The sequence below is a fragment of the Klebsiella sp. GFKo11 genome, from assembly GCF_056490265.1.
Window position 1 is genome coordinate 1037414 of record NZ_CM151369.1, and the last position, 57146, is coordinate 1094559.

Here is a 57146-nt window from a genome sequence, read left to right on the forward strand (position 1 = left end):
TGTTCAGTATATTCTTCGGTAAGCGGGCGTCCGGATGCGCCAAGTAAATTCATACGCGTGGCGCCGTTATTCCCCATCGCAGTATGTAGCGGGTGATCTAATGCCTGCATATCCATCGCGACGCATTTAACTTTATTTTTAACAAACCATTTTCCGGCTTCCACGCCAGTACCGCAGGAGTAGTGATAATACTCTTTTGAGTCATCAAATTTACGATGCATACCGGTATTCAGGCATACCACCATTCCGGCTAACTCTTCCGGTTTGATATTTGCACGGAGACAGGCATCTTCCAGATGATGTGGCTGAATTAATTCCCAGCGCCCGACGTTAATTTCCAGGCATACCGCCTCACCAGTATAAGCATCGACCGGCATTTCATGCGTATAGCGCGCTCTTTTACCGTCGAATTCTATTTCCATCACATGACGCGGGGCATCGCAGTGGGTACCGGTGTGCATGGTGCAGGAAATACGCTGGGTTAACACGCCGCCTTTTGCCATAGTATGCGCACTGTCGATCAGCGGCTTATCGAAGTAAGGCCAGCGCGGAGTGTCGGCGCTAAATGGATGCGTTAAATCGACAAAAACTTTCTTACCCATAGTGTTACTCCTCAGGTTGCTGAGTGACGCGCTGCAGATAGCTCAGCAGTCGCTCACGGCTTTCGTTAATTGATGCGTCGTCCCAGGTCTGAAATCCGCCACCGGATTTGAAGCCCAGCTTGCCTTCGCTCACCAGTCGGCGTAGCAGAGGCGAGGGAGTTGTCGCGTTATTCAGATGCGGAAAAATATATTCATGAATCGCCAGAGTCAGGTCCGTCCCTACCATATCGGCGTTTTCCAGAGGGCCGAGGGCCGGCAGTCGGATACCAAAGCCATATCGGATGCCTTCGTCTACGGTGCGCGCGTCGGCGATGCCCTGCTCCACAAGGTAAATCGCTTCGCGCCATAGGGCGTGCTGTAGCCGGTTTACCAGGAACCCCGGCACATCTTTATTAACCCGTACCGGGCGTTTTCCTGCCCAGGCGAGGATGTCAAATGTGCGTTCGAATAGCGCATCGTCGGTCCAGCGTGTGCGAATGACCTCCACCAGCGGGATCAGAAAGGCCGGATTCCAGAAATGGGTGCCCAGTACGCGCTGTTTGTGGGTCACATCGCGGGCGATCTCGCTGATGCTGATGACCGACGTATTGGAGGCGAGAATCGTTTCCGGTGGACAAAGTGAGTCCAGCTCGCAAAACAGCCGCTGCTTAAGCGCCAGCTGTTCAGGCACGCATTCGAAGACGATTTGCGCCCCCTTAACGCTCTCCGCCAGGCGGTCGCAAAAAACGACGCGGCTAATAACCTCTTCGATGGTGGCGTCTTCCGCCTGCATCCGCTGCAGGTTGCTGCGGATGGTGTCCGGCGCGGTCCAGGCGCCAGCGTCGATATCATAAATCGTCACCTCCACACCGCGGGCGGCAAAGATCTGCGCGATACCGCTGCCCATCAGGCCGCCGCCGAGCACGGTGACCCGTGTGAGTGGATTGTTCATAGCCATCTCCTTAACCCGCGGTGCAGCCGCCGTCGATGTAAATAACCTGGCCGGTGATAAAGTTAGCGGCTGGGGAGCAGAGGTAAACGACGCTACCAACCATATCTTCCACTACGGCAGCCCGACCCATCGGAATGCGATCGAGGAAGATCTTTTTCAGCTTTTCGTCTTCCAGTACTTCCTGGGTCAGCGGCGTCCAGAAGATAGTCGGCGCGACGGCGTTAACGTTGATATTGTATTTCGCCCACTCGGTAGCCAGCTGTTTGGTTAATAAGTTGATGGCCCCTTTCGATGTACCGTAAGCCGCGTAGCCGCCGGGATGACCGGCAAAGGCGCGCACCGATGAGGTATTGACGATTTTCCCGAAGCCCTGGCGGATAAACAGCTCGCCAAACACTTTGCAGGGAATGAAGGTGCCGGTAATGTTGATATCCATCACTTTGCGGAAATCATTAATGTCGAACTCTTCAGCGGGGTGACGAATGGCGATGCCGGCAATATTGATCAGAAAGTCAACTTTCCCCCAGGCCGCGACCACTTTATCCGCCAGGTTTTTAACCGCCACTTCGTCGGTCATGTCACCAGCGATAGCAAGGGCCTCGCCGCCCGCTTCCTGCACCTGCTGAACGGTTTTTTCCAGGGTGGCAATGGTACGGCCGGTTACCGCGACTTTAACGCCGTAATTCGCCAGGCCACGGGCTACACCTTCACCGAGCGCGCCCGCACCGCCGGTGATAACCGCAACTTTGCCTTCAAGGTTGAACAGCGCTTTGACTTTTTTATCCCATGTTGTGTCCATAATGATCCCTTACTGGTTACGTATTGCTGGCGATGACCAGCATACTGGTCGGATAATTGGTGTGGTTAACCACTTCTCGCCCCTCAAACGGCGCGAGGAAAACGGCTTCCCCTTTGCTGACAACACGCGTTTCCTCTCTGGTACGAATGGTGATAGCGCCGTCCAGTACCACGTAGAGTTTTTCCGTCGGCGAATCGTCATAAGCCCACTCGGCGCCGCCTCCGGGTAAAAAATGCGACAGTCCGCACCAGAACTGTTGTGCGTTGCATAACGCGCCGTCGCAAAGCTTCAGCGCCACCATGGCGTGATGCAGTGGTGGGTTGTAAGGGCTAGCTTCACTAATCGGTATCACTTTCATTGATGGTGTCCTTTTTAGGAAAACTGGATTAATGTTTCAGAGATGCGTAGCGGTGCGGCGGTTTGCGCAACCACTTCCTCCACGCTGGTATCCGCGGCGATTTCGCGCAACATCAGGCCGTTATTGACTTCAATGACCGCTTTTTCCGTCACGATCAGATTGACCTGGCCGACTGCTGTCAGCGGAAGCTGGCAGCGGGGCAAAATTTTAGACTGGCCTCTTTTATCGCAGTGCTCCATGGCGATAATCACCCGTCGGGCGCCGTTCACGAGGTCCATCGCCCCGCCCATTCCGGGCACCATCTTGCCGGGGATGATCCAGTTGGCGAGATTGCCCTCCTGATCCACTTCCAGCGCCCCCAGCACGGTAACGTCAACGTGGCCGCCGCGGATGATGGCGAATGACAGGGCGCTATCGAAAAACGCCGCGCCGGGTACAGCGGTGACCGGTTGACCGCCGGCGTTAGTTAAATCGGCGTCGATACTGTCGCTATCCGGCGTGGGGCCGAGCCCCACCAGGCCATTTTCAGACTGGAAGATGACGCCAAGATCGTCGGCGACGTAGTTGGCGACCTGCGTCGGCAGGCCAATCCCCAGATTCACCAGGTCCCCTTTGTGAAGCTCTTTTGCAACCCGGCGCGCAATGCGTTCTCTCATGGCGTTTTTATCCATGGTGATCTTCCCCCTTAACCAGGTAGTCGATAAAAATGCCGGGCGTGTTGTAACGGTCGGCGGCGGCGCAATCCATTGGTACGATGGATTCGCACTCGGCGATGACCAGGCGCGCGGCAGTAGCCATCACTGGGTTAAAGTTTTTGGTGGTTTTATTGAACATCGCATTACCGGCGGTATCGGCAATGGAGCAGTGAATCAGAGCGATATCTGCCTGCAGGGGGTGTTCCAGCAACCAGGGCTGACCGTCAATAATGATCTGCTGTTTGCCATCCTCCACGACCGTGCCAAGCCCGGTGCGGGTGAGTACACCGCCTAGTCCGGCGCCTCCAGCGCGGATACGCTCAACCAGCGTTCCCTGGGGAACCAGTTCCGCTTCAAGCTCACCACAGGACATCTGGCGTCCGGTTTCCGGGTTCAGGCCAATATGGGAGGAAATAATCTTGTGTACCTGTTTATTGACTACCAATTTGCCGATCCCTCGATCGATAAAACCAGTGTCATTAGCGATAATTGTTAAATTACCCACGCCTTTTTCCACCAGCGCATCGATAATTTTTTCTGGCGTTCCTACCGCCATAAATCCGCCAATCATAATGGTCATTCCTTCTTCCACCATGGCGGCAACGCGTTGCGGCGAAATAATCTCTTTTTCCAGCATGGCATGACTTCCTGAATAAGTGACGTTAATACTCGTGAACCGGCGGTTTACGAAGACGTTATTCCCTGGTGCGGAACTGTAAAATATTTACACGGTGACAACAGAATCTGTTTTGCCTTTGCATTTATCGTTAATCATGAAAATTAACAGGGCCGCAATAATATCCAGGGCGATAAAAGAGATATAAGCTCCATCATAATCACCGGTATATTTCAGACTGACGGCAACAACTGCAAAACAGCTAACCCGGAATAAACAGGCAATAGTTGAAACCAGACGGTTAGCGGCGGAAAAGTCGTAGCGGCCATACACTGTCCCAACCATCGATGTACATAGCTCTTTGATACCAGCGATACTGGCGCCAACCATTAATAGTGTGAAGTAGGTGAAGTAGTCGTTACCGCGTACCAGCAGACAAGCGTGGGTCACAGCAAAGAAAAAGGCGTAAGCGATACTGGCTTTTCGGGTGCCAACTTTCACATCTACCCAACCCCAGAAGTAGCTGAAAATAGCGCAAATCAGCGCGGCGGAGGTGAACATCCAGACGGCGGTTTCTTTATCATAGCCAACAGAAATCAGTCGCGGGATCAACTGGCTGACGACGCCAATATCCACCAGCCACAGCAGGCCGAAGCCGACGGAAATCAGCCACATTTCGCGGTCGCGGAACAGTACGCGGTAGGTAAAGGGGCTCTGATAGTCGGTCTGGGCCGCAAGGTTTGCCGCCTGCTGTTCACGAGAAATCGGTTCATTGTCCGGGTACAAACCCATTTCTTCCGGGGTATTGCGGATCCAGAATATGGAGATGATGCCAAGGGTGATTAACGTCCCGCCGACGACGGCATAAGCGCCGGGTACGCCGAAGCGGTCAAAGAGGAAAAACATAATGGGGATCAGCGTCGCGGTACAGAACGACATTCCCATGGTCGCCCAGCCGAGCGCGAGGCCTTTTTTCCTTGGAAACCAGCTATTCAGTAAAGTGGCGGGGACGTTGAAACAGCAGCCAGTAGCCAGCAGATTCATCAGCGCCAGGCCAATAGCGTATTCGGCGTAAGAGGTGACGCGGCCAAACCAGATCATCGTCAATCCCAGCGCCAGCAGGCCAAGAATAGCGACGATTTTTGCCCCTTTGCGCTTGATCATTTCAGCGATCACCAGCGCGCCGATAACGCCAATCCATCCGGCGGGCGTTGAGAAAGAGAGAAGCGTGGCGAAGTCCCAGCCGTGGAGATCGACAAAGCTTTGGACGATAACGTTCAGGCCGTCAGCGGTCCAGGCGGCGAAGTTGTAGTACATCAACATACTGAAGCCGACCATGCTCCAGCCCCAGCCGCCGAAATTACTCCGGGTGCTGGAATGATTAGCCGTTTTATCGGCAATGTTATTGGTATTTTGCATAATTCTCACCCAGTTAATAAATTTAATTACCCCCTTATCAACCGATTTATGTAATAAGGGGCGATGCTTCATAAAACATCTGCGACGGGTAATGTAATTATTGTGAAAACAAACTAACTGAAATAAGATTAACAATACGACTATAGAGATTGAAGACTAAAAATAAAAAGTGTGTTTGCAAATATGAAAAGGTTCACCGGCGTATTTTTAATGATTCGCCGCCCGTATTTGCTCAAAGGTAACAGTGTGTTGCTCAATCAAAAAATGTTTAAAAGAGGATACGCATTCGGTTATCTGACTACGGGCTGGATAATAGAGGTTTAACAACCATTGTGATGTTTTCATCTCTTTAAACAAGCAGGTCAGTTTGCCATTGCGAATATCTCGCTGCACAACATATTCCGGCAGGTAGGCTATTCCGGCCCCTGAAAGCACCGATTTTCGTAACAGGGTGCTGTCACACACCTCAAGAGATTTGGGAATTTTGAAAAAGTGACGTTCGTTATTGATCTCATAGGCCCAGTCGTTGCTGCCGGTCAGCGAGCTGGCGAACAGGCAGCGATGGTGCACCAGCTCGGATGGGTGCTGTGGCATGCCGTTCATCAGCAAATACTGCGGTGAGGCAACGGTCACGAAAGGTTCAGCGATCAGATTACGTTTCACCAGAGGGAGTTCCTGGTCCTGCTGGTGGCTTAAGGCATTGACGGCGCCGATGATGATATCGTGATCTTTCCAGCTCTGAATGCCGAAGGCGGAGACATGGACGGCGATATTTACCTGACGGTTTCCGGCCAGATAGTTGGCGACGATGGGCATCAGATATTGTTCGGCATACACCGGTGTACAGCAGATGCGAATCGTTCCCCGACGCTGGGTGGAAAAATGAGTCAGCTCATTTTTTAGCTGGCCGACCTTCTCGCCGATCAGACAGAAATTCCGATATAAATAATCACCGGCATCGGTCAGCGGCATGGCTTTGTTGTTGCGCCGATAAAGAGGACAGCCGATCTCTTTTTCCAGGTCAGACAGCCATCGTGAGCCAGAAGAAATGGATATTCCCATACGCTCTGCCGCAGATGAAATGGAACCAGTAGTGACCAGGTTTACGAAGAACATCATTCTGGTCATGATATGCGGATCGGAAAGAGCGACATCCTGCGACAAGGTGGGGGGTGACTCATCATAACGATAATCTTCACAGTACATGGTCGGTGTCTCGCTTCAGATTTGCCTGGATTTATCCTGGCAGGTAACCTGATAAGCAAATGGAAAGAATTAACATTTGCCGCGCGCCGTAGTTCACAATTCACATAATCTCACGGCTGGCGACCTGCCTCAGTCCATCAAGATCGAGCACTTCGATATTGCCGTAGTTGAGCGCCACCATCTGGCGGTCAGCGAAATGCCTGAGCGTTTTGGCAACAAAAGGACGAGAGAGGCGCAGGCATTCGGCCATAAACTGCATCGTAAAGGGAATGTGACGCTCGCGACGCGGTCCCTTTTGGCCTTCTTCACAATCCACCAGAAAAGCCGCCACGCAGGCTTCCCTTGAGGCCACTTTATGGGTGTACAGCACCCGATCCAGATCGTTAAGCCTCTCGGTGAGTGAATCTATTACTTGCATTTTGAATTCATCAAATTGAGCTAGCAACTGCGTCGCGCTGGCCCGGGGGAGAATAAGTAATTCGACATCGGTCATGGCGATGAAGTTGCGATCTAAGGGGGTGTGCTTCCAGACAAAGTTAAACAAGATCATACGTCCTACAGGCACGTGGGTGAGCAGCGTCTGGTTGCCGTTTGCATGATGAACATTAGCAAAGAGATGACCTTTCAGCGTCCAGGCAATTGCCTCTACTTCGGCTCCCTGATGAAAGACAATACTGCCGGCTTTTTCGCTGCGAACGCGCGACTGACGCAGTAAAGCCTGCTGGAGTGCCTGTGGAAATGCGTTCCAGCCGGGAATCATCATGATGGCTTCTTCGGCGAACATAAACGCTCCTGTCCGTGAGGGGGAGGCGTTATTGTCAGCAAACAGGATGTAGTTTTTAAGCCGGGAATGCACAAGATGTGATAACTATCAAAGAGAACCGTCAGGAGCAGAAAACGTGGTCTCTTCCTGCTCCTGACAACCTGACGTATTACGCCCGGATAATAAAGGGGGAGATATTGCATGACTAAAGCGGCATCGAAACCCCGATATGGAAAAAGGTCATTCCGGCATCATTTTCGCTGTGCAAATTAAACAATAGTCGGCCGGTAACGGTGACACCGCTGACGCTATAGCTCATCATCGGACCAGCTTTGATATGTTCGACGCGTTTGCCGGCAGAATAAATACCCTCTACCCCCTGTACCGTTCTACCGTTAATCTTGTCGTCAGTCACCTGCTTAGTCCAGTTACCGATAAGCCCGGCGGTGAGGCTATTGTTGATACGATGGGTGGCAGTAACATCCAGATACCAGGTGCTACCAGAGCGGTAGTCGGTTTCGTTATTTTTCGTATTGAAGTCAAAAATATTATTAAGCGTAATCCCCCAATCGTCGGTCAGATAGCTGATGGCGATATTGGGTTCAAACGACCAATATTCCCATGAGACGTTATCCCCGGAGGTCTCTTTACGCCCGGTTGCCGCATTGCGGGTATAGGCCGTTTTGCCATCCGGTAAATAGACGGCTAACCCGGCGCCAACGTGGAAATTGTTGTGTAAATCCCAGGAAAGAGCGAGGGGGGTAATACTGGTCCCCAGCAGGCCGCTGGTATGGTCGGTGGTGTGCTGGCCGGTATTTTTTACCTGAATAAACTTATAGGGCTGTACGACCATCGCCGCATAGCGGGCACCGAGAAATTCCCAGCCGGGAACCCAGGTGGCGGCCATCACCAGCCCGACGTTTGAGAGCTTATTTTTCCCTCCGGCGATTTTCGCCGTGTCGCCGCTACCGTTTCGCACGACGCCGGTTTCATAGGTGGATGTCATTGACATATACAGCCCATCGGGCGGAAATGCGCCAGTATGGGTACCGGTGGTCGCACCGGGCTGTAACGGCGTCAGCCCTTCGGCGGCAAAAAGCTGGCAAGAAAAAGCAAGAGAAGAGGTAAAGGCTAAGGTAAGAGATAGCGTTCTGATTTTCATTTTAATCGTCCATTTTATGACCAGTGCTGGAACGATTAAAATCAAAAAAGGTACTATCCGGAATAGCATAAATAAGAACATCTTTTCGGAATATGCAAACGTAGTCAGAAATGTTAATTCGAGCTACTTTTAAATGGCTGTACTAGAAAATCTAACGTGAAACTCGAATGGTCGGCGACCATTTTCACTTGCGATACAGTGCCGATTAATCACGCTACTTAAACCCGGGAATACCCTGACCGGGGTGTGATTCCATTGTGGCTCACCAGAAAGAATTATCTCTCCAGTTCTCATGAGCGCCTGTCAATTAGCAAGACTGGATAGTCCCGTCTTGTTTATTATTTGAGTGCGTATTATTTGAATGGCATTATTTAAATAAACGCTAAACAACCATTTACTTAGTATGGATATACTAATTTTATTCGTTAACCTGTTCTGGCTAACAAACGAACAGCTCCCCAGCAGGAAACTGTCAACTCGGAAGGAAAACGTTTAGCCGCTTGTGGCTTGTTCTTACCGCCTTAACCGTTACGTTAGCTCCAGAGCAACTAACCTTGCTCATAAGTGCCTTGCTTGTGGAATGATTCTTTTTTCATTGTGTAGCAGCCTGTGCAGGCGGCTCTTTTTCAGGAGGCAGCATGCCACTCAATAAAATGAAGCGTCATGCCATACTCCACACGCTCTCTATACCTGAACGTAAACTACGCCCCTTAAAATGGCTTGCTCTTATCTCATCCCTGCTCGTTATATTACAACTGGCAATTGAGAGCCTGGTCATAAGCGAATAACGGAATAGCAATTCCTGTACAAAGACCAAATCTGGAATGATTTTCTGATATCTGTCGGGTTCAGAGCACAAAACTTAATGTATTTTTTTTCCAACAACACAATCATTACGTAGAGTTGTGCCTCTGTTGAGTTTCATAGGTAAAGACCTGACTGACAGAATCTGAATAAGGAAATGAACCATGGATAACTATACGCTGCATCGTGGCAGACTTATCGACCATATCCAGCTCGTGGTAAACGACTTTGCCGCAAGCAAAGCGTTTTACACAGCTGTTCTGGCGGAACTTAAGATCCCCTTGGTTATCACCGATGACGATTATATCTGGGCTGACGAACTGGTCATTTCGTCCGTAAAAAGTTCGGAGTCTGGAGGGGTGTCTACAGGACGGCACCATCTGGCCTTTCAGGCCGCAGACCGTGAATCGGTGAACGCGTTTTACCACGCAGCACTAAATCATGGCGGACGTGATAACGGCGCACCTGCCGAACGAACCTATCATCCCGGATACTATGCCGCTTTTGTTCTGGATCCGGACGGTAACAACATCGAAGCTGTTTACCATGGTGAGGGCGATCGCAGTGCCCGCTCTGTAGAAATCAGCTTCACTGTCTGAGAAAACAGGGAGCATATTTTCCCCTGTAGCTCCCGGTAACCGCAATGGAGAGCTTTATCTATGACCGTTATTCCGGTATCAGCCCTTGAATTGTAGTGGTTTACTGAATTTGGCCACCTGAACAGAGGTGATATGCTCATCTCAGAACAATACAGGTGTCCCAATGAAAAAAAGAAATTTCAGCGCAGAGTTTAAACGCGAATCCGCTCAACTGGTCCTTGATCAGAACTACACCGTTGCAGCTGCGGCCAGTGCTATGGACGTGGGGCTTTCTACCATGACGCGATGGGTAAAGCAGTTACGGGAGGAACGACAGGGCAAAATACCTAAAGCCTCTCCTTTAACCCCGGAACAGATTGAAATACGTGAGCTAAAGAAAAAGCTACAACGCATTGAAATGGAAAACGACATATTAAAAAAGGCTACCGCGCTCTTGATGTCAGACTCCCTGAACAGTTCTCGTTAATCGAGAAACTCAGAGCGCAGTATCCTGTGGTCACACTCTGCCACGTGTTCGGGGTTCATCGCAGCAGCTACAAATACTGGGTAAAAAGCCCCGAAAAGCCAGACGGCAAGCGGGCTGTATTACGTAGTCAGGTTCTGGAGCTGCATAACATTAGCCATGGCTCTGCTGGCGCGAGAAGTATCGCCATCATGGCAACCCTGAGAGGCTTCAGAATGGGACGCTGGCTTGCCGGCAGGCTCATGAAAGAACTGGGACTGGTGAGTTGTCAGCAACCCACCGGTATAAACGTGGTGGCCATGAACACATCGCTATCCCGAATCACCTTGAGCGACAGTTCGCAGTGACAGAGCCTAATCAGGTATGGTGCGGCGATGTGACGTATATCTGGACAGGCAGGCGCTGGGCTTACCTTGCCGTCGTTCTCGATTTGTTCGCCAGGAAACCGGTAGGCTGGGCAATGTCATTCTCACCGGACAGCAAGCTAACCATGAAAGCGCTGGAAATGGCGTGGGAAACCCGAGGCAAACCAGCGGGAGTGATGTTCCATAGTGACCAGGGTAGCCACTACACAAGCAGGCCGTTCCGGCAGTTATTGTGGCGTTACCGGATCAGGCAAAGTATGAGCCGACGCGGAAACTGCTGGGATAACAGCTCGATGGAACGCTTCTTCAGAAGTCTGAAAAACGAGTGGGTGCCAGTGACAGGCTATATAAACTTTAGCCAAGCAGCTCATGCGATCACAAACTATATCGTCGGGTATTACAGCTCGCTAAGGCCGCATGACTATAACGGTGGGTTACCTCCAAACGAGTCGGAAAACCGATACTGGAAAAACTCTAAAGCCGTGGCCAGTTTTAGTTGACCACTACAAAGACATCATCGATGAGATAACAAAATGGATTGATTCAAATTTAAACAAACCGCTGAAGATAGAGGATGTTGCTGCGCGGGCAGGATACTCCAAGTGGCATCTTCAGCGGATTTTTTTGCAGGTAAAGGAAGTTAGCCTTGGGAAGTACATAAGAGATACGAAACTTAGACTTGCAGCAAAAGATCTTATCGGGACTAATGAGGCCGTAATGGTTATTGCCTTAAAATATGGATTCGATTCTCAACAGACTTTTACTCGGGTTTTCTCTAAAAAATATAAATTACCACCATTAAGATATAGAAATACCGAAAAGAGAAAAAAATATTAACAGTTTAAAGTTATCAACCTTACGTAACATAACCAAAATAATAATTTATTCCAGCATCAAAAGTTGACGGTCATTTGGTCTAGAAGCGTCTTGTTCGGAACAAAGCTCTGCCTAGTTTTTAACATACAATGTCTAGACCATGACCTTCAGCCATTACACATCAGCCAAAATATCGACCAGAACCAGATGGATATCTCAACCATATATCCATCGTGGAAAACCATTAACATTTAGATATCTTATTTACCCTTGCAGTCGATTCATGGCACTGAGCGGAAAAGCTAACAGAGCTAAAGGTCCGCTGTGAGCGAAAAACGGACCTTCAAATGCGAACCGGTTCAATTGATTAACCTTGGCTGTCAGTCAAGCCATCGTTAACATGAATCCGATCGAAAATTCCTTATCGCATTTTTACAAATACGCAGTGGCAAGAAAGATAGATTCTGGCTCATGACAAGTAGAGTTGTTCATTTGTATAAAGAGACTTCGCCTTCAGGACGCGTTTTAAACCTGCGATGCATCCACAGGTATTGCTCAGGGGCACGGAGAATTTCACGCTCGATGACCTTGTTCATATAAGCCGCTGCGGCGACCTTGTCTTCCCCTGGATAGCCTGCCAACGGATTGCTGATATACATGTGATAACCTTTTTTATCGCTACGTCTAATCATGCTAAGTGTGATCAAGTGTGCACCAGCGAGTTTTGACAGAGCATACGTTCCGTTCGTCGTGGCTGCTTTTTTTACCGAGAAAAAAGGTGCAAAAACGCTTCCCTTAGACCCATAATCCTGGTCTGGTGCAAACCAAACGGCTTCACCTGCTTTTAGCGCATGAACAAAACCAGATAAATTACGTCGATTAATCATAGCTTTATTTGAACGCATACGCCCTTTTGTCTGTACCCATTCCATTAATGGATCATTGTGTGGGCGATACGTTGCCATCATAGGATGGCATAACCCCATTACTCTTCCACACAACTCAAGGGACATAAAATGAATCCCGACAACCATTACTCCTCTTGTCGCACCGGTCAGGTTTTCAAGCCCTTCGACATCAAACCATTTTTTGACTCTCGCATCGCTCCAGAACCAGGCCATTCCTGTTTCCATCAGTCCCAGCCCGAGAGAAACAAAGTTTTTATTGACCATCTGGCTCCGGGCAAACGGTGTCATCTCGGGAAAGCACAGTTCGATATTTCTAATCGCAATCCGTTCCCGGCGTTTCAGAAAGGGTCTGGATATTTTTCCAAGGCCAGAGCCCAGAATATGTAAAACCGGGTAAGGAAGTTGAACGAGAAGCCACAGCAGACCCAAACCAGACCAGGTAAGCCAGTGGCGAGGATGAAGTAAATTATGAGTAAAAGTCTGTGCCATAAATTTCCTTAATGCTAATGAAGGTTATAACGCAAAAGGAAAACAATGAGGCAATTCGTCTTTAGCGATACATTTTGTTTTAGATAATTTAAATTCATCTAAATTCAGGAAAAAATATTTTTCAATGACTGGTGAATAATTTAAAGAGCCAAGGGTGAATTGTAAGCCAGCAAATTTATTCTGTTATAAATCCATGGTTTTATCATTGATACTCAAGGAATTGTCTTCTTGATTCATCATCATCAAGGTACTCAAAAGAAAGAAGCCGAATTTTGGTAAGTTTATAAAACCACTCACAATCGTTTCGTTGAATAATTTCGCCTGGTTTGAAACATATCCCGGATGCCACCCGAATAATCGCATATTTACCATTACTAAACCTGACCCGGTGAATACAGAAAGGTTGGCCAGGCTGTCCGTGACAGCTGTTCGACATGATATGCCCTTCAATAAAAACAGATTTTTTAGATTTCATTATCATACCCTCGACAACAGCAGTACAGGAGGAATGTTGTCATTTTCCGACATCACTGACGTTAAGTGATCAGCCGCCGATACACCAGCATTCTGAAGGTCTGAACAACAGTCCGCAGGCAGGGCACTCAAGAACCGCATCTTTTCTTAGTTTACCTGCTTTCTGATCGGCTCTGTGTGCACATACCGGGCAGGCAACATGAACCGGTCTTTCTTTAAAATACCTGAGCCCATTTGTATAAGACATAAATAATTCTCTGAGGAATACAGTAATTATTATACGCTTTAATATAAAAATAACTGGCATAAGTTATGTTAAGTTGTGTCTGAATCAGGATATCAGATATTGAAAATTGAACGTCTTATTTATGATACACTACCCTTCCGTGAGAAATTTAAGATGAAATCAGAAGACACCCTTGACTGGTATCCGGCACAACTACCGCCTGTGAAAATTATTCTTGGCGAAGCCGTGCTGGCTGTGGGTAAACAGGGCCGACCGATTAATACCCGCACCTTGCTGGAATACCTTCAGGTCATGCAGGACAAACAAAAAAGGCGGGATGACAAAATCGCCATGCAGACTGCGATTGATGTTCTCAGGGATAATCAGCGCATTAACGGCAGACGTTAATGCACCTCCGGGATCAGTGTCAGTTCTGAATGATCTCAACCGTATGGTTTTGTCCATCATCCTTCAGCGGTATTCTGTCATCAGGGAGGAGAACACCATCCAGCGTCACGCAATATTCTGCATCGCCGCGTGAAACACTAATCTGATAATGGCTTTCACCATATTGATATGCCATAGAAAAAGACGACCACTCATCCGGTAACCTGGCATGAACACTAAAGTCAGTGCCGGAACGTTTTATCCCCAGTAATTCCTCGGTAAGTAAACGCCAGGCCCAGCCTGCGGAACCGGTATACCAGCTCCACCCTGCACGTCCGGTATGGGGAGCGACGCTGTAGACATCAGCACTCATGACATAAGGCTCAGCTTTATAAATCCCGACAGAGTCCGCATTCAGGGTATGATTTATAGGGTTGAGCATTGACCAGAGTTGCCAGGCTCGTCCGGCATTCCCCATTCGGGCAAAGGCCATCACTGCCCAGATGGCGCCATGCGTATACTGCCCTCCGTTTTCCCGCACGCCGGGCAGGTACCCCTGTATGTAGCCCGGATTTGGACCGTGTCCGTCGAAAGGAGGCGTTAACAGTTTGATCAGCCCTCCTTCGTTATCCACAAGGTGCTTATCCAGCGCCTGCATGGCCTTTGCGCACCGTCCCGGGCTCGCGGCGCCGGACAATACAGACCAGCTCTGCGCAATCGCATCAATCCGGCAGTCCTGTGAGGTTTTCGATCCCAGGGGAGTACCATCGTCAAAATACCCGCGCCGGTACCATTCCCCATCCCAGGCGTGGGCTTCGAGATTACTTTGCAGGCGCAGAGCCTGTGAACGGCACATCGCGGCGACGCTTTCATCCAGCCTGCGCTCCGCCAGCGCTGCAAACCGCTGCAAAATGTCGTACAGGAAGAAGCCCAGCCAGACGCTTTCACCTTTGCCTTCGATACCCACCCGGTTCATCCCGTCATTCCAGTCACCAGCCCCCATCAGCGGCAGGCCATGCTCCCCGAAGCGAAGTCCATAGTGAATAGCTTTGACGCAGTGTAACCAGAGTGTCTCTTCGGTGCCGCTGATGACCGGCGTGTCATAGACAGACTCTTCACCAGGCTGAAGCGAGCGTCCCTCCAGATAAGGAATGCGTATTTCCAGTGCATCCATATCCCCCGTCGTTTCAACATAGTGGCAAACAGCAAGCGGCAGCCAAAGATAGTCATCGGAACAGCGGGTACGCACACCGTTGCCGTGTGGCGGGTGCCACCAGTGCTGCACATCCCCCTCGATAAACTGCCGTGATGCACAGAGTATTATCTGTTCACGCATCCGGTCCGGAGCAGCGTGGCTCAGAGCCAGCGTATCCTGCAGCTGATCGCGAAAACCAAATGCACCGCCAGACTGATAGTAGCCACTCCGGGCCATAAGACGGCAGGCGACCGTCTGATACAACAGCCAGCCATTAACCAGTAAATTTACGGACGTGTCGGGGGTGTTAACTACGATTTTATCGAGAACATTGTGCCAGTGATTATGAATCCGGTTCAGCTCCTGGAGGACCGTATCCTCGTTCATGTAGCGGGCCAGCGTCTCCTGAGCACAAACATCATTCTCCTCTGCGCCGAGGATAAAAATAAACGTCCTCTGGTCCCCGTCAATTAATGTAACCGCCGATTGCACCGCTCCGCAGGGATCCAGACCGGCCCCCGTCTTACCAGAAAGCTTTTGCAGTTTCATAGCCGAAGGGGCGTGAAGGGAACCATTACGGCCAATAAACTCCCGGCGGTCCCCTGTCAGAGAACAGTCATTACCGCTGACGGCAAAAAATGTAGTTCGGCCGCCACCATTATCACCATAAAAGTTATTCGCAAGTATCCCGCAGCCGCCGGGCGTTCTGGCCACATGTGTCACAATGTGAGGGGCTGAGCGCGTTAGTGTTTCTCCGAGCGTCCACTCTACATAGCCTGTGACGGAAAGTTGACGTGTCCGTCCCGAAGAGTTACTGAGCGTCAGGAGCACCAGTTTAACCGGATCTTCTTCAGCAACCAGGACCGTCAACTCGCTGTCTATACCACTCTCACGATGGGCAAAAACGCTGTAGCCAAAACCATGGCGGGTCAGGTAATCACCGTGTCCGCGAACAGGTAAAGCCGTCGGCGACCAGCACTCCCCGCTCTCTTCATCGCGCAGGTAAAATGCCTCGCCGCTGCGATCGCTCACCGGATCGTTCTCCCACGGCGTCAACCGGTATTCATGGGCATTCTCATACCAGGTATAGGCCTGCCCTGCCTCTGAGATCACACTGCCAAAACGAGAATTTGCCAGTATGTTCGACCAGGGAGCCGGTGTAAGCGCATTTTCCCGAAGGACGATCTGATACTCCCGCCCATCCTGAGAAAATCCACCGTACCCATTGAAATGGCATAACTGACTGGTATCAGGGCTCCAGTCCGTATGTTGATTACGCTCGCGCACAGCACGCGGAATGAATGCCCTTGCCGGCGATTTCAGGGTATGAATACGCTGGTTAAGCTGCTCATTAATCCCCCCTGCGCGGTCATCAAGATAAAGACAGGCCACGCTCATCAAAAGCAACTTATCCTCAGCGGAGAGATGCTCACCGTTGCGGACAAAAAGCCCGCCCTTTTTATCCAGCAGACTGGCTTCAGACCCGGCATAAATTAACTCCATAATCTGATTTTGTAATCCCTGCTGGTAGCCGCCGGGGCTGTTATTCAGGATAACTAAATCAACATCCAGCCCTTTCTGTCTCCAGTAACGGTGTGCCTGAATCAGTGTGGTCACTGAGGTGATACTTTCCTCGCTGGTTATACTCAGCAGCACTATCGGCAGATCCCCTGAAATTGCCCAGCCCCACAGTCCGGACTGGCCACGCCGGTTGCGGCCGATCGCCTGGCCTTCGGCGCGCAGCTCCTGGACAGGGTAAAGCACAGCGCTGGCGAGACTATTGAACAACGTGGCATCATCTTCACTGGCGTTCATCTGGCGCAATACCACCAGACTGTGAGACCAGGCCAGTTCAAAGACGCGATCGGCGATAGGGTAATCGCGATATTTCTCCAGCAACGCCAGGCTCTGCTGACGGGTCTCGCTGATGCCATAAATGATATCAATCGTAACCGGCTGCCCCGGCTGCAGAATAATGGCGTTGCGAATTGCCAGTATCGGATCCAGCACCGAGCCCGACGTGTTGCCTAGCATCCCTCCCGTCTCTATTGCCTGTGCATTCGCAGGGTTTCTGCCACGTCCAATAAACCTTGCCCTGTCCGTTTCAAACGACACGTTATGTCGGTTATCGCCGTGCACCACCATCATGTGAAACAGGCAAGGGCCCGGTTCATCCGGTGAGCGCGGGCGCCGGTGGCAAAGAATAGCGTCACGCTCAGGAGCCAGCTCAGTCTGAATAAACAAATTGCTGAATGCCGGGTGTGCCAGATCGCTGGCATCAGGTGCCAGTACCACTTCAGCATAGGTTGTCAGCTCCAGAGAGCGAGGCTTGCGACCACGATGAATCAGTGTGAGCCGTCGCAATTCAACATCATCCTCCGGAGAGATCACCACCTGAGTTTTGACGCTGAGTCCCCCTAAGCTGCGTCTGAATTCTGCCCCCGCATCGGTGAACAACACTTCCTCGTCTTGTCCGCTGGTGTAGCCTGTTGGTTGCCAGGTATTGCTCCACACATCTCCCGTCTGGGTATCGCGGATGTAGCAGAATGCTCCCCAGTTATCACGGGTGGTATCACTGCGCCAGCGCGTTAGTGCAATATCATTCCAGCGACTGTAACCGCCGCCGCCCGCGGTCAACATCAGATGATAATGGCCGTTGGACAGGAGTTGAATATCCGGGGCGGGGGTATCCACGCTATAGAAAATACGGGGTTCATAGCGAACGGGTTTGACCATGCCCTCATGAGATTCAAAATGACGGCGCGGACTGTACAGATCGACCGCATCCGGCACGCGCTCCTGTAACAGCAGACTCGCTGACCGGAATACCGTACTGGACATAAAGCGTTCAGTCATGGGGGCATCAAGCAGCACATGAGCCAGCGCCTGAAATGCCATACCCTGGTGATGCGCCATCCAGGACTGTACCACCGCATAGAGCTGACCGGTTGCAAGACGTGAGGGGGTATAGTCCAGCGCTTCATAAAAACCGTATTCTCCGCATGCACCATTTTTTTGCAGCCTGAACAGATTCTCACAAGCTTTCTGCGGGGAAACCATCAGCGCCAGCAGCGTGGCGTAAGGAGCGACAACCATGTCATCGGCAAGTCCCCTGCGTAGACCGAGCCCCGGTACGCCAAATGCCTGATACTGATAATTATGCTGAACATCAAAAGCATGATAGCCAGACTCTGAAACACCCCATGGTACCCCGCGTTCTTTCCCCCAGTGAATCTGGCGCATAACCGCCGACTGACTCATTTCATCGAGCAGGCTGCCGGGCCAGGTGGGCATCACCAGATTCGGCATCAGATATTCAAACATGGATCCGCTCCATGACATCAGGGCAGTTTCATTATCAATCGTGGTAAACAATCGACCCAGCGCGTACCAGCTTTTAAGAGGCAGCTGATTAGTCGCAATGGCAAGAAAACTGGTCAGGCGGATTTCAGACGGCAGGAGATCGTAGTGGCTCTTGTCAGGCATATTGGTGTCACAGTTATAACCGACGCTGAGCAGACTGGTTGCTTCACTGTACAGAAAGGCGAAATCCATCCGGGCATGCTCATCCAGCCGCTGTTCCAGCTCGGTGATAATATTGAGTCGCATTCGGGCCTGCTCCGCCACTGACGCCGGAGGCGTTCCTGTACCGGTTAATGTCGGACGGGCAAGCTCGCTCAGCGTCGGCAGCGTCTGTTCATTCCAGGATGCAGGCAACCAGCCAAGCAACAGAGACCACTCATGGCAAAGCTGAACCAGTTGATGCTCCAGATGTCCAGCCCAGCGCATCTGAAGAGGAGATCCCTGATGACATGCGCTGGTCAGATGGTTGCACTGGGTGCGCATGCTTTTCAGTTCGCTGAAAAGCGCCTGCGGAGAGAGCGACACCGCGTTCAGGCAATGCTTGCGCAGCAGTCTCAGGCTGTCAGGTGGGTTCTTACCCCACTGTTTTTCCAGAATATCCAGCGTATCGTTCAGTCCTGCCAGTATCTGTTGGTTGCTTAAAACAGGCTGATGACGCATGGCGGACAGGCCTGCACGCAGGGTCAATAAATGCCCGGCCATATTGCCGCTGTCGACGCTGGAGATATAGCGTGGACTGAGGGGGACCAGCGTACGGGTGTCATACCAGTTGTAGAGATGGCCCCGGTAGTGCTCCATTTTATCCATCGTGTCGAGCGTGAGCGACACGCGCCGGAGCACCTCTCCGCCAGGCAGGTAGCCAAAGTCCCATGCCGTCAGGTTAGCCATAAGTGAAAGACCAATATTGGTAGGAGAAGTTCGGTGTGCCACCGTCGGTTGTGGTATTTCCTGATAATTATCAGGCGGAAGCCAGTTCTCTTTTGCTGTGGCAAATGTTTCAAAAAAAGCCCAGATTTCACGGCTTGTCTGGCGTAACAGCTGTTTTTGTTCCTGATTAGGCGAAAAAACCTTTCGCACGGGCTGGCGACTCAGCCAGCTCATCAGCAGCGGTGCCACACACCATACCAAACCGATCGGTAACGCAATCCCCAGCAGCTGTGGGGCAAATTGTCCGGTCAGTATTGTCAGCGCCACGCCACCGGCAGCGTTCAGCCACATCGCCTGATAAAAACGTGCAACAGTGGGTCTGGCCTGACTGCTGTCCTGGCTGTGGCTGACCCACTGGCTGAGGTGACGCCTGCTTATCCCCAGTCGCCATAGCGTCACGGCGATCGCTTTCAGCGAATATCCGGCTTCGTGCGGCAGTATCGCAAAATTAAGGCTGATACCTGACAGACGCTTTAGCGCGCCCGCCCCCACCAGTAACAGATGCGACTTCACGCGGCGACGCAGAGGTTTATGCAGAAGGTCGTGGCTAATGCAGAGGATGGCTGGCAACAACCATATCAGCAACAGTATGCCCAGCCAGTAAACCGGATTGGGTACCCAAAGCAGAGTGAAGAACAGCAATATCAGTAAGGAGGGGGCGACCAGACTGCGACGTAGATTATCGAGTAATTTCCAGTAAGAAAGCGCGGTCAGCGGATTCCTGACCCGGGTTCCATCGGCTTTTCTGACGCGTGGTTTTAGCCAGTTAAGCAGTTGCCAGTCACCCCGGATCCAGCGTGAACGTCGTGCAACATCCGACAGATAATTATTAGGGTACTGTTCGTACAGTAACACCTCGCTCAGCAGACCCGAACGTGCATAGCATCCTTCAAGCAGATCGTGGCTGAGTACCAGATTTTCCGGGCAGATGTTCGTAGTGGCCTGCATAAAAATATCAACATCGTAAATCCCTTTGCCCACAAACGAGCCTTCCCCAAAGAGATCCTGATAGATATCCGAAGACATCATCGAATAAGGGTTATTGCCCGGTACGCTGCTGCGCAGGGCTGCGTAACGCCCCTGACCGTTGCGTGGTATCTCCTCCGCAAGACCGGGCTGTAAAATACCGAATCCTTTGACAACCCTCTGGCGTACCGGATCATACACAGGCGTATTCAGCGGATGCGCCATCGTCGCGACGAGTTTGTGTGCCGTATCGCGCGGGAGCACCGTATCGCTGTCCAGGGTAATGACGTATTTTATGTGGCCCGGTAAAAGATGGGCAGGCATGTCTGCAACGCTGACGAATTGCGTTCCGGGATGGCGCAACCAGCTGTTCAGTAACGCCAGTTTTCCCCGCTTGCGTTCATAGCCCATCCACGCTCCTTCCGAGGGGTTCCATTCAGGCTGACGATGTAACAGATAAAAACGTGGTCGGCCGGAGGGGTAGCGGCGATTAAGCGCCTGCGTATCGGCGATAGCCTTTCTGAGCAGCGCGTGACTTTCCGGCGAGGGTTCATTTTCAGAATCAGCGAAGTCTGTGAGCAGCGCGAACCTGAGATTTTCGTTTTCATTCCCCAACCAGCAAACTTCAAGACTGGTGAGGAGCTGACTGAAACTTTCGTGGCTGGTCAACATGCAGGGAATGACTAACATGGTGGCACTGTCAGCGGGAATACCGGCTGAAAAATCCATCCCCGGCAAGGGTCGAGGAACGCGAAAACGGGTGGTTGCATCACTGAGCAAATCGCTCATTAACTGAGTTAAAGCGATAATCAGAGGTAATATCATCGCGATCAATAGCCAGTCTGCGCCCTGCATGGCGGTTTCGTGCAATATTGCTGCGGTCGCTGCGGTTGTCAGCAACGCCAGGCTTCCAAGCCATGACAGCAGGGTTATTCTGTTGAAACTGTGCCGCAAGCGTATGAGCCCTGAAGTGTCTGCCAGGAGATGAATATCCAGCGCCTGTCGACCTTCGCCCGCAAGATAATAACCAACATGATGTTCCGGTGTATCGGGCGCTTTTTCCTCTGAAAACGCCAGCGCCTTCTCAGCAACCTCAGGCTCGCTGAGACCGCTGTCTCTGGCCAGAACCTCAACTACGTGCCGGTAATGATCCCGGGTATTAAAGTGCATCCGGGGATAGATGCCGGCAGGATCATTGCGTAATGCCTGTTCGACAACGCTTATCGTTTCGGCGAAATCAGCCCAGTCCGTTTCACTCAATAAACGCAGGCCCGCGATGCTGTTACTGACGGACAGCTGGCTGGCGGCAAGCTGCTGATTGAAACTATGTATGAGAACGTCAGTGGTGATCCCCTGTTCCCGAAGGCACTGATCAACCCAGGTCAGAGGTAACGGCAGCGCGTTGCCATGCCCCTGCAGGCGCCGCACCAGCTCTGCGACAAACGCACTGGTTAACGGAGGTCGGGAGCGCGCCATATCGGCAACCACCATGATTAAATCACCAGGCGCACTCTCTGCGCATTCGACAATCCTTGTTATCCACGTATCGGCAAGGTTTCTGTCCTGCTGCGCTTTTATCACTTCCATACTGATACGACGAAGATTTTCAATCAGCGCCAGGCGCAGCATTCCCGGTAACGCCCAGACTTCACCCAGCGTCAGCGGTGTCACCTGTTGATAGGCAGTGAGATAGCTGGTCAGGCTGGCGGCATCCCAGCGGCCATCGCCGTGAGCAATGGCCTCTGATGCAATATGATAAATTCGTGGACAATTCAGCGGCGATACCAGCGACGGGAGACCTTTTCCAAAACTTTTCGGCAGATGCTGGCGGACAGTGCGGATTTGTTCCTCAATCAGATAATAATTGTCCAGCAGCCATTCACCGGCGGGCATGATACTGGTCTTTTTACCCGCGTTAAGCTCATAGCAGTTTTGGGTAATGACGGCCTCATTGTCGCCAAGCCGTTTCAGAAGATGATAAGGATGCTTATCCGGTGATACTTTATGAGTCCGCGCCAGCTTCTGGCCGTAGCGTTCCATCTGTACGGTCGAAAAGAGTTCTGACCGCAGCGAGCTTTCACCGGCAGGATCGTTCGCCGAAAACGTTATGTTTTCGGCAGCATTCATCAGAATACGGGAGCGGTTAAACCACGCTCTGGGGTTCATTTTCATAGCATTGCTCTGATGCGACGTTAGCGCGCAGGAGCAGTTGCGAAATCAGTTCAGAAACGTTCTCTCAGGATGGGCGTCAGGCATCAGGGATTTAACAGCTGCCGGAATCTAACATAAGTATAGGACATGAGCTCTGTTCTGCGGTTTTGGTCGAGCTAGCGTCGGGAAATAAACAGAGCCTTACATCCGGGGCAAAGCATGGTCTGATTGCGCCGGATTTTTGACAACGGTTGTGCTGATTTTAAGCCACAAACAGGACAGGCAGCAGTGGCAGTAGACGCACTGCTGAAGAATTTCATTGCGTAATTGATAACAGACATAACCATTAACCTTTCAATGAATGAGCTTCACCGTACCACATGTGGTCAATTTTTAATCTATTTATTTTGACACAATAAAAATCAGGAAAGATAAATGTTCGCAGCCACAGGCCCCCTGAGACCGTTTATCCGGCAAAACTCTATGCGCCTTCCAGGGATGAGTAATTCTGATTCGCGGGAGTTAACGGCTGAAATGTGAAGCAGAACGTCTTTTCGTCCATCAGATGGGATGATGAGGCCTTTACCACTAAGAATATCAAAGCTTTTGACAATTCCTGTCATTTTACGGGACAAGTCAATTCCTTATTGAAAACACGCAAAGACTATACATTGAAAATGGCATTCAGCCACTTTTATTTTCCCTGCAGGACCTCTGGACGGCTAAAAGATAATTTGCTTATATCGATTCCCTGTGCCTTAATGAATCCCATCAGTTCGATGTACTAATGAAAGTTAGAAATTTTCCGGGCAGTTCTCATTACCAGGCGCTATCGTTGATATCCCCTCTTTTTGAGTCCATACGTTTACTATCAATACAATGATGTATAACAGGAGTCAGTATGACCTCTAGAATTACAGGCCTGGTAAAATGGTTTAACGAAGACAAAGGTTTTGGCTTCATCTCTCCTCTTGATGGCAGCAAAGATATCGTTGTCCATTTTTCTGCGCTTAATGGCGACAACTTTAAAACTTTATTTGAAGGACAGAAAGTTGAATTCGCCATTCAGATCGGAGACAAAGGTCCTGCTGCTGCATACGTAATACTTTGCGATAAATAAATCAATGTGGATCTGCGATAACGATGAAGAATTATCCCTGAGTAGACAGACCCATAACTTAAATCAGTGAAAAATCGTTTATTCTTAATATCTAATCAGCATATTTTTCACAATTATGAGTGCACTGACCGATGTAATGAAGTGCAGGACTACTGCATAAAAATTTTAAAAGCACAAACTAACTGCTTGTTAAATAAGAAGTGCGTAATGAGCGAGGCTATCTCCGAAAGCACCACGTAATGGCTTTGACCTTAATAGCATCTGCCAGTTAACACCCACGAGAGAACAGGGTAATAGAATATGATTAAAGTCCTTGTTTTCTTTAATGCTGAATCCTGTAAAGTCACGACCGTTCTGGAAGGTATATCCTCTGTCAGGCAGGAATATCCAAACGGTGAAGAAACACATCTTCGGATTATGTCTGCAGGTTTTCCTTCCTTAACTGGCGATCATGGTATTGTTTACGTGGCTACTGACAGGGAGTTAACGTCACAGGAGATACTTGATGCGGCCAGGAAATATTTATAGCATTTTTGTCATGCTCTCTGCTCCACGTTTAATTGCATGCTTACCCTATTTATCAGAATCGAACAAAAAATGAGTTAAAAATATTTATGGCCTGCTAACAGCAGGCTTTTTTTACATTATACTTTTTTAGAAACACCTCTGTAAAGAGAGAGTAATTCGCTACCCTCTGACAAAATGCAGGTGTCTCTCCCCTGCGTGCCATCTTGCCATTTGTGAAAAACCTTGCTAAGTGGCGGCGCTAATTCACTATATGTCTCTCCTGATTTAAAGCTCATCAGGTATGACTGAAGCAATAAGTTATGAGGGTATAAAAAGGCTCTCCGGATGGCTCCTGGCATCATAGTTTTAAGTACCTTTAAAAATGCAGGGGCATTTCGTAGGAGTTAGAATTTAGTTCTTGCACATTCTTCTTAGTTTTGTCTTGCGATAAGAGATTTATATAAGTAGTCTAAACCTCGTTAATAACAATATGTACCAATCGGATTAAAATGCTCAGTAAGAAAAATCGGGTTGATGAGCAACCGTCGACATTGGTATTTGCTGAACAACGAAAAAACTTTAAAAGGTCTCTTTATGTCAGATGCTCTTACACAGTTAAACAATATCCGTACCTTACGTTCTCAGACTCGTGAAATGTCATTAGATGTACTGGAAGATGTTCTGGAAAAGTTTAAAATTATTCTTATAGAACGACGAGAAGAAGAGACATTACGTCTTGCAAATGAAAGTCAGCGCCGCGATAAACTGGAAACACTTCGTCAGATGATGCTTGATGAGGGTATCGACCCCTCCGAACTTTTAGCTGCTATTGGCTCTCCGGGTAAGGCTAAAAGGACGCGCTCCCCCCGCCCCGCGAAGTATCGATATACTGACGAAACTGGAGAGTCAAAAACATGGTCAGGTCAGGGGCGAATGCCGAAGCGGATCTCAAATCTGATTGCTGAAGGTGGGGAATTAAGAGATTTTGAAATCAGCTAAAAAGAGCCGGGTATAACCCGGCTCTTTTTTGTATAGGCCGCAAGTTGCCTTAGAGAATAGTCGAGAAACATTTAGTTCCGTCGATGTAGCCGAGGAGCTGTTTAAAATCACAGTGCTGCTTAAGGGACAAACCGGTTATCTTGCAGATCGTTACAGCGAGCAAAAAGAGAACCATCAGGAGCTTTCATCCCGTGTCAATCAGGGCAAAATATAACTTCTGTTCTTCGTTAATCCATACTGCATGAGCTTAACAACGTCCGCTTCACGCCCTGAGACATTCGACAAGCTTTTTATGGCTTCAGTAAGGGCGACTTTCGCGCTTCCAGTGTCAGCAAATATTTAGCTTCGTCGTAGCGGGTTCTGGTCTTCCAGCAGCGGTAAATGATCCTTATCCATTTAAACGCCAGAGCCCGGATTGCTGATTGATGCGATTTCCCTTTTTCTCGCTGTCTCTGGTAATAAAGTTTGGCCCAGTATGATGAATTAACCGTCTTGGCAGCCCATTCAACAAAGGTCTGCCTGACGAACTTGGCACATTGCCATCGCCAGTGAACCCATGATTTCTGGCCACTTCGTTCGGTCACCGGTGCAATACCTGCATAGTTTTGAATTTCTTCAGCGCTGTTAAACCGATCACGGTTAAACGAAGACAAAAGTCCGCCATTGCCAAATTTACTGAACCGGCAATTTAACCCCGCCGCACCAAACCGCGTCTGGTGCGGCGACATCAGTTTTATTCGCCTGCAGGACAAATGGTGTTATCTCGCGCTCGTTGTTGATTTATATTCACGGCGGATTATCGGTTCAGCCCTCTCATTAACCGCTGATGCTGAGTTGGTGTGTAGGGCTTTGCGTAATGCACTGGAAACACGACCGCGTGATGGCCGCCTGCTGTTTCATTCAGATCAAGGTGTTCAGTATAAAAGCAATAAATACAGAAAGTTACTCTGGCGTTATGGGGTAATGCAAAGTATGAGTCGCAGAGGGAATTGCCTGGATAATTCGCCGATGGAAAGAGTCTTTCGCAGCCTTAAAAGTGAATGGCTTCCGAAAGGTGGTTATGGTGATTTTAGCCATTCGGTACGCGATATAAACCAGTGGATTAATGGTTATTACAACGTTTATCGACCTCACACGAACAACGATGGTTTACCGCCTTGCTTACATGAAGAAAAGTGGAAACAGGTTATCCCGGTGTCCTGATTTTGTGATCCACTACAGCCTGAAAATGCCTGAGATTAGGGATCAACATTGAATGCGCCAGCGCCAGGGGCACATCAAGTCTCAGGCGACCTCGCGGTGGAAGAGTCGGTGAAAAACTGGCCATCATGTCATTAACTTCGGCCAGAACATGCCTGGCATGATGATAGAACTCATCCCCTTCAGCAGTAACACTCAGCTTTCTGGTTGTGCGGTGAATGAGTTTTACACCCAGATCATGCTCTATCTGCTGTATCGCTTTGCTCACGGTGGGGCGATGGATCTGCAGTACATCTGCAGCCTTTGTGAAGCTCCCCTGCTCAACAACCTGTATGAAAATATTTAGGTATTCAATCATGTTGGTATGCACGCGATCACCTGTTTTGTAGGCTGTTTAAAACTGGCATTGTAAAGTAAACCATCCCATCGACATTATTTCTTTTCTTTCAGATAAGGGCTTCCAGGCTGCCACAATGTTCGCTTCTGGCTGTGAGTTCAATGGGGCGATGCAACGCTATCCTTAATCAAGGAGGGATTGCCATGAAACGAAGAACGCGTATTAACTACACGCCAGATCAGAAAGCGATTATCTGGGACAGATATAAGCAAGGTGATTCCCTGCAAGATATCGCCAGAATGTTCGACAGATATCATTCTTCTATTATGCCCACTATCCACCAGACTGGTGGATATCACCCCCTTGTCCGTAAGCGACATCCGTTAGCTCTTTCACTCGATGAAAGAGAGGAAATATCCAGAGCGCTGGTAGAAAAAATCACCCCAGAGCGTTTTAACCAATGTGTTGCATCCATCGGTTAAACTCACAGCGAAAAGTGGACGTTATACTTGAAAACTCATGACGATCGGTATTTCGCTATTCCTGGCGCAACAGTACTTTGCCAATCAGATAAGTTGCTGCTTGTCCGCTGATTAAAACGCGATCGCCCTCTAGCTGACAGCGTAAATCCCCGCCACGCTCCGCTCCCTGATGCGCCAGCATTTGTGTTTTCTTCAATTTTTCAGACCAATAAGGAATGAGCATACTATGCGTTGAACCTGTAACAGGGTCTTCTGCTACAGCATCCCCAGGGCAGAAAAAACGGCTGACAAAATCATATTCCCCTTCGCCCGCAGCGGTAATACACACCATTTTTCCCAGGGGGAGCATTGCATTGATATTCGGGCGTACAGCTTCTACCTGCTGTTGATTCTCCATCACGACCATGTAGTCGCGTGCCATACGCACTTCTTTGCACTCTGTGATGCCAAGCGCTTCCAGCAATAAGGCGGGTGGTATGACTGGCTCAGTTTCCCAGGAGGGAAAATCAAGCGTCATCCATTCACCGCTGCGTGTCACCATTAATGGGCCGACAAATCGAGTAGCAAAATGGATTGTTGTGCCTGAGTAGTCAAGATGTTCAAATATGACGTGTGCAGCAGCAAGCGTGGCATGCCCGCATAAGTTAATTTCCCCCAGAGTGGTAAACCAACGCAACTCAAAGCCATTATCATTTGCGACAAAAAATGCTGTTTCAGACTGGTTATGTTGCTGCGACATTTTAATAATGTCTCATCAGGCAACCATTCGGTAAGTGGACATACCGCAGCCGCATTGCCATCAAACGTGGTGGTGGTAAAGGCATCAATCATGTAAAAATCAATTTGTTGCATAGCGGTAACCTTTATTCGCTCTGGGGGACCCGCACTCTACCATGCCATTATGTAATCCGAATTTTTATTTACCCGACCCGCCTGCATGATAAGAGTCGTGACTAACTCAAAACAGTTGCGGCGCCACAGTCATCTCGGCGGCGTCAGTCCGGAGGCCTTTGAACAGCCCTCATCGTGAGGACAGAATTTGTCTGATGTCGTGGGGTCAGTCCATTGATCAGCCCATACAGTGAAGAAAGGGTATGTCTACTGAGGTGAGGTTAGTGCATTCCCGAAGTATGTTAATGTCCGCTGCTGACACCAAGCGGATATTGTACAATCCAATACTGCACAAGATCCTTTACGTGTTAATCTAAAATCCCAAATTATTTCAGACAGATATTATCTCAGTGAACCCCCGCCCTCCTGACTGGATCGCGGGGTTTTTAATTTTTCACGCTGAGACTACTGTATGAATAAACCTGATGGCCTTCATGCCCTTGAACAACCGCTCGCGTCGCTTCCGTACATGCTTCGCCAGCTTATTCTTGAACGTATCCAGAACCTGACCCACTACGAGCCGGTGATTGGCATCATGGGCAAAAGTGGTGCAGGTAAATCCTCTCTCTGCAACGAACTTTTCCGGGGCGAGGTGTCCCCGGTGAGTGACGTGAACGCCTGTACTCGCGACGTACTGCGTTTCCGGTTGCGCAGCGGTCGTCACAGTCTGGTGATTGTTGATTTACCGGGGGTAGGTGAAAACGGGCGACGGGATCATGAATACCGGGCCCTGTACCGTCGTATGCTGCCGGAGCTGGACCTGGTGCTGTGGGTCATTAAGGCCGATGATCGGGCACTGATCGTGGACGAGCAGTTCTGGCACGAAGTGATGCAATCTTACAGGCAAAAGGTGCTGTTTGTGATTAACCAGGCCGACAAAATCGAACCCTGTCATGAATGGGATACCCTCACCAGCAAACCTTCGCCGCACCAACAGGGAAATCTTAAAGCGAAGCAGGCTGCGATTATGGCGATGTTCAAACCGCATCATCCGGTCTGTGTGGTGTCCGCCAGCACTGGATGGGGCATTGAGGAGATGGTGGCAGCCATGATGCGCTGTCTGCCTGACCGCGCCACCAGCCCGGTAGTGACACAACTGCACGGGAGACTCTGCACAGAGCCGGTAAAGTCGCAGGCCCGTGACAGTTTCGGTGAAGCTGTGTGCCGGGTTTTCGATTCCGCAGAATCATCTTCGTTCCTGTCTGCATCGCTGAAAACGGTGATTCGTAGCGTGCGTGATGCGGTGGTATCGGTCGCACGGGCCGTCTGGGACTGGATATTCTTCTGATATCGAAATTTTCTCTGCGAATGATGAACTGGTTGTTAATGATTTGTTGATTGTGGACACGTCCTTTCCATTGCGTTTTATCATCAACTAAATCAGGCGAAGCATCATTATCTGTCAGACGAGCGCTCACAAGGCCGGGCTGCTCATAAAAAATAGTTCCGATGTTGTCCATACCCTGTCCACCCCTTCCTTTAAAGTAATCATTATTAATTCAGAGAGTTAACTTCTCAGGAGAAATCTTTCATGACGCTTCAGGAGCGGCGACATGACCGGCTTGCCGTCAGGTTGTCGTTGATTATCAGCCGCCTGGTGTCCGGTGAAACTCTGTTCATTCGCAAACTGGCAACTGAATTCGGGGTGTCAGAGCGCACGCTGCGTCGTGACTTTCGGGAACGTCTGATGTATCTCGACCTGGATTACTACCAGGGACAATGCGGTCTGCGTTCAGATATTCACAGTACGCGGCAGGAAATAGATATTCTGACCTTTGCTCACCGCACGGGGCTGGCCGGGGTTTTCCCGGGCTTTGACCGGCGACTGGTCAGCAGCCTGCTGGACTGTGATGATCGACCCTGTCTGGTATGGCATCAGGACAGACCTCATCCCCCGGCAGGAAAACTCTGCTTCTACAGGCTGGTCAGAGCTATTTCGGGATGTCAGCGCATCACCATTCTGACTGAAGGGGATCGTCATGAGGCCGTTGCACCTTACCGGCTAATCGCTCTGGACGGTTACTGGTATCTGGTCGCTGAACATAACAGGCAATTACGTGTCTTCCGGCTGGATGAGATTCATCTGGTAAGGCCATCCCGGGAAACATTTATTCGCAGTGAGCTTCTCTATCAGCTGTCGGAAGATAAACATTTTATCTCTGCCTTACCTCATTTCCGTTTTATTCAGCAGTCGCTGAATTCATTTTCTCCATCAGAAAGTCGGGGGCAATCCGGACACACTGATAAGAGATAGTCTCCATAATTAAATGTAAGGTTAATCTAATGAAAAAATTGAAATTGTTTTCTTTACTGCCAGTCATGTTGTTCCCCCTGCTTATCGCAGGTAATTCTCACGCAGCACGTCCTTATAGCGGGTTCCTGCCTGCGGCAGTGAATAATAAGAGTGGGAATATATTCTGGTGTGATGCCCACCGACAGGTCAGAAAACTGTGCACAGCGACGGAAGTGGATTCAATGGGATGGTTTATTGTTGTTCGCTCGAAACCTTCCAGAGATTGTCCGGGTGGCATATGGGGGTGGATCACTCCCAGTAAAGACGATGTGGCAACAGGCTATACCATTACGCCTGGTAAAGAATTCAATCTCACCATGAAGGATATGTGCAGTCCGGATATGAAAGTAACGTTCCGCACGAATAAAAAGGACCCTCGTTATGACGATCTCGTCGGGATTTATGCCGGAAAAGAAGCGTTTCGCTACAAACAAATAAAATAATCCAACTGTTTTTTCATTACTTTATTGTTTTGAACAACAAAAGCTTTATTACATGATTTGAGGACAACATTATGCGACTGCCTTACGTAATATTTACATTTGCTATGCTGGCTTCTGTATCAACAGCACACGCTATTCCCAATATGTGGACGAGTGGTTTTGGGATGGGCGTGACCGAATATATCATTACCAGCCCGGAGAAGGTGGTGTTTAATCTGAACTGTACTGGCAATCCGGATGCGCAGAATATTCTGCAACACGGTGTTGATCTCACCCTGCCTGATGGAACATCAGTAAGTTCTCATGACGACGGGACGGAAATAACGGTCGTCATGGATAACAGTCAGTATCCGTTACCTTCTTCCCTCGGCTGGCGAAACGGTGACAATGCCTGGGTGTCATTTATTGACGCGCTGGGTCAGTCGTCTAATTTCGATGTTTACGTCAACAATAACAAAGTCGGCTCCTTTAGTCCGGGTCTGAAGAATACGCAAAAAGAGCTGTCTGACCTCAGTGAATGTCGGACCACACACTACAGCGATTAATTATTCACATTTCAGACCTCTCCAGCCCACTACGCACCAACAACCAGATAGCAACAGGCCATGTTCCTTCGGGAACATGGCTTTTTTGTTTTTATTTCATTATCAGATAAGGAGTTAGCCATGCGATTAGCCAGCCGCTTTGGCCGTATAAATCAGATACGCCGTGACCGACCTCTGACCCACGAAGAGCTGATGAGTCATGTGCCCAGCGTGTTCGGGAGTGACAAGCATGAATCACGCTCGGACCGTTATACCTACATCCCGACCATCACCATCCTCGAAAGTCTGCAGCGCGAGGGGTTTGAGCCGTTCTTTGCCTGCCAGACGAAGGTTCGCGACCAGAGCAAGCGGGAGCATACCAAACACATGCTGCGCCTGCGTCGTGCCGGACAACTTACCGAACATCAGGTACCGGAAATCATTCTGCTTAACAGCCACGACGGCTCATCAAGCTACCAGATGCTGCCGGGACTGTTTCGTGGCGTCTGTACCAACGGCCTGGTCTGCGGTCAGTCATTCGGCGAAGTGCGGGTACCGCATAAAGGTAATGTCGTCGAGAAGGTGATTGAAGGGGCTTACGAAGTGCTCGGGGTCTTTGACCGGGTGGAGGAGAAACGCGGTGCAATGCAGTCGCTGGCGTTACCAGCCCCGGCCCGTCACGCGCTGGCAAATGCGGCACTGAAGTATCGATTTGGTGAGGAGCACCAGCCGGTCACGGTATCGCAGTTGCTGACCCCACGTCGCGGGGAGGACTACAGCGATGACCTGTGGACCGTCTACCAGCGCGTGCAGGAGAACCTGATGAAAGGTGGTCTGTCAGGGCGAACCGCACAGGGGAAAAGCAGCCGCACCCGTGCTGTTACCGGTATTGATGGCGATGTGAAGCTCAATCGTGCTCTTTGGGTGATGGCAGAAAACATGCTCGATTTTTTCGGGCGTTAAACAACGGTTCCGGCATAAGGAGATAGTTTAATGAATACACAAAATCATCAGGTTGCGGAGCATACCGCAATTACTGCCTCAGTGGTCCCGGACGAGTTACGTATCGGCTTCTGGCCGCAGCACTTTGGCTCCATCCCACAATGGATAACCCTTGAACCTCGCATTTTCGCCTGGATGGATCGGCTGTGTGCCGATTACCAAGGTGGTATCTGGCGCTTTTCGACGCTCAGCAATGGCGGCGCTTTTATGGCTCCCGAGTCGGAGCAAGATGAAAAGTGGAGATTGTTCAACAGTATGAACGGTAACAGCGCGGAACTTACTGGCGAAGCAGCAGGGATAGTCGCCTGCCTGATGGCTTACAGCCACCATGCCTGTCGTACCGAGTGTGACGCGATGACTGAGCACTATTATCGTTTACGCGACTACGCGCTGAACCATCCGGAATGCAGCGCCATTATGTATCTCATTGACTGAGGAATGCCTGACATGAATACCGCATTATCCCCGGTGTCATCGCAGCCTGAACTCTTTCCACTGGCGATTATGGCCCAGCATGGTTGTTTGATCCCCGCGACCTCCGGATTAACCCCCTATGCCCAACGCACCATTCGTCGTGCCATCAACCTGCTGGATAAATATTTGCGCCAGCCCGGTATATCCTTTACCTCTAGTACTGCTGCCCGTGACTGGCTTCGGTTACAGCTGGCAGGACAAGAACGGGAAGTGTTTATGGTGCTCTATCTCGATAACCAGCACCGTTTACTGGAGAGTGAAACGCTATTTGCCGGTTCGATTAACCATGTCCGGGTCCATCCCCGTGAGGTAGTGAAGTCAGCGCTTCGCTTCAATGCTGCAGCTGTCGTACTGGCGCATAACCATCCATCCGGTGATCCGGAGCCCAGTCAGTGTGACCGCAACATTACGGGCAGGCTTAAAGAAGCGCTGGCACTGGTTGATGTGAACACGCTCGATCATCTAGTCATCGGTTCAGAGGGCATAGTGTCGTTTGCAGAGCGAGGCTGGATATGAAAATCATCAGCAAACGCCAGGCAATGACCCTGTACCGGCAACATCCTGGCTCCCGACTGTTTCGCTTCAGTACGGGCAAATATAAATGGTCAGGCAGTATCTGCCATTATGCTGGCCGCGAGATGGAGGACATACGCGGCGTTCTGGCCGTGTTTGCTGAACGTCGTCAGGACCGCAATGGTCCCTATGTCATTCTTCGAAGCGTCACTCTCAATTAATCCTTCACTTTAATCAGGAACAATAATGAACTATCACTCAGAATCCGGTGCCATACCGGAGAATCCCCCCTGCCAGCATTGGGGGCTAAAGAGTACGATCACACCCTGTTTTGGAGCTCGGCTGGTGCAAGAAGGAGACCGCCTGCATTTTCTTGCTGATCGGGCCGGATTTAACGGTGCTTTCTGCGACGATGACGCGCTATACCTGGATCAGGCCTTTCCGTTGATTCTCAAACAACTGGAGCTGACACTCACCAGCGGAGAACTCTCCCCCCGCCATCAGCACTGTGTCACCCTCTATCACAACGGACTCACCTGCGAAGCCGATACGCTTGGTAGTTGTGGCTACGTATACATCGCCATTTATCCCACTCAACGTTAATTACTTTCACGAGAGAAAAAATGAAATTTCTACCTACAACAAATATGCGGGCGGCGAAGCCATGCCTGTCGCCCGTGACTATCTGGCAAATGCTACTTAGTCGTCTGCTGGAACAGCATTATGGCCTGACACTAAACGATACACCTTTCTGTGATGAAACCGTCATACAGGAACATATCGATGCCGGTATCACTCTCGCTAATGCCATTAACTTTCTAGTGGAAAAGTACGAACTGGTTCGTATCGATCGCAGAGGGTTTAGCTGGCAAGAACAAACGCCATATCTCACGATTATTGATATCATGAGGGCCCGTCGCGATCTGGGTTTAATGAATCGTAATTAGTCTGATGCTAACGGTATCGCTGCTTTCGAGTATGCCTGCCATTTGCTATCATCTCGCTTCCTGCTGATTTATCGACAAAGGTAATTACTTGAATTCAAAGCCTCTGTGCTTTGGGGGTATCTTTGGGGGTATAAGTTAAGATATAACTTGAAAATTCTATATTTTTCAAGTTATTGAGCAGCTTGTTCTAATCCCTTCGCCCGCTCCATCTATTTTATCTTATAAATCCATCGGTTACACTCAAATCTTATACCCATACGCACGAGATCCGATTTCGTAAATCTTCTACAAAAAACCTCGTGTTCACGATAGCGGCTGCTAGCATCCAGGCGTATTTTTATCTACACGTTCATTGTGTAATTCGCTAGTCTGGTTAGTACAGAAATTGCACTTACCTTTACTTTGATACATTCCACTACAAATCTGCGCATGGCTAAGAAGTCAGCCATATCGACAACACTCTGCCCATTTATCAGGACGAGATAATCATGACGCGACAAAACGTTCAGGAACTGCTCAACAAACTGGAAACACCGCAGGACGATGACGCCCTGCGCTGGGTGGCGGAGCAGAATAGCCGCACCGTCGCAAAATTCGCCCAGGGTGAGCGTTTTCACCGTACGCAGAAGGCCGTTTTGCAATCGCTGGACGATCAATCGAATATTCCCTGGGTTAGCCACTATCGCGAAACGGTTTATAACTTTTGGCAGGATGAACAGCATCCGCGCGGTATCTGGCGGCGAACGACGGAAGCATCCTGGTTAGCGGATAACCCTGAATGGGAAACGGTGTTGGACATCGACCGGCTAAATGAAGAAGAGAGTGCAAGCTGGAACTATCACGGTACCGATATCCTCTACCCGGATTACACGCGGGCGCTAATCTATCTGTCGAGCGGTGGTGATGCATGTGAAATCCGCGAGTTTGATCTGGTTAACAAGACTTTTATTGCCGACGGGTTTTATCTTCCCGAAAGCAAAAGCTCCGCTCGCTGGCTTGATGAAAATACGCTTCTTTTAGCGCTTGATGCGGGGGGCGATACGCTGACCCAATCGGGCTATCCTCGCTGCGTTAGCCGCTGGCGACGCGGCACACCTGCGCAGGATGCCGCGCTCATTTATGCCGGAACTGAGTCGGATATGCGCGTATATGCCTGGCACGATCCGACCCCAGGTTTTGAGAAAACGCTGGTGCAGCGCGCTGAGGATTTTTATCGCCGCCGCACCTGGCTGTTGACCGCGCAAAATGAGCTGGAACCCATTGCTATTCCTGAAGATGCATCATGCGGTTTTCTGCAAAACTGGCTTCTGGTGATGCTGACCTCGGCCTGGGAGATTGCCGACAAAACCTATCCCGCAGGCTCGTTGATTGCGACCGATTTTACGGCTTTTCAGCAGGGCCAGCGCGACTTTACCGTTTTGTTCACGCCGGATGCCCACACTACGCTGCAAGGCTACGATACGACGCGTGACTACCTGATACTCAATCTGACTCAGGATGTGGTCGAAAAAGTGACATTTTGCCTCCCTGAACACGGTCAGTGGCGCAACGTTAACACGCTGGAATTGCCCGATTTCACCTGTATTTCAGCATATGGCATTGATATAGAGAGCAACCGCTATCGAGTCGTTAGCTATGGATTCTTGCAATCCTGCCGCCTGAGCCTTGGCGATCTGGACAGCGGGAATCTTATCGCCGTGAAACAGGACCCGTCCTGTTTTGATGCCTCGGGTATCGAGGTGACTCAGCATTTTGCTATTTCGCTGGACGGTACGCGCATCCCGTATTTCCAGGTTTCCGCTAAAGGACTGGCATTAACCGGTGACAACCCGACTTTGCTTTATGGTTACGGCGGTTTCGAGGTTTCTCTGTCTCCATACTATTTGGGCGCGATGGGGGAAACCTGGCTGCAAAAGGGAGGCGTTTTCGTCGTCGCGAATATTCGCGGCGGAGGAGAATACGGACCACTGTGGCATCAGGCGGCGCTGAAGCAGCATCGTCACCGTGCCTATGAAGACTTCGCGGCGGTAGCGAAAGACCTGATCGCGCGCAGTGTAACCTGCCCGAAACGGCTTGCGGCGCAAGGAGGGAGTAACGGCGGCTTACTGATCGGCAATATGCTAACGGATTACCCGGAGCTTTTTGGCGCGCTGGTTTGCCAGGTGCCGCTTCTGGATATGCGTAACTATCATCGCTGGTTGGCAGGGGCATCCTGGATAGCGGAATACGGCGACCCGGAGAACGCAGAAGAGTGGCAATGGCTGCAAAACTACTCGCCTTTCGACAAGGTTCGCGCAGATAAGCACTATCCGCCGACGCTGTTTACTACCGGCACGCAAGACGACCGTGTCAGCCCAGCCCATGCGCGCAAAATGGTGGCGCACATGCAGCAGCAGGGCCACGATAATGTCTGGCTGTATGAAGAAACTGAAGCCGGTCACGGCAGTTCGCCGGAAAATAGCCAACGGGCATTTCAGCGGGCCATGAAAGAAGAGTTTCTGTGGCAGATGCTGACTGAGCAACTATCGTGAAAATGGCTGCGGTTGTCGGTGCAGGGCTGTCAGAGTTAGGGAGAAAATTCCCCGACTTTTAAGTCGGGGTTAGATATTTTGCGTATTGCACCTATGGTGAAATTTTTATCTCTGCTTAAACCATTACTATTCTTGTTGATATGAAATATAACCTTCAGCTTGATATATTATGCTGTAATCTATCGCGTAACCTGTGGATATGATTCATTAATTTATCTCCCATAAGGCGGCAGGAATCTACAGAACCCGCATCAGTTCAAGTATGATTGTTCTCCCCGGACGGGCGGCACCTGCTATTTCGCAGGCCATAACCTGGACGGTTTATCAATGACGATAATTATTTGGGCGATGAATTTGATTCGGTGCCTGACGGAAATAACGATCCCGACCATCTTTCAGACCGCTGAATTATTGTAGGGGCATCACAGGGAGCATTAACATGAAAGGTACTTATCTCGCTATTGCGCTCGGTTTATTTTCTTGTTCGGCGCTGGCCGCTGAACGGGTGATTCATTTTGGTACCAGCGCAACCTATCCGCCGTTTGAATTTGTCGATGGTAATAACCAGGTGGCTGGTTTTGATATCGATATTGCCAAAGCGGTATGTAAGGAACTCCAGGCGACCTGCAACTTCACCAATCAGAGTTTTGATAGCCTGATCCCGGCGCTGCGTTTTAAGAAAATGGATGCGGTGATCGCCGGTATGGATATCACACCGCTGCGTGAAAAGCAGGTTGATTTCTCGACGCCGTACTTCAACGAACTGTCGGCGGTTGCGGTGGTGCGCAAAGATACCTTCCATACCTTTGCCGATTTGAAAGGTAAAAAGCTTGGCCTGGAGAACGGGACTTCGCATCAGCGCTACCTCCAGGATCGCCATGGCGAGATTGAATCTCAAGCCTATGATAGCTATATGAACGCGCTAATCGACCTGCGAAACGGACGTCTGGACGGGGTGTTTGGCGACGTGGCGGCGATGAAAAACTGGCTGAAGGAGAACCCGGACTTCGTCATTATGGATGAGCACGCCACCGATCCTGAATATTATGGTAAAGGCCTGGGCATTGCGCTGCGTAAAGGGAACCCGCTGCTGGCGGAGATAAACCAGGCGCTGGAGAAGGTGATGGCTTCTCCTGAATATAGCGAAATTAAAGATCGCTGGATTAAATAATCGTCCATGACAACGCGTCAGTCTTACCTGCTGGCGCGTCATAAAAACCCGTTAAAGCCGCATACGAATGCCGTCGGTTCGGCGATTTAACCCTCGAGTTGTGCAAGTTCGGTGCTGGATTATCTACGCCCCCTGATGGCGATCCATTCACAACTTTAATTGTTAGTTTTATCGGCCTTTCCCGACATTGTGCTCATCAGACACGTATTTCTTAGGGTTATTGATTAGGTGTTGCTTACTCATGTACGACCCGGTAATCATAAGAATAAATATTATTAATCATTTGTTTTTTAATGATTAAATGATTTTTTTTGTGTGTTTTATCATGTCAATCACATTTCCCCTTTCGCCAACTTTAAATCCAGAAAAGTAGACGTTTGTCGAATTTTCATCTAAAAAGTTGGGGTAAGGGACTAGACAGGACCATTTTTAGGTTATCAAATGGTTAAATATCATCACATTAAATGTGAATAATTGACCTTGTGTATAAAAGGTCAACACGCTTCCCGTGGTTTTAAATCGCTGCGGGTATCTTTTGGGAGAAGTTATGCATTCCTCTGTGAATAAAAATGAAAGTCGGACCTTTTTTGGTCATCCATATCCGCTTGGTTCGCTGTTTTTCACCGAAATGTGGGAGCGATTTTCGTTCTACGGCATTCGTCCATTACTGATCCTGTTTATGGCGGCCACCGTTTATGACGGCGGCATGGGGCTGGCGCGTGAGAACGCCTCGGCGATCGTGGGTATCTTTGCCGGTGCGATGTATCTTGCCGCGCTGCCGGGCGGCTGGCTGGCGGATAACTGGCTTGGTCAACAAAAGGCGGTCTGGTACGGTTCGATTCTGATTGCCCTGGGCCATCTGTCCATTGCGCTGTCGGCGGTGATGGGCGACACGCTGTTCTTTATCGGCCTGATGTTTATTGTACTCGGTTCCGGCCTGTTCAAAACCTGTATTTCGGTGATGGTAGGGACGCTCTACAAGAAGGGCGATGCGCGCCGCGACGGTGGATTTTCGCTGTTCTATATGGGCATCAATATGGGGTCGTTCATTGCGCCGCTAATCTCCGGTTGGCTGATTAAGTCTCACGGCTGGCACTGGGGCTTTGGGATCGGCGGTATCGGGATGCTGGTTGCGCTGGTTATCTTCCGCGTCTTTGCCGTCCCGGCGATGAAACGCTACGACAGCGAAGTCGGCCTCGACTCAACCTGGAATAGCCCGGTGGTGAAAAGAAACGGCGTGGGCGGATGGCTGCTGGCGCTGACGGTCGGCGTGGCGATTGTCATTACGCTGATTGCCCAGGGCGTTATTGTGATTAACCCTGTCGCGGTTGCCAGCATGCTGGTCTACGTCATTGCCGCCTCGGTGGTGCTGTACTTCATCTATCTGTTTGCCTTCGCTGGCTTAAGCCGCAAAGAGCGCGCTCGCTTGCTGGTCTGCTTTATCCTGTTGGTTTCGGCGGCCTTCTTCTGGTCGGCGTTCGAGCAGAAGCCAACCTCATTCAACCTGTTCGCTAACGACTATACCAACCGTATGATCGGTTCTTTTGAGATCCCGGCGGTATGGTTCCAGTCGATCAATGCTCTGTTCATCATTCTGTTGGCACCGGTATTTAGCTGGGCGTGGCCTGCGCTGGCGCGCAAAAACGTGCGTCTGAGCAGCATCACCAAGTTTGTTATCGGCATTCTGTGCGCCGCCGCGGGCTTTGGCCTGATGATGCTGGCGGCACAAAACGTGCTGAGCAACGAAGGGGCTGGCGTCTCGCCGATGTGGCTGGTCGGCAGTATCCTGATGCTGACGCTGGGCGAGCTGTGCCTGAGCCCGATTGGTCTGGCGACCATGACGCTGCTGGCACCAGAAAGAATGCGTGGTCAGATGATGGGGCTGTGGTTCTGCGCCAGCGCGCTGGGGAACCTGGCGGCAGGCCTGATTGGCGGTCATGTGAAGGCCGACCAGCTGGATATGCTGCCTGACCTGTTCGCCCGCTGTTCCATTGCGCTGCTGATCTGTGCCGCGGTGTTGTGTGTGCTGATTGTGCCGGTTCGCCGGATGCTGGAAAACACCCAGAGCAAGAAGCCGCAGGAACCGACGGCTAACGCGTAATACCTCTGAAACCCGGCGCGTGCTGTGCCGGGTTTTAGACTGATGATAGTGTGCTCACAGGTCTGCCGGGCGGCGGCTAGCGCCTGGCCCGGCCTACAAAAGCCACAGCATCAGCACGTGACGAATTTTTCGTAGATCCGTGCTGCGCCGGTTTTACTTTTTAACGGTAAACAATACCGCCATCGATCAGGATCGATTGACCGGTAACATAGTCGGAATCCGGGCCTGCCAGATACGAAACCAGGCTTGCCACATCGTCCGGCGTTTCAGCACGACCCAACGCAATGCCTTCCACATACTTTTTATAGGTTTCGCCAACCGGTGCGCCGGTTATCTCTGCGAAGCGTTTATCGATTTCAGTCCACATACCGGTACCCACAATCCCCGGGCAGTAGGCGTTAACCGTAATGCCGCGGCTGGCGTACTCTTTTGCGGCCGCCTGGGTCAGGGCGCGCACGGCAAATTTGGTCGCGGAATAGATCCCCAGCAGCGCGAAGCCATCATGCCCGGCGATAGAGCAGGCGTTGATGATTTTCCCTTTTTGCTGACGGTCGATGAATTTTTTCGCCGCCGCCTGAATGCCCCACAAGGTGCCCTGAACGTTGATACGCATAATTCGATCAACCTCTTCAGGGGTCACGTCGGCCAGCGCCTGAACCTGCGCGATCCCGGCGTTGTTGACGATAATATCAAAGCCGCCCAACGCCTTTTCCGCCGCGTCAATGGCGGCATAAACCTGATCGCGGTCGGCGATATTGGCGACGAAGGTGGCTGCTTTGCGGCCCAGCGCCTCGACTTCGGCGGCGACGGCGGCAATCCCTTCAGGATTCACGTCCACCAACATCAGCGACGCGCCATCTTTGGCCAGACGCAACGCAATACCGCGGCCAATACCCTGACCCGCGCCGGTTACCAGCGCAACTTTATTTTCGATAGCCATATTCTGTACTCACCTTGTACTGATTAATAAACCTGGGATCTCTGCGACTGACGTCATATCAACGTAGTGAATTGAATTACTCTATCTGGCACGATAAGCATGGCCTACCCCCCTGATGGGGGGGATAATGACCAACGGACTGGATTAAGAGGTAATCGCGGTATGGCTTTTTTATCCTCACAGGATGATTCACTGGCGGCCTTTGTTGAGCAGGAACCTTTCCGCTTCACGCGCGCGCTGCCGCTAATCGCCACCCGCTTTACGCCGCCCCGCTCGCCGGAAACGCTATTGGCCCGGGAGCGCCTGCTCCAGCGCCTTGATGACGCGACATCCCGCCGTTTGACGCTGGTTTGCGCCCCCGCCGGATTTGGCAAAACGACCCTGCTGGCGCAGTGGTATCGGCATCGCCATCGACAAGGTGATGCGCTGGCCTGGCTGAGCCTTGATGAGGATGACAGCGCGCCGCTGCTGTTTATGCGCTATTTGCAGGAGGCGCTACGACCGCTGTGGCAAGGCTGGAGCTCGCCTTTTCTACATGCTCTGGAAGGGGAGCTTCCAGCCGATATCACTCTGTTCCTTGCCGAACTCGTCAATCAGCTCAATCAGTGCCCGCACCCGCTTTATCTTATTCTCGACGACTATCAGTGCATTACCGACCCGGCGATTCAGCGGGGAATGAGCTGGCTGCTAAACCATGCGCCGTCTTCTTTGCATCTGATTATCGGCAGCCGTCACCAGCCGCCTTTAGCGCTAAGCCGCCTGCAAATGCAGGACCAGCTACTGGAGGTGTATGACCCGGAACTGCGCTTTAATCCCAGCGAAGCCAGCGCCTATTTCGCTGCATCGTCAGCGCTTAATGCGCAGGATATTCCCCGGCTGATTGCGCTGACGGAAGGTTGGGTGGCGGGGATGAAAATGGCCGCGCTATCCCATGATGCCGCCGGTTCTTCATCTGCGGCGATGGGGCTTAGCGCCAGCTCGCGGTCAATCTCCCGCTATCTCGAAGAGGTTATCTTTGCGCCGCTTCCAACTGAGGTATTTGATTTTCTTCTGCACACTTCGCTGCTTAACCGCTTGCACCCGGCGTTATGCGATGCGGTTAGCGGCAATGATAACGCCAGGGAGATGCTGGCGTGGATTGGGCAGCACAACCTGTTTCTGTCGGCGCTGGATGAGGGCGGCCTCTGGTTTCGCTATCATCCGCTGATGCGCGACGCCTTACTGCACCGCCTGCAGCACAGTAGCGAGATTGATATTCGCCAGTTGCACGACCGCGCCAGCGGCTGGTTTGCCTCACAACAGCTTTGGGCTGAGGCGATTCGCCACGCGCTGGCTGCTGGTAAATCGGCGACGAAGGATGCCGAGGCCGGGGCGCAGTCGCTGGCGGAAGAGGGGGATATTGATACCCTCGTGCGCTGGATCCGCTATCTACCCGACAACCTTGATCCGTCGCGCATTGAACTTCAGCTCAATCTGGCCTGGGCGCTAGCGCACCGTTTCCGCTTTAGTGATGCCCGCCAACTGCTCGATGCCATTGAGATGCAGGCGGCTGCCAGGCCTGATGTTCTGGCCCACAGTTCACGGGTAAAGTTGCAGGTTGTGCGGGCGATTTGCGAAGCCTTTGCTGACAACATTTCGCGCAGCATTGCCATTGTCGAGCCGCTGCTGTGTGAGGTGCCGTGCGGCGATGTTTGGGTCGATGGCCTGGTGTGCAACATCCTCAGCTACTGCCACCTCGCGGATTCACGGCCACAGCAGGCGCTGGATGTTCAGCAGCGAGTGGCGGGGGCGAGCGTCGCCAACCGTAACCTTTTTGTTGAAGTCTACCGGGCGTTCGTAATGGCGCAGGGGTATCTGCGCCAGGGGAATCTCGCCGAGGCGGAGCTGCAGGCCACGCGTGCGCTGCGTTATGCGCAACAGCATACCGGTGCTAACTCCAGCAGCGGGGCGACTCTGGCCCCCATACTGGCGGAGATTGCCTGGGAAAAAGGCGACATTGAGCAGGTCCAGAGCCTGCTCGCCCCACGCCTGGAGATGATTGATAACTTTTGCCCGCCGGACGGCCTTAGCCGCTGCTACATCGTGCTGGCCCGTCAGGCTCGTGCAGCAGGCGAGCGGGAAAAGGCGGAGTCGTTATTACTTCATGCCGAGGGGCTGGCCGCCCAGCGCGGCTGGCTGCGGGCGCAGGCTCCGCTGCTGGCGGAACGGCTCGCCATGTCGCTCCTCACGGGTGACAGATCAACTGCCGAAGCGCTGCTGTGCCGCCTGCAGGGGCTTAATCAGGCGCAACAGCAGGATGCGCTTGGCGGATATATCGCGTTAAGCCAGTGTCGTTTACTTTATGCTTCTGGCGATCCGCTGGCCGCCGCACGGCAGCTGGATAAACTGGCAAGCGTCCGGGAACACAACGGCGAGTGGCTGTTTGCCGTGCGTTTACGGCTGATGCAGGCGCTCGCCCTTTGGCGCGCGGGGGATCTGGAGCAGGCTGTGGTTGTTTGCCGCCCGGCCCTTTCGCGCGCATTGCACCAGGGACTGTTGCGCAGCCTGCTGGAGGGCGGGGCGGAGATGGCTTCGCTACTGAGTGAGATACTTAAACGTGGTGGGCCGGACGACAACCTGGCCGCTGATATCCCATCTCTGTTATCGCATTTCGCGACCGCCGGGATTGCCACGGATGCGAATCGCCCGCAGCCGCCCGCGTTGCGTCTTACCGAACGGGAGCAGCAAACGCTGCGTTTGATCGCCGAGGGGTATTCCAATAAAGGCGTTGCGCGCGAGCTGGGCATTTCGGCGGAAACCGTCAAATGGCATCTCAAGCAGCTTTACGAGAAGCTACAGGTGAAGGGACGTATTCAGGCGGTAAATCAGGCGCGAGAGTGGCGTTTGTTAAATTAACGCGACCTTATCCCCCATAGCCAGCGTTAGCGTCCGGGACTATGCTTACAACCATACCAATAAAAACAGCTGAGGCAATGTCATGGATAAGGAACTACTGGAAGCGGGCTATCGTGCCTATACCGGGGAGCAGATTGATGTCTACTTCAATACCGCTCTCTGCCAGCACTCGGGAAACTGCGTGCGCGGTAGCGCAAAGCTCTTCAACCTGAAACGTAAACCGTGGATCGTTCCCGATGAGGTGGATGTCACCACGGTCATGAAGGTTATCGATACCTGCCCAAGCGGCGCATTGAAGTATCGCCACAAATAAGCGAGGAAATGATGGAAATACTGGAAGGCCACAACAAGTTTTACGTCAATGACGCCGAAGGGAATCAGGTGGCGGAAATCGTTTTTGTACCGACAGGCGAGCATCTCAGTATTATTGAACACACTGACGTGGACCCCAGCCTGAAAGGTCAGGGCGTGGGGAAAAAGCTGGTGGCGAAAGTGGTCGAAAAAATGCGTGGCGAGCAGCGGAAAATTATTCCGTTGTGCCCGTTTGCTAAACATGAATTTGATAATACCCGCGAGTACGACGATATTCGCGCCTGAAATCAGATTGCTGACAAAGAGCACCTGTCTGGAATTGCCCGGTGGCGGCTAGCGCCTTACCGGGCCTACGAAAAATGTATAATTTATTGATATTGTGGATTTTGTAGGCCGGGCAAGGCGTCAGCCGCCGCCCGGCAGAAACGCGAGCACAATCTTTAAACCTGGTTTGTCATCCGTCTCAAATAAATGCGCCAGTACGCTGGCGCATTTATTTTTAAACTCTGATAGCCGGCTTACCCGGTGATTAGGGTAAGCGCACGGTCAGACAAGCGCTGGTGAATAAGATCGCCGACGTTTTCTCGCTCCACCGGCGCAGAGATGAAGTATCCCTGAAACCGATCGATCCCCAGCGCTTTCAATTTATTGAATTTATCCAGACTGTCCACCCCTTCAGCAATACAGCGGCTGCCGGTCAGCTGACAATAGTAGATCAGGCTTTTTATCAGCGCGAGCGCGTGTAGATCTCCCTGCATATCATTCACAATACTCATATCCAGCTTATATGCGCTGAATTTGACGGAGCGCACCGGAAACATGACGCTGCTTTGTGAAAAGCAGTCATCCAGCATAATGGTGAAGCCCTGCTTGCGTAATCGGGCGATGTTTTCAGCCACTTTGCTCTGGCGATTGATGTCGATGGTTTCAGCAAATTCCAGTACCAGCCGACAAGATACGTGTGGCTGATGCAGTTGCTGACGCGCCGTTTCCAGCATACTGACCAGATTTTCATGGCTGGCGATGGCGGCGGGGATATTGACCGAGAAATAAAACTCACCCGGATGCTGATTGATATTCTGCACGGCCTCCCGGAGTACAAAGGCCGTCAAAACCAGCCACGCGTACTCTGAGCGCAACTGCGGTAAAAAATCGCCCGGAAGAATAACGTGACCGTTTTGCCGCCAGCGAGAGAGGAGCTCCAGACCTTTAAGCTGCATCCGACCATCAGTAATGGGCTGGAAAACCGGGAAAATTTGCCGACAGTGGACAGCATGGACAAATTCTCGCTCAAAAGCGGAAAGCGCAGCGTTAGGTTGTATTTTCTGTCTCTTTGTCTGGTTGCCGGGGAAACGGGTTGCCAACTGAGGATGATGCTCGACGATTTTTTTCAGTCCTGCGGTTCGCTGGGTATAAAGCGTTTTGTGGCTAATACCGCGGTGTTTTGCCTGGGCGTTAACACTGTCTCCGCTAAGTAAACCGAGAATAGCATTCAGCTCCTGTCTGGTGAGTCCGCCAGCTTTTCTTCCGCCGATCCGCATCTCTTCGTCCGCCAGCTGTTTAAGCGAAGGATATCTTTCCAGAGTATAGTCCTGGAGTAGCGTGGTCAGACTCGGGACGGGCAGGTCGGAGGCGGCGGCACTCACTTCAGAAAGCAGATGGTGGTCGATAACCTGATGCAGCAGGGTATGCCACAGCCAGCTGGCCGGGCTACGGCTGAGGATCAGCATCGGTAGCGGCGTGGCCGCCAGCTCCAGCATCGAGGCGACTTGCTGCAGAGTGATAAGCAGCCTGGCCGGAGCTTCGGGCAGAAATACCACGATGCGGCGAATATCAGCTCCGGCAGGTAATGTCGTCGCGTCCAGCGGCAGCACCACGGGCCGCATCCCACAGGCCGTCATGACTTTTACCAGCCCGTCGGCCACCAACGAGCAGGGCGAGAGGATATAATCTATCCCCACCCTGCCGTGCGCGACAGGCGCGCTACTGGTAAACAAAGGTCACCCCGATAATTGACTGGACGTTCCCCGCGGTGACCTGCCCGCTGGTGCGTGCATAGGTCGCGGTGAGGCCCAAATTAACCGCAGAAGTGCCAACGGTTCCCATTGCGACGGTACTGTTTGATCGCATGATAGAGCCATTACGCAATAGCTGAACGCCAATCCCCTGAGCCGGAGAGGCTGAGGACGTATTGGTGAAAACGGTGTTGGCGGTATCAGCCGTGGTGCCAGAGAGGTAAAACCCGATATTTTGATTTTGCCCACATCGTACCGTGAGTGGGATTGCGGTAGAACCGGGATAGGTAGGTAGCGTTACCGTAACGTTGCGGGCGGAAACATCACACCCGCCCGTAGGGATGATCACGCTATTGTTAGCATAAATGTGCCAGGTAAATTTTGAAGTACGAACATTACCGCCGCCGTTGATATCGGAACCGACCTGATACATGACCAGCGTTGCGATATGCGAACCTGCGCTTATTGCCAGCCCGGAGGCGGTCGATATTGGAGTCAGGTAGAGCTGCGTATTCCAGTTAGTGTAGTTACCGGAAGTAAAGTTGTGGCTGGCGGTTGGGGAGTTTAGCGGGAAATTGTAGCTGACTCCGTAGTACTTTAAAGAACCGGTGAAATTTGTCAGCAGGCCGCTATAGGCCGAGCCTTGTAGCATGCTCACCATATCGTTACGCTTGTTTGGCGAATCATTCTTGCAAAAAATAGAATTAGATAAATCGACGACCAGGTTTTGCCCCGCCCCAAGACTTGGCTGTAAATTGACATAAACATTGGATACTTTTCCTCCGGTATCGCTGTTCAATACCGTGCCGGTGGAGTCGTAGCAGGTATAGGCCCTGACGCTGGTCGAGAATCCAGATAAAAAGATCAAAACCCACAGCGCCTTGATGAAGGTCAGGCGACATTGACTGGGGGGGGTAATCTGCTGATTCATGATATCTTCTGCCTCAAAGCCAGGTGTAGGTGACGCTAATCACCGCCTGGATTGTTCCTTGTGTTGGCCCGCCATTGACCGTCAGCGCTCTGACGCGTAATGGAAAACTGGCCGACTGCGTTGCATCGTTGACGGTCATCGTTTTGGTTGAACCGTTGTTAAATCGGCTTCCGTTGGTGTCCTGTAATTCCAGTTGAAGGTTTCCCGCCGTTCCCTGATTTTTGTAATAGCCCGTGCTGTCAGTCGTTCCGCTGAAGGTGGCGGTGACTCGTGACGTGCCAATCGGGCAGTTGCTGAGATCGAGCGTGACGTTATGCCAGCCCGATGCCGCTCCGGGTGAAAGCATATTGAAGGTGTATAAATCACCCAGATCGACGGTAGCCTTTGGTGTGGATATGGTGCAGGGCCTGGCCACCACTTTGCCGTTAACGGTAATGGTCACATCGGCGGCATGGGAGGTGCTGGCGAAGGCCAGTAAACCGGCCAGCAGCCAGCGTGCATGAGTCCATTTCATATCAGCCTCCGGTTACTGAAATTCAAGAGTGAACGTCGCGGTAGCACTAACGTGTCCTGCGCTTATCGGAACGCGTGCGGTCATCAATCGGGCATAAAAGCTCAGCGTATTGGTTTGACCGGGCTTCAGCGTTGTCCATGTAATATTTGACGAGGGGGAGTTGAGAACCAGAGGTACCCGGCTGCCGCTGAGGATCTGCACGCCGATGCCGGAAGCCGCCGATACTCCGCTATCGAGCTTAAGCAAACTGGTGTTGTCGCTGTCCGCTACGCCGGTAAAACCGACTTTGACCGCGGTAACGGAACCGCCGCAGGGCGACAGCACGATGCGAAAAGGCACCAGCGGCGTGGTCGTGCCGATGGCATTAAACTGCTTTGCGGCGTTATTCATCAGGTCGACGGTAAAATCCTTTGATTCCCCCGCAACGGCGCAGGTGTTATCTCGCACATATCCACTAATCGTGATGGTGCTATCGGCAGCAGGCGTGCTGAGGGAGACCAGAGAGAGTATGGTGCCCAGCAGATACAGGTTTTTTCTCATCATCATGGCTTCCTTAGCGGCATACTGCCGACAGCTGGCTTAGCGCCTGGTTCTGGCTTTCCGGCGGCAGACGATAGTCGGCTTCGCAACTGGCATCCGACCCTTCTCCCCACTTCGCACGCACCTTGCCCGTCAGCGGCATCCCGCTCAGATAGACCAGGCCATCATCGGCAACGATGCTGCTATTCTGGCTGCCCACAGAGGCGGCCATTGCGCCAAAGGGAACCGGTTTACCGTTGTGAGTCAGCTTCATCAGTAGCTTCATACCGACGCTGGCTTTAAATTCGGCACGCGCTATCGCTCCGTGGGTCGGCACAATACTGACCACGGCATCATCAAGGTCGACATTGTTGGCGAGCGTATTGGTATTCAGCGCCACCCGATTTTCCCGGTATTCGGTGGCGTAGGGCAGCACGGCGTAGCCGCGCCAGTCGGTACGAACACCGGTCTGGTTTTCCACCTTCACCCCGTCTGCTCCAGGTGCTTTGATCAGCACCACGGTATCGTTCATTGGCTGGCTGAGGGTGACGCCATCGGCGTGGGCCAGTACACCGCCGCTCAGGCCGTAGTAAAGCTGCTTAATGCCGTCGCTACGGCTGTAGCCGACGTTGGCGTTACCATAGCCGCCGCGGTAGTTCAGCGCCGCGTAGCCGGTACTGCCGCTGTTACCTTCCCCGCCGCCCGCGTAGCCGGTTTGTACGCTGTAGCTCAGGTTGTTGTCCTCCAGCAACGTGCCGTACAGGCCTGCGAGGCTGGTGGTTCGACCATTCAGATCGTTAGACATGCTGTAGCTGGCGTTACCATTTTTCCAGGCCGAGGTACTGTCGGAGCGCATCCAGTGGCTGAACGGGATACTAAAATTGAGCGCCAGCATCTGGTCACGGCCCTGCTGCCAGGCGTTTTTGGTCAGGCTGTAGCTCAGCGTCCAGTTGATATCATCAATGGCGGCGTTCAGTCCGGCCTGTAGCTGTTGGTCGGCGCTGCTGGTTCCCCAGTAGGTCTGATGACTGCCGCTGAGGTAGAGGGTGGCGGTGCGTCCTAACTGCTGGGTAACGCTGAGCTGCACCTTGCCGCGCTTGTTATAAGCGAGGTTGTAGTAGTCGGTGAACTTCGGCTTTACTTCAATCACGCCATCCTGAGTGTCGACGTTGTAGCCGCTCATTCGGTTATAGGTGGTGTCAGCTAAGCTGAAATAGCCGCGCGTAGAGTAGCGGTAACCCACCAGTTGAATATTTGTTCCGGTATCCGTCAGCGACTTGTTATAGAGGAAACGCACCGACTGTCCCTGATGCTTGCTGTCATCGGGCAGGGTCGCGTTGGCCTGAGTCACATCCAGCGACAAGGCACCTAACTGCCCCAGGTTTTTCCCCACGCCGAGATTAAAGGCGCGGTAGCGATCTGCCAGCTGGGTACCGCCGTACAGCGTCCAGCCGGCCGGTAAACCGTGCAAAAGAGTGCTCTGGAAAAACTTCGGTTTGTCCTGCTGATCGTTGCCGCTGCGAAACTCCCCAGCGGTGGCGGCATAGCGGGTATGGCCCTCGCGCTGGAGCACAGGGACGGATGAGTAGGGAACGGTAAAAACCTGGCTGCTGCCGTCAGCCTCTTTGATGGTCACCTGCAGATCGCCGCCGTTGCCTGCGGAGTAGAGGTCGTTAATGGTGAACGGGCCGGGCGGCACCGTGCTCTGGTAGATCTCATAGCCGTTCTGCTTCACCGAAACCTGCGCCGTGCCGCGGGCAATACCGTGGATCACCGGAGCAAATCCCTTCTGGCTGTCCGGCAGCATATTGTCGTCGGAGGCTAACTGTGCCCCACGGAAGTTAATGCCATCGAAGACATCGCCGTTGGTGTAGCTGTCGCCAAGCGTCAGGCGTGAGCGTAGTGGGGTGATGTCGCGCTCAAGCCAGGTATTGACGTGCTGCCACTTGTTTTCATTGGTTGAAGAACTGCCGCTGCTGCTGTAGCTCCAGGTGGTGTTGTCACGCAGACGCCACGCACCGAGGTTCAGCCCGCTTTGCAGATTCAGATAGGCGTAGTGACTACTGCCGCCGATGTCGTTGTGGACGTTGTTACCGGTGAAGTTGTAGTTCAGCAGCCCGGCGTTAATGCCGTGATCCCAGAGTTCAGGCGGAATATAGCCACGGGCGCGATTGCCCATGAACGCCTGGGGAATGGTCAGATAGAGCCGCTGTAAGCCAACATCAAAGCGGGTGGTGGCATCTTTGATAATCTCGGTTATCGGCACGCAGGCATCGGACGCCAGGGTGTTGATCCCCTCAACGGATGAGGTGTTCACGCCCATTCCTGAAAGCTGCCCGCGGGTCAGGCAGGGGAGCAGCGCATGGTCGCTCTTTCCTGCATTAAAAGTGACATCGCGAGTGGCCATAAAACCATCGTTAAGATAAATATCGACGCGATAGGTTCCCGGAGGCACCTCCTGGCCGCTGGCAAATCCTGATAAGTCTGCCACGGCGGCAGGGTCGTCCGCTAAAAAACGCGGATTAAAATAGAGCTCTGCCTGCACTGAAAAGATCGGTGAGGAGAGTAAAAGGGCCAGCGTGACTGGGGCGAAAGCGCGCACATTTATCGGCCCATGGCTGTTTATACGCCCGGAGCCCAGGTAGTCGAGTCCATATTTCAGATGTGACATAGTCCCTCCGGTCCAAAGTCGCCCGGCTGTCAGTTCTTATTTTTATTTCCGGGAGAATGCGTTCTCCCGTCAGTTATTGCATTGCGCCTTTCGTTTTCGGGGTCAGTGCGCCGTAGTCGTTAATGGTCCGGTACGTAATCTCGCTACCTGCATCGGAAGGCAGTTTGACGCTGGTTTCTCCCATTGGCGGAACCAGGGCATTCTCCAGTATCCGGGTTCCGGCATTGAGTTCGGTGACCGTCAGGTAATATGGGGTGGGGTTGATCAGCGTGAGCGAGCCTGCGCCGCGGCGAAACTTCAGCTTTTCCGGCGCCTGATCCGGCGGTAGCGCCAGTTTTGCCGGGCGATAGTAAAGCTTGATGCGGCTGATAATCGCCAGCTGCAGGGTGTTATCGCTAAGTTTCGACTTGTCCATCGACGGAATGGCTTTGACGTTCATCCAGAACAGGGTTTCCCGGTCCTGCGGCAGCTGGTTGTTGGTGGCATCAATGATGCGCAGGGTGTTCTCTTTTTTTCCCTGCATGGCAAACAGTGGCGGGGTGATAACAAAACGCCCGTCTTTTGCACCATCGGTATTTTCCACCCATGATTGAATCAACCATGTGCTCTTTTCGTCGTTATTGGTGACCGCCAGCTGAACCTGCTTCTGCCCGGAAGGGTAAATAACGCGGGTCGCGCCCAGCGCCACGCCTGCCTGGGCCTGAGCGGTAAATCCGATAGCGGCTATCATCAGCACTCCTGCCAGTAAACCGCGCGTCATCGCCAGTGTTTTTCTCACGCTTATTCCTTTTATACTCACCGTCGTTTCCTGTTTTGGTACGTCTGCTGGTTAATTACTGGTAGGTCAGGGAGAACCAGGCCTGAGCGTTAGCCGCTCCCCCGGTAACCTGATGCCCTGTTGCCCGATATTTCGCCACAAAGTGCAATGTAGTTGGCCCGGTATACAATCTTGTCCAGGCTGCGGGAGGACTGTTCAGTGGGATCAGATGGTCTTCTTTATCAAACAGAGCAACGCCAATACCGGTAGCGATCCCCGGGCCCTCGCCGACCGAGAGTACGTCCGGGTTTTTACCATCGGCGACGCCGTGAAACGTCACGCCAACGCGTTGGCTGACGGCGGTGCTGCACTCCTGCAGATGAATATCGAAAGGGATCGGATTGGTATCTTCCCCGGCCGAATGAAACCGATTACTGCTGATCTGTCCCATGTTGACTGTCATCTGCTGGTCACCCGCTTCAACACGGCAGGACTCGGCAATGATGACGCCCTGAAAACGCATATTTCCCCCGGGCAAAGTGACGTTCCACTGATTGCCGGCCATCGCCAGCGGGGGGAGCAAAAAAATCAACAGACCTGACTTCATCCTTTGCATCGTTATCACCCGAGTTCCGTTATGGATAACGGGCCTTCCTGGCCCGACATGCTTCCCTGCTTGATGAATGAATTACTGGTATTGCACTTTGAAGGTCGCGTCAGCGTTAGCGGTACCGGCAGTGGCTGCGGCGGTCGCGTAGTAGCGAGCCTGGAACGGGATGATATTGGTGCCATCGTTCAGAGTGGACGCCGCGCCGAAGGTCGCGCCATCCAGCGCCAGCGGAGTACCTGTACGATCAAGGATCTGTACGCCAACGTTAGTCGCGCTACCCGCCGCTGAGCTTTGCAGCGCCAGTACGGTGGTGTTGGTACTGTCAATTGCGGTACCTGTGAACGCGACGGATGCTTTGGTGGCCACGGTAGTATCACAATCGTTCAACTGGATATTGAAGCCGACAGCCGTACTGGTGCTGCCTGGAGTGGCGAGTTTTGCCGAACGAACCTGGCCCATTGGAACGGTCTGATCGATTGAACCTGCGTCAATTGCGCATGCTGCGTTGACGACTTCCCCTTTAAAATGCACCGTGCCGCCATTTACCGTGGTATCGGCCAGAGCCGCTGCGGAGCTCAGAGACAGAGCTGACAGTACAACGATTGCCAGTGTTTTGATTTTCATGTTGTTTTCCTTTGTACAATATCGGGATTACGAACCGATCTGGCCGTCATCATGACCTCCAGGTATTCCATGATTCAGTCGGGATTTTCGACTGCGGTTCTGCATGTTTTTCACCCAAAATATGAGACATTTGGGGCCATTTTGACTCGTTAGAATAATTAACTGAATAATCTGGTTTTGTTGTTTTTATTTGGAGTTTTAATCTTAATTATTGTTTGTTGTTAATGTAATCTATTGATGATGTTGGGGGGATGAGCCACGGAAGGCTATCTGGAACAACGTGGTGTGGAGCCTATGCGGTGAAAAGAAGGGGATTATTTGAAAATAACGAAAATAAAAAATGCCTAATAATCAATGTGATATTGCTATCTTTGCCGTATGGGATGCATTCTATGGTTGCAAAAGGTTACTGAATATTTTTATGATGCACACAGTTTGGCCCCAATTGACCTGTTCACTCTGTTATTTTTTCTTATTTATCAATTCTTTACTCTGTATCCTTTGATTTTGTAAATTCACTTCCATGAGATTGTTTCGTTCCCATAATCCCGCGAATCGAGCAGCGTTGCTGGCGGTATATCGCACGGTATGGCGAATGTTTCTATGACCAAGATAGTCCTGAATAAGACGGGTATCCGCTCCTCTTTCCGCCAGCTCGTAACCACAGGCATGACGTAGCATGTGCGGGTGAGTGTGCGTTGCCGTGCCTGCATCGACGCCAGCAGTGCGGATAATGCGGTAGGCCTGCTGACGGGAAAGCGGAGTACCACGTCGCGATATAAACAACGCATCGGTTTTTTTTGCACCTTTCCAGGCGGTGCGTACCTGGCTCCAGCGTTTGATTGCCTCACATTCATCCACCATCAAGGGGTGTATCGTTGAAAATCCATTTTTCAGGCGACGGATATTAATGCGACCTTCAGCAAGATCGAGATCGCGATAGTGAAGATCGAGTAATTCGCTAATACGCATACCATGACGGAAAGCGAGCAGGATAAGGCAATAATCTCTCTCTCCTGTCTGCCCATGCCGGGCGGCCAGCATCATTGCCTGCACTTCTCTACCGGTAAGAAAACGACGTCGGTTCACAATAAATGACTCCTGATATGATCTTGATAAATAACACGACCCTGCTCAAAAACAGGGGGAGCTCACAAATAATCCGCAATGTTAATAGCGTATTATATGAAGGGGATTAATCACGGTTAAATGATGACATTATAGTCGTGCCTGACAAGTATATTGATGCGTGATAAATCTTATTCTTACGGATTTTATTCGTTACTACAACATAACCTGGTTGTCTCTTTAGCAGGTATATAAAGTTAAAAGGGAAAAATCACTGCTGGTGATATTTTAATCTGATGAAAAATAGTGCATTTATATCCATGGTAACGGATGGATATGATAATAAGACAGCAGATGTTTGAAATATGAACTTGCAGGAACAATAATCATAATCAAAGCATGGTTAATATTTCTTAATGTTTGGAGAAGGATATCTACTATTTTGACGCCGTCCATGGCATCGTGCATTACGGTAAAACAGGGCTCCGCTGTCTGTCTTTCGTTTCGTCCCAGATGCCATAAAAACGACCAGCGTTACTGGCCGTATACCATACGGTATGGCGGATGTTACGGTGACCGAGGTAGTCCTGTATGAGGCGGGTATCAATGCCCATATTGGCTAAGGCGAATCCGCATGAGTGGCGGAGCATATGCGGATGAATCTCAAGCGATAGCCCTGCACAATCGCCTGATGTGGAAATGATCTGATAAAACTGTTGGCGAGAAAGGGGATTACCTTTTCGCGATAAAAATAACCACTCGCTGTCGGATTGAGGGTAGGATTTGCGGATATCCAGCCAGTTTTTTAACGCGCGGATTTCTTTATTCAGCAAAGGATGAGTTGTGGAAAATCCATTTTTAAGACGGTGTATATAGATACATTTAGATCCCAGATCGATATCGGAAATTTGCAGACGGCATATTTCACTAGCTCGTAATCCGTGAATGAAACACAATAATGTCAGGCAATAGTTACGCGTAGCGTGAGGTCCACTATTCGCTGCTTTGAGCAATGACTCAATTTCATTGTGAGTCAGGAAGTTCCTTTTTCTTAAAATTACATTATTTTTCATTATGTTCCCTTTAGCATGCAAACGTATAGTACATTTTATTTAGCATCGTCGGGTAAATGATGAAGCTCGGCTGCATTTAAATTAATTATCTTTGATGCTGGTTCTAATAATAGTTTTAAGATGTCATTTTTATTAGTTGTGGGGTGTTTATTTTTATATTTATGATGAGTTTTAGTTTTTTCGATGGAAATAGTGTCCTGCTCATTCTTTTCTCCTTGGCTATGTTTTCAGAGATACATAAATCATAAGGTTGTTAACCATACTGCAAAAACCTTGTTATGAATAGCAGTAATAAGAAAGTGAATATTTCTGATGGTCGCCAGGAATAATTTGAATACGACTAAGATGAGTCTTTCTTGTCGATAAGATGCTTATTGCGGAGGAACGATTAAAATTGATAAGTGCACCAGAGCATAGAGCCTGATTATTTTAAATGCGGGAATCATTTTGTAAAAACAGTCCGGTGCTGGTTTCTACATGCTGTGGCGTGAGAGCTCGCTCACGCCTTATATCGAACGCTATTTCAACTGTTCATAGAACAGCAGGGCGGCTATTGCCACCATAATCATGCCGGAAGCAATACTGACTTTTTGCGCCATCTGGGGCCGGGTCGCCAATAGCGTTTTTGCGCCGTAGCCGACCAGTAAATAGACCAACGTGCAGGTCACCAGATGAATGCCGCCAAGGGTCGACATTTGCTGCGCTACCGACCAGCTTCCTTTAGGATCGGTAAACTGCGGCAGCAGGGTCAGAAACAGGAGGAAAACCTTTGGGTTCAGCCCGCTGATGCAGAGCCCCTTAACTGCCCAGCGATTCCAGGTGCCCATTGTCTGTTCTTCGGCATTTGGCGTTGGCGGGTGGCGCAGAATAGCGATGCCCAGCCACATCAGGTAGCCCGCGCCCAGCAGGGTAATCGTCGATAGCGCCAGCGGATGGCTGGCAATCAAGACCCCGATACCCGCAACCACGACAAGCGTCGCCAACAGGTGACCGGACATGAGCCCGGCGACCGCCGGTATCACGCGACGTCCGTTAATCCCCGCGCTGATAGCATAGGCCCAATCGGCACCGGGGGTGATGATCAGTAGAAAAGAGACCAGCCAGAAACTGGCGATAAAGCTCATCTCCATGGACAGCCCACCTCTGTGCGGTAATGGCGATTTCCCATTGTCGTTTCCCTCATTAATTGTGGCTATTTGAGGGAAAGAATATCGGCTTTATTGCGCAATGAGCTTTCAATGTTATGCTCTTAAACGTTCTTTTAAGAGAGAATCTTCCAAATGGATAGTATCGATCGAAAAATTCTTGCTGAACTTCAGGCCGACGGGCGACTGTCGATAACTGAGCTTGCCGAACGAGTGAATTTAAGCCTCTCCCCTTGCCATCGACGGCTGCGCGCGCTGGAACAAGAAGGGGTGATCACCGGCTATCGGGTGAATCTTGATCCCGCCAAAATGGGTTTCAATTTTTTGGCGATTGTCTTCGCGACGTTAAAAGAGGGCGATAAGAAAGCAGTGAGCGCTTTCGAAGAGGCGGTGGAAGAGATCCCGCAAATCGTATTGGCTCAGCGCCTGTTCGGTGACCCGGATTATCTGATGCACGTGGTCACACGCGATCTCCCGGCGTTCCAGAAACTTTATGATGACAAGCTTTCCGCGATGCCCGGCGTGCAGCACTTACGCTCGACGCTGGTGATGAAGACGGTCGTGCAGGATCGCCCGTTTCCGCTGGGTAATGGTTAATCAGGCCGTTAGCCCGAATAGATGCTGTAGTCCGGCTAAGTGCAGCGCGAGCCGGGAGAAAAGCGGAAGTTGCGTTGGCATAGCTTTCCCGGGGGCGGCGCTCGACGCGCCTTGCCCGGGCTACGGGGTCACCGTCGTCTGCGAGACGGTAGCCCGGACAGATGCGTAGCATCGCCTCCGGGAAAATTACGGGCAGGTTCTATCAACTCTTTTCCAACAGGCGCATAAAAACCTTTAGCGCCTCATCCAGGTGCTG

Annotated in this window: 52 protein-coding genes and 7 pseudogenes (2 of these 59 running past the window's edge); 27 read left to right on the plus strand and 32 right to left on the minus strand. The window is 51.3% G+C overall.

What is annotated here, in order from left to right:
* The 10 genes from AC07P6_RS04975 to AC07P6_RS05020 form a co-directional block, all read right to left on the minus strand.
* Window positions 1-602, minus strand: the 5' portion of a protein-coding gene (locus AC07P6_RS04975; RefSeq protein ID WP_044264540.1) for a cyclase family protein. The gene continues 337 nt to the left of window position 1, outside the view; the window shows 602 of its 939 coding nt (coding positions 1-602); the start codon lies at window positions 600-602; its stop codon lies off the left edge, out of view.
* A gap of 4 nt (window positions 603-606) precedes the next feature.
* A complete protein-coding gene (locus AC07P6_RS04980) occupies window positions 607-1533 on the minus strand; it encodes a 3-hydroxyacyl-CoA dehydrogenase family protein (RefSeq protein WP_136455116.1) in 927 nt (308 codons plus the stop codon).
* A 10-nt stretch (window positions 1534-1543) separates the two neighbouring features.
* Entirely contained in the window at window positions 1544-2332 is a 789-nt protein-coding gene (locus AC07P6_RS04985) for an SDR family NAD(P)-dependent oxidoreductase (protein ID WP_136455118.1), read from the minus strand.
* Window positions 2333-2348: 16 nt separating this feature from the next.
* Window positions 2349-2690, minus strand: coding sequence for a cupin domain-containing protein (locus AC07P6_RS04990; protein ID WP_136455121.1), 342 nt, complete (start codon window positions 2688-2690; stop codon window positions 2349-2351).
* A 14-nt stretch (window positions 2691-2704) separates the two neighbouring features.
* Window positions 2705-3361 carry a 3-oxoacid CoA-transferase subunit B gene (locus tag AC07P6_RS04995; RefSeq protein ID WP_136455124.1) on the minus strand — a complete coding sequence of 219 codons (657 nt, stop codon included), beginning with the start codon at window positions 3359-3361 and terminating at the stop codon, window positions 2705-2707.
* A complete protein-coding gene (locus tag AC07P6_RS05000) occupies window positions 3354-4019 on the minus strand; it encodes a 3-oxoacid CoA-transferase subunit A (protein ID WP_163594440.1) in 666 nt (221 codons plus the stop codon). The genes AC07P6_RS04995 and AC07P6_RS05000 overlap by 8 nt, the downstream gene beginning before the upstream one ends.
* A gap of 90 nt (window positions 4020-4109) precedes the next feature.
* Complete coding sequence (locus tag AC07P6_RS05005; protein WP_162178928.1) at window positions 4110-5420, minus strand: MFS transporter; 1311 nt, start codon at window positions 5418-5420, stop codon at window positions 4110-4112.
* Window positions 5421-5627: 207 nt separating this feature from the next.
* Window positions 5628-6626 (minus strand): LysR family transcriptional regulator, encoded by a 999-nt coding sequence (locus AC07P6_RS05010; RefSeq protein ID WP_138110048.1) that lies wholly within the window; start codon window positions 6624-6626, stop codon window positions 5628-5630.
* 100 nt (window positions 6627-6726) lie between these two features.
* The gene (locus AC07P6_RS05015) at window positions 6727-7410 is read right to left on the minus strand and encodes a Crp/Fnr family transcriptional regulator (RefSeq protein ID WP_136455132.1); all 684 of its coding nucleotides are present in this window, start codon (window positions 7408-7410) and stop codon (window positions 6727-6729) included.
* Window positions 7411-7594: 184 nt separating this feature from the next.
* A complete protein-coding gene (locus tag AC07P6_RS05020; RefSeq protein WP_172425397.1) occupies window positions 7595-8551 on the minus strand; it encodes a SphA family protein in 957 nt (318 codons plus the stop codon).
* A 968-nt stretch (window positions 8552-9519) separates the two neighbouring features.
* Between AC07P6_RS05020 and AC07P6_RS05025 the strand changes: the two genes are divergently transcribed.
* The 3 genes and pseudogenes from AC07P6_RS05025 to AC07P6_RS05035 all read left to right on the plus strand — a co-directional run bounded on the left by AC07P6_RS05025 (window position 9520) and on the right by AC07P6_RS05035 (window position 11619).
* On the plus strand, window positions 9520-9954 hold the full coding sequence (locus tag AC07P6_RS05025; protein WP_138110046.1) for a VOC family protein: 435 nt from the start codon (window positions 9520-9522) through the stop codon (window positions 9952-9954).
* A gap of 163 nt (window positions 9955-10117) precedes the next feature.
* Window positions 10118-11282: pseudogene (locus tag AC07P6_RS05030) on the plus strand (IS3 family transposase).
* Window positions 11200-11619, plus strand: a complete 420-nt coding sequence (locus AC07P6_RS05035; protein WP_138110045.1) for a helix-turn-helix domain-containing protein — start codon at window positions 11200-11202, stop codon at window positions 11617-11619. The pseudogene AC07P6_RS05030 and the gene AC07P6_RS05035 overlap by 83 nt, the downstream one beginning before the upstream one ends.
* 467 nt (window positions 11620-12086) lie before the next feature.
* Here AC07P6_RS05035 and lpxP read toward each other — a convergent pair whose 3' ends face one another.
* The 3 genes from lpxP to AC07P6_RS05050 form a co-directional block, all read right to left on the minus strand.
* Window positions 12087-12995: a kdo(2)-lipid IV(A) palmitoleoyltransferase gene (gene lpxP / locus AC07P6_RS05040; protein WP_138110044.1), complete on the minus strand. Its 909-nt coding sequence runs from the start codon at window positions 12993-12995 to the stop codon at window positions 12087-12089.
* Window positions 12996-13197: 202 nt separating this feature from the next.
* Window positions 13198-13470, minus strand: a complete 273-nt coding sequence (locus AC07P6_RS05045) for a hypothetical protein (RefSeq protein WP_016247220.1) — start codon at window positions 13468-13470, stop codon at window positions 13198-13200.
* A gap of 69 nt (window positions 13471-13539) precedes the next feature.
* Window positions 13540-13776: a YnfU family zinc-binding protein gene (locus AC07P6_RS05050; protein WP_350308983.1), complete on the minus strand. Its 237-nt coding sequence runs from the start codon at window positions 13774-13776 to the stop codon at window positions 13540-13542.
* 93 nt (window positions 13777-13869) lie between these two features.
* Between AC07P6_RS05050 and AC07P6_RS05055 the strand changes: the two genes are divergently transcribed.
* Window positions 13870-14103, plus strand: a complete 234-nt coding sequence (locus AC07P6_RS05055; RefSeq protein ID WP_004132711.1) for a hypothetical protein — start codon at window positions 13870-13872, stop codon at window positions 14101-14103.
* Window positions 14104-14122: 19 nt separating this feature from the next.
* Here AC07P6_RS05055 and AC07P6_RS05060 read toward each other — a convergent pair whose 3' ends face one another.
* The 3 genes from AC07P6_RS05060 to cspF all read right to left on the minus strand — a co-directional run bounded on the left by AC07P6_RS05060 (window position 14123) and on the right by cspF (window position 23319).
* Window positions 14123-22705, minus strand: a complete 8583-nt coding sequence (locus AC07P6_RS05060) for a GH36-type glycosyl hydrolase domain-containing protein (RefSeq protein WP_478315766.1) — start codon at window positions 22703-22705, stop codon at window positions 14123-14125.
* Window positions 22706-22860: 155 nt separating this feature from the next.
* Window positions 22861-23031, minus strand: coding sequence for a YnfU family zinc-binding protein (locus AC07P6_RS05065; protein WP_339328241.1), 171 nt, complete (start codon window positions 23029-23031; stop codon window positions 22861-22863).
* A 75-nt stretch (window positions 23032-23106) separates the two neighbouring features.
* On the minus strand, window positions 23107-23319 hold the full coding sequence (gene cspF / locus AC07P6_RS05070; protein ID WP_138110042.1) for a cold shock-like protein CspF: 213 nt from the start codon (window positions 23317-23319) through the stop codon (window positions 23107-23109).
* Window positions 23320-23585: 266 nt separating this feature from the next.
* Between cspF and AC07P6_RS05075 the strand changes: the two genes are divergently transcribed.
* From AC07P6_RS05075 to AC07P6_RS05090, 4 genes and pseudogenes are all read left to right on the plus strand, one after another.
* On the plus strand, window positions 23586-23804 hold the full coding sequence (locus tag AC07P6_RS05075; protein ID WP_138110041.1) for a cold shock domain-containing protein: 219 nt from the start codon (window positions 23586-23588) through the stop codon (window positions 23802-23804).
* Between the two features lie 300 nt (window positions 23805-24104).
* Complete coding sequence (locus AC07P6_RS05080; RefSeq protein WP_316431096.1) at window positions 24105-24332, plus strand: hypothetical protein; 228 nt, start codon at window positions 24105-24107, stop codon at window positions 24330-24332.
* 573 nt (window positions 24333-24905) lie between these two features.
* Window positions 24906-25310: an H-NS family histone-like protein gene (locus AC07P6_RS05085; protein WP_171016419.1), complete on the plus strand. Its 405-nt coding sequence runs from the start codon at window positions 24906-24908 to the stop codon at window positions 25308-25310.
* Between the two features lie 52 nt (window positions 25311-25362).
* Window positions 25363-25524 (plus strand): annotated as a pseudogene (locus AC07P6_RS05090) (arsenical resistance protein ArsH); the annotation flags it as partial.
* Between the two features lie 76 nt (window positions 25525-25600).
* Here the strand turns inward: AC07P6_RS05090 and AC07P6_RS05095 are convergent.
* Window positions 25601-25951: pseudogene (locus AC07P6_RS05095) on the minus strand (transposase); the annotation flags it as partial.
* Here AC07P6_RS05095 and AC07P6_RS05100 point away from each other — a divergent pair.
* Window positions 25947-26513 (plus strand): annotated as a pseudogene (locus AC07P6_RS05100) (IS3-like element ISKpn37 family transposase); the annotation flags it as partial. The pseudogenes AC07P6_RS05095 and AC07P6_RS05100 sit on opposite strands and share 5 nt — an antisense overlap.
* A 13-nt stretch (window positions 26514-26526) precedes the next feature.
* Here the strand turns inward: AC07P6_RS05100 and AC07P6_RS05105 are convergent.
* A pseudogene (locus AC07P6_RS05105) lies at window positions 26527-26868 on the minus strand (LysR family transcriptional regulator); the annotation flags it as partial.
* Between the two features lie 182 nt (window positions 26869-27050).
* On the opposite strand from AC07P6_RS05105, the pseudogene AC07P6_RS05110 reads away from it, so the two are divergent.
* Window positions 27051-27290 (plus strand): annotated as a pseudogene (locus tag AC07P6_RS05110) (IS30 family transposase); the annotation flags it as partial.
* 94 nt (window positions 27291-27384) lie between these two features.
* On the opposite strand, the pseudogene AC07P6_RS05115 reads toward AC07P6_RS05110, so the two are convergent.
* Window positions 27385-28181: pseudogene (locus AC07P6_RS05115) on the minus strand (PhzF family phenazine biosynthesis protein).
* Between the two features lie 451 nt (window positions 28182-28632).
* Between AC07P6_RS05115 and AC07P6_RS05120 the strand changes: the two are divergent.
* The 13 genes from AC07P6_RS05120 (at window position 28633) to AC07P6_RS05180 (ending at window position 40219) form a co-directional block, all read left to right on the plus strand.
* Window positions 28633-29508, plus strand: coding sequence for a GTPase family protein (locus AC07P6_RS05120; RefSeq protein ID WP_193937786.1), 876 nt, complete (start codon window positions 28633-28635; stop codon window positions 29506-29508).
* 243 nt (window positions 29509-29751) lie between these two features.
* Window positions 29752-30474 (plus strand): helix-turn-helix transcriptional regulator, encoded by a 723-nt coding sequence (locus AC07P6_RS05125; protein WP_478315767.1) that lies wholly within the window; start codon window positions 29752-29754, stop codon window positions 30472-30474.
* Window positions 30475-30503: 29 nt separating this feature from the next.
* Window positions 30504-30956 carry a hypothetical protein gene (locus tag AC07P6_RS05130; protein WP_138110054.1) on the plus strand — a complete coding sequence of 151 codons (453 nt, stop codon included), beginning with the start codon at window positions 30504-30506 and terminating at the stop codon, window positions 30954-30956.
* Between the two features lie 71 nt (window positions 30957-31027).
* The gene (locus AC07P6_RS05135; protein WP_478315768.1) at window positions 31028-31501 is read left to right on the plus strand and encodes a hypothetical protein; all 474 of its coding nucleotides are present in this window, start codon (window positions 31028-31030) and stop codon (window positions 31499-31501) included.
* A 120-nt stretch (window positions 31502-31621) separates the two neighbouring features.
* The gene (locus tag AC07P6_RS05140) at window positions 31622-32443 is read left to right on the plus strand and encodes a DUF932 domain-containing protein (RefSeq protein ID WP_155553957.1); all 822 of its coding nucleotides are present in this window, start codon (window positions 31622-31624) and stop codon (window positions 32441-32443) included.
* 30 nt (window positions 32444-32473) lie between these two features.
* Window positions 32474-32917 (plus strand): antirestriction protein, encoded by a 444-nt coding sequence (locus AC07P6_RS05145; protein WP_012543034.1) that lies wholly within the window; start codon window positions 32474-32476, stop codon window positions 32915-32917.
* A gap of 12 nt (window positions 32918-32929) precedes the next feature.
* Window positions 32930-33472: a RadC family protein gene (gene radC, locus AC07P6_RS05150; protein ID WP_155553956.1), complete on the plus strand. Its 543-nt coding sequence runs from the start codon at window positions 32930-32932 to the stop codon at window positions 33470-33472.
* Window positions 33469-33690, plus strand: a complete 222-nt coding sequence (locus AC07P6_RS05155; RefSeq protein WP_138110057.1) for a DUF987 domain-containing protein — start codon at window positions 33469-33471, stop codon at window positions 33688-33690. Before radC ends, AC07P6_RS05155 begins: the two co-directional genes overlap by 4 nt.
* Before the next feature lie 25 nt (window positions 33691-33715).
* Complete coding sequence (locus AC07P6_RS05160) at window positions 33716-34072, plus strand: type IV toxin-antitoxin system YeeU family antitoxin (RefSeq protein WP_045333559.1); 357 nt, start codon at window positions 33716-33718, stop codon at window positions 34070-34072.
* 20 nt (window positions 34073-34092) lie between these two features.
* Window positions 34093-34416, plus strand: a complete 324-nt coding sequence (locus AC07P6_RS05165; protein ID WP_001546951.1) for a TA system toxin CbtA family protein — start codon at window positions 34093-34095, stop codon at window positions 34414-34416.
* 488 nt (window positions 34417-34904) lie between these two features.
* The gene (locus AC07P6_RS05170) at window positions 34905-36947 is read left to right on the plus strand and encodes a prolyl oligopeptidase family serine peptidase (protein ID WP_478315769.1); all 2043 of its coding nucleotides are present in this window, start codon (window positions 34905-34907) and stop codon (window positions 36945-36947) included.
* Window positions 36948-37386: 439 nt separating this feature from the next.
* Entirely contained in the window at window positions 37387-38118 is a 732-nt protein-coding gene (locus AC07P6_RS05175) for an arginine ABC transporter substrate-binding protein (RefSeq protein WP_181484975.1), read from the plus strand.
* A 547-nt stretch (window positions 38119-38665) separates the two neighbouring features.
* Window positions 38666-40219, plus strand: a complete 1554-nt coding sequence (locus tag AC07P6_RS05180) for a peptide MFS transporter (RefSeq protein WP_434661633.1) — start codon at window positions 38666-38668, stop codon at window positions 40217-40219.
* A gap of 160 nt (window positions 40220-40379) precedes the next feature.
* Here AC07P6_RS05180 and AC07P6_RS05185 read toward each other — a convergent pair whose 3' ends face one another.
* Complete coding sequence (locus tag AC07P6_RS05185; RefSeq protein ID WP_110276384.1) at window positions 40380-41159, minus strand: acetoin reductase; 780 nt, start codon at window positions 41157-41159, stop codon at window positions 40380-40382.
* A 162-nt stretch (window positions 41160-41321) separates the two neighbouring features.
* Here AC07P6_RS05185 and AC07P6_RS05190 point away from each other — a divergent pair, with 162 nt between their 5' ends.
* The 3 genes from AC07P6_RS05190 to AC07P6_RS05200 all read left to right on the plus strand — a co-directional run bounded on the left by AC07P6_RS05190 (window position 41322) and on the right by AC07P6_RS05200 (window position 44651).
* The gene (locus AC07P6_RS05190; protein WP_478315770.1) at window positions 41322-44054 is read left to right on the plus strand and encodes a winged helix-turn-helix domain-containing protein; all 2733 of its coding nucleotides are present in this window, start codon (window positions 41322-41324) and stop codon (window positions 44052-44054) included.
* Between the two features lie 82 nt (window positions 44055-44136).
* Window positions 44137-44367, plus strand: a complete 231-nt coding sequence (gene yjdI / locus AC07P6_RS05195) for a 4Fe-4S mono-cluster protein YjdI (RefSeq protein WP_182234780.1) — start codon at window positions 44137-44139, stop codon at window positions 44365-44367.
* A gap of 11 nt (window positions 44368-44378) precedes the next feature.
* Entirely contained in the window at window positions 44379-44651 is a 273-nt protein-coding gene (locus AC07P6_RS05200; RefSeq protein ID WP_110276387.1) for a GNAT family N-acetyltransferase, read from the plus strand.
* Between the two features lie 233 nt (window positions 44652-44884).
* On the opposite strand, the gene AC07P6_RS05205 is transcribed toward AC07P6_RS05200, so the two are convergent.
* The 11 genes from AC07P6_RS05205 to AC07P6_RS05255 form a co-directional block, all read right to left on the minus strand.
* Window positions 44885-46321, minus strand: coding sequence for an EAL domain-containing protein (locus AC07P6_RS05205; protein WP_434663956.1), 1437 nt, complete (start codon window positions 46319-46321; stop codon window positions 44885-44887).
* 28 nt (window positions 46322-46349) lie between these two features.
* Entirely contained in the window at window positions 46350-47312 is a 963-nt protein-coding gene (locus AC07P6_RS05210; protein WP_478315771.1) for a fimbrial protein, read from the minus strand.
* Between the two features lie 13 nt (window positions 47313-47325).
* A complete protein-coding gene (gene fimG / locus AC07P6_RS05215) occupies window positions 47326-47826 on the minus strand; it encodes a type 1 fimbrial minor subunit FimG (protein ID WP_478315772.1) in 501 nt (166 codons plus the stop codon).
* A gap of 12 nt (window positions 47827-47838) precedes the next feature.
* Window positions 47839-48369 carry a type 1 fimbrial adaptor subunit FimF gene (gene fimF / locus AC07P6_RS05220; RefSeq protein WP_478315773.1) on the minus strand — a complete coding sequence of 177 codons (531 nt, stop codon included), beginning with the start codon at window positions 48367-48369 and terminating at the stop codon, window positions 47839-47841.
* Window positions 48370-48379: 10 nt separating this feature from the next.
* Window positions 48380-51016, minus strand: a complete 2637-nt coding sequence (locus AC07P6_RS05225) for a fimbrial biogenesis usher protein (RefSeq protein ID WP_478315774.1) — start codon at window positions 51014-51016, stop codon at window positions 48380-48382.
* A 73-nt stretch (window positions 51017-51089) separates the two neighbouring features.
* Window positions 51090-51776, minus strand: coding sequence for a fimbria/pilus periplasmic chaperone (locus AC07P6_RS05230; protein ID WP_434663961.1), 687 nt, complete (start codon window positions 51774-51776; stop codon window positions 51090-51092).
* A gap of 73 nt (window positions 51777-51849) precedes the next feature.
* Complete coding sequence (fimI, locus tag AC07P6_RS05235; protein WP_130624348.1) at window positions 51850-52389, minus strand: type 1 fimbrial minor subunit FimI; 540 nt, start codon at window positions 52387-52389, stop codon at window positions 51850-51852.
* A 72-nt stretch (window positions 52390-52461) separates the two neighbouring features.
* Window positions 52462-53007, minus strand: coding sequence for a type 1 fimbrial major subunit FimA (gene fimA / locus AC07P6_RS05240; RefSeq protein WP_112217156.1), 546 nt, complete (start codon window positions 53005-53007; stop codon window positions 52462-52464).
* A gap of 462 nt (window positions 53008-53469) precedes the next feature.
* Window positions 53470-54096, minus strand: coding sequence for a tyrosine-type DNA invertase (locus AC07P6_RS05245; protein WP_182234770.1), 627 nt, complete (start codon window positions 54094-54096; stop codon window positions 53470-53472).
* Window positions 54097-54542: 446 nt separating this feature from the next.
* A complete protein-coding gene (locus AC07P6_RS05250) occupies window positions 54543-55148 on the minus strand; it encodes a tyrosine-type DNA invertase (protein WP_304253412.1) in 606 nt (201 codons plus the stop codon).
* 518 nt (window positions 55149-55666) lie between these two features.
* A complete protein-coding gene (locus tag AC07P6_RS05255; protein WP_478315775.1) occupies window positions 55667-56278 on the minus strand; it encodes a LysE family translocator in 612 nt (203 codons plus the stop codon).
* Window positions 56279-56428: 150 nt separating this feature from the next.
* Between AC07P6_RS05255 and AC07P6_RS05260 the strand changes: the two genes are divergently transcribed.
* Window positions 56429-56890, plus strand: coding sequence for an Lrp/AsnC family transcriptional regulator (locus tag AC07P6_RS05260; RefSeq protein ID WP_142466879.1), 462 nt, complete (start codon window positions 56429-56431; stop codon window positions 56888-56890).
* A 202-nt stretch (window positions 56891-57092) separates the two neighbouring features.
* Here the strand turns inward: AC07P6_RS05260 and AC07P6_RS05265 are convergent, their stop codons facing one another.
* Window positions 57093-57146, minus strand: the 3' end of a protein-coding gene (locus AC07P6_RS05265; protein ID WP_478315776.1) for a MarR family winged helix-turn-helix transcriptional regulator. It continues 453 nt past the right edge of the window; only the last 54 of its 507 coding nucleotides appear in the window; its start codon lies off the right edge, out of view — the gene reads right to left on this strand; its stop codon occupies window positions 57093-57095.

What these genes read in the sequence shown, in the direction of transcription:
- AC07P6_RS04980 (WP_136455116.1), bottom strand. Translation starts at nt 1,533, where the DNA reads ATGAACAATCCACTCACACGGGTCACCGTGCTCGGCGGCGGCCTGATG.
- AC07P6_RS04985 (WP_136455118.1), bottom strand. Translation starts at nt 2,332, where the DNA reads ATGGACACAACATGGGATAAAAAAGTCAAAGCGCTGTTCAACCTTGAA.
- AC07P6_RS04990 (WP_136455121.1), bottom strand. Translation starts at nt 2,690, where the DNA reads ATGAAAGTGATACCGATTAGTGAAGCTAGCCCTTACAACCCACCACTG.
- AC07P6_RS04995 (WP_136455124.1), bottom strand. Translation starts at nt 3,361, where the DNA reads ATGGATAAAAACGCCATGAGAGAACGCATTGCGCGCCGGGTTGCAAAA.
- AC07P6_RS05005 (WP_162178928.1), bottom strand. Translation starts at nt 5,420, where the DNA reads ATGCAAAATACCAATAACATTGCCGATAAAACGGCTAATCATTCCAGC.
- AC07P6_RS05010 (WP_138110048.1), bottom strand. Translation starts at nt 6,626, where the DNA reads ATGTACTGTGAAGATTATCGTTATGATGAGTCACCCCCCACCTTGTCG.
- AC07P6_RS05015 (WP_136455132.1), bottom strand. Translation starts at nt 7,410, where the DNA reads ATGTTCGCCGAAGAAGCCATCATGATGATTCCCGGCTGGAACGCATTT.
- AC07P6_RS05020 (WP_172425397.1), bottom strand. Translation starts at nt 8,551, where the DNA reads ATGAAAATCAGAACGCTATCTCTTACCTTAGCCTTTACCTCTTCTCTT.
- AC07P6_RS05025 (WP_138110046.1), top strand. Translation starts at nt 9,520, where the DNA reads ATGGATAACTATACGCTGCATCGTGGCAGACTTATCGACCATATCCAG.
- AC07P6_RS05035 (WP_138110045.1), top strand. Translation starts at nt 11,200, where the DNA reads ATGACTATAACGGTGGGTTACCTCCAAACGAGTCGGAAAACCGATACT.
- lpxP (WP_138110044.1), bottom strand. Translation starts at nt 12,995, where the DNA reads ATGGCACAGACTTTTACTCATAATTTACTTCATCCTCGCCACTGGCTT.
- AC07P6_RS05045 (WP_016247220.1), bottom strand. Translation starts at nt 13,470, where the DNA reads ATGAAATCTAAAAAATCTGTTTTTATTGAAGGGCATATCATGTCGAAC.
- AC07P6_RS05050 (WP_350308983.1), bottom strand. Translation starts at nt 13,776, where the DNA reads ATGCCAGTTATTTTTATATTAAAGCGTATAATAATTACTGTATTCCTC.
- AC07P6_RS05055 (WP_004132711.1), top strand. Translation starts at nt 13,870, where the DNA reads ATGAAATCAGAAGACACCCTTGACTGGTATCCGGCACAACTACCGCCT.
- AC07P6_RS05060 (WP_478315766.1), bottom strand. Translation starts at nt 22,705, where the DNA reads ATGAAAATGAACCCCAGAGCGTGGTTTAACCGCTCCCGTATTCTGATG.
- AC07P6_RS05065 (WP_339328241.1), bottom strand. Translation starts at nt 23,031, where the DNA reads ATGGTTATGTCTGTTATCAATTACGCAATGAAATTCTTCAGCAGTGCG.
- AC07P6_RS05075 (WP_138110041.1), top strand. Translation starts at nt 23,586, where the DNA reads ATGACCTCTAGAATTACAGGCCTGGTAAAATGGTTTAACGAAGACAAA.
- AC07P6_RS05080 (WP_316431096.1), top strand. Translation starts at nt 24,105, where the DNA reads ATGATTAAAGTCCTTGTTTTCTTTAATGCTGAATCCTGTAAAGTCACG.
- AC07P6_RS05085 (WP_171016419.1), top strand. Translation starts at nt 24,906, where the DNA reads ATGTCAGATGCTCTTACACAGTTAAACAATATCCGTACCTTACGTTCT.
- AC07P6_RS05120 (WP_193937786.1), top strand. Translation starts at nt 28,633, where the DNA reads ATGAATAAACCTGATGGCCTTCATGCCCTTGAACAACCGCTCGCGTCG.
- AC07P6_RS05125 (WP_478315767.1), top strand. Translation starts at nt 29,752, where the DNA reads ATGACGCTTCAGGAGCGGCGACATGACCGGCTTGCCGTCAGGTTGTCG.
- AC07P6_RS05130 (WP_138110054.1), top strand. Translation starts at nt 30,504, where the DNA reads ATGAAAAAATTGAAATTGTTTTCTTTACTGCCAGTCATGTTGTTCCCC.
- AC07P6_RS05135 (WP_478315768.1), top strand. Translation starts at nt 31,028, where the DNA reads ATGCGACTGCCTTACGTAATATTTACATTTGCTATGCTGGCTTCTGTA.
- AC07P6_RS05140 (WP_155553957.1), top strand. Translation starts at nt 31,622, where the DNA reads ATGCGATTAGCCAGCCGCTTTGGCCGTATAAATCAGATACGCCGTGAC.
- AC07P6_RS05145 (WP_012543034.1), top strand. Translation starts at nt 32,474, where the DNA reads ATGAATACACAAAATCATCAGGTTGCGGAGCATACCGCAATTACTGCC.
- radC (WP_155553956.1), top strand. Translation starts at nt 32,930, where the DNA reads ATGAATACCGCATTATCCCCGGTGTCATCGCAGCCTGAACTCTTTCCA.
- AC07P6_RS05155 (WP_138110057.1), top strand. Translation starts at nt 33,469, where the DNA reads ATGAAAATCATCAGCAAACGCCAGGCAATGACCCTGTACCGGCAACAT.
- AC07P6_RS05160 (WP_045333559.1), top strand. Translation starts at nt 33,716, where the DNA reads ATGAACTATCACTCAGAATCCGGTGCCATACCGGAGAATCCCCCCTGC.
- AC07P6_RS05165 (WP_001546951.1), top strand. Translation starts at nt 34,093, where the DNA reads ATGAAATTTCTACCTACAACAAATATGCGGGCGGCGAAGCCATGCCTG.
- AC07P6_RS05170 (WP_478315769.1), top strand. Translation starts at nt 34,905, where the DNA reads ATGACGCGACAAAACGTTCAGGAACTGCTCAACAAACTGGAAACACCG.
- AC07P6_RS05175 (WP_181484975.1), top strand. Translation starts at nt 37,387, where the DNA reads ATGAAAGGTACTTATCTCGCTATTGCGCTCGGTTTATTTTCTTGTTCG.
- AC07P6_RS05180 (WP_434661633.1), top strand. Translation starts at nt 38,666, where the DNA reads ATGCATTCCTCTGTGAATAAAAATGAAAGTCGGACCTTTTTTGGTCAT.
- AC07P6_RS05185 (WP_110276384.1), bottom strand. Translation starts at nt 41,159, where the DNA reads ATGGCTATCGAAAATAAAGTTGCGCTGGTAACCGGCGCGGGTCAGGGT.
- AC07P6_RS05190 (WP_478315770.1), top strand. Translation starts at nt 41,322, where the DNA reads ATGGCTTTTTTATCCTCACAGGATGATTCACTGGCGGCCTTTGTTGAG.
- yjdI (WP_182234780.1), top strand. Translation starts at nt 44,137, where the DNA reads ATGGATAAGGAACTACTGGAAGCGGGCTATCGTGCCTATACCGGGGAG.
- AC07P6_RS05200 (WP_110276387.1), top strand. Translation starts at nt 44,379, where the DNA reads ATGGAAATACTGGAAGGCCACAACAAGTTTTACGTCAATGACGCCGAA.
- AC07P6_RS05210 (WP_478315771.1), bottom strand. Translation starts at nt 47,312, where the DNA reads ATGAATCAGCAGATTACCCCCCCCAGTCAATGTCGCCTGACCTTCATC.
- fimG (WP_478315772.1), bottom strand. Translation starts at nt 47,826, where the DNA reads ATGAAATGGACTCATGCACGCTGGCTGCTGGCCGGTTTACTGGCCTTC.
- fimF (WP_478315773.1), bottom strand. Translation starts at nt 48,369, where the DNA reads ATGATGAGAAAAAACCTGTATCTGCTGGGCACCATACTCTCTCTGGTC.
- AC07P6_RS05225 (WP_478315774.1), bottom strand. Translation starts at nt 51,016, where the DNA reads ATGTCACATCTGAAATATGGACTCGACTACCTGGGCTCCGGGCGTATA.
- AC07P6_RS05230 (WP_434663961.1), bottom strand. Translation starts at nt 51,776, where the DNA reads ATGACGCGCGGTTTACTGGCAGGAGTGCTGATGATAGCCGCTATCGGA.
- fimI (WP_130624348.1), bottom strand. Translation starts at nt 52,389, where the DNA reads ATGCAAAGGATGAAGTCAGGTCTGTTGATTTTTTTGCTCCCCCCGCTG.
- fimA (WP_112217156.1), bottom strand. Translation starts at nt 53,007, where the DNA reads ATGAAAATCAAAACACTGGCAATCGTTGTACTGTCAGCTCTGTCTCTG.
- AC07P6_RS05250 (WP_304253412.1), bottom strand. Translation starts at nt 55,148, where the DNA reads ATGAAAAATAATGTAATTTTAAGAAAAAGGAACTTCCTGACTCACAAT.
- AC07P6_RS05255 (WP_478315775.1), bottom strand. Translation starts at nt 56,278, where the DNA reads ATGGAGATGAGCTTTATCGCCAGTTTCTGGCTGGTCTCTTTTCTACTG.
- AC07P6_RS05260 (WP_142466879.1), top strand. Translation starts at nt 56,429, where the DNA reads ATGGATAGTATCGATCGAAAAATTCTTGCTGAACTTCAGGCCGACGGG.